Source organism: Pseudomonas sp. NIBRBAC000502773, from assembly GCF_006517195.1.
GTDB lineage: Bacteria > Pseudomonadota > Gammaproteobacteria > Pseudomonadales > Pseudomonadaceae > Aquipseudomonas > Aquipseudomonas marginalis.
Genome location: NZ_CP041189.1, coordinates 4,319,898 through 4,374,047, shown reverse-complemented (window position 1 = coordinate 4,374,047; position 54,150 = coordinate 4,319,898). Strand labels below are relative to the sequence as shown.

General features: G+C 60.7%; 59 protein-coding genes and 2 pseudogenes (2 of these 61 running past the window's edge). 23 read left to right on the top strand and 38 right to left on the bottom strand.

The annotated features are described in order from the left end of the window. The 3 genes in view from NIBR502773_RS20165 to NIBR502773_RS20155 are tightly spaced (at most 36 nt apart) and all read right to left on the bottom strand, a layout consistent with a single transcriptional unit that may run on beyond the window. Window positions 1-619, bottom strand: the 5' portion of a protein-coding gene (locus NIBR502773_RS20165; RefSeq protein ID WP_141156764.1) for an SOS response-associated peptidase. Its footprint begins 2 nt before the window's first position; the window shows 619 of its 621 coding nt (coding positions 1-619); the start codon lies at window positions 617-619; only part of the stop codon is in view: it crosses the left edge, with 1 base visible at window position 1. Between the two features lie 36 nt (window positions 620-655). Next, window positions 656-916 (bottom strand): putative signal transducing protein, encoded by a 261-nt coding sequence (locus NIBR502773_RS20160; RefSeq protein ID WP_027604786.1) that lies wholly within the window; start codon window positions 914-916, stop codon window positions 656-658. Window positions 917-927: 11 nt separating this feature from the next. Beyond that, on the bottom strand, window positions 928-1,110 hold the full coding sequence (locus NIBR502773_RS20155) for a CPXCG motif-containing cysteine-rich protein (protein WP_027604787.1): 183 nt from the start codon (window positions 1,108-1,110) through the stop codon (window positions 928-930). A 133-nt stretch (window positions 1,111-1,243) separates the two neighbouring features. On the opposite strand from NIBR502773_RS20155, the gene NIBR502773_RS20150 reads away from it, so the two are divergent. Continuing rightward, window positions 1,244-2,407: a 1-acyl-sn-glycerol-3-phosphate acyltransferase gene (locus NIBR502773_RS20150; protein WP_174556991.1), complete on the top strand. Its 1,164-nt coding sequence runs from the start codon at window positions 1,244-1,246 to the stop codon at window positions 2,405-2,407. Between the two features lie 59 nt (window positions 2,408-2,466). Here the strand turns inward: NIBR502773_RS20150 and NIBR502773_RS20145 are convergent, their stop codons facing one another. Next, the gene (locus NIBR502773_RS20145) at window positions 2,467-2,724 is read right to left on the bottom strand and encodes a hypothetical protein (RefSeq protein ID WP_141156763.1); all 258 of its coding nucleotides are present in this window, start codon (window positions 2,722-2,724) and stop codon (window positions 2,467-2,469) included. 182 nt (window positions 2,725-2,906) lie between these two features. Between NIBR502773_RS20145 and NIBR502773_RS20140 the strand changes: the two genes are divergently transcribed. Beyond that, entirely contained in the window at window positions 2,907-3,116 is a 210-nt protein-coding gene (locus NIBR502773_RS20140; protein WP_027604790.1) for a hypothetical protein, read from the top strand. Window positions 3,117-3,173: 57 nt separating this feature from the next. On the opposite strand, the gene NIBR502773_RS20135 is transcribed toward NIBR502773_RS20140, so the two are convergent. Beyond that, entirely contained in the window at window positions 3,174-3,761 is a 588-nt protein-coding gene (locus tag NIBR502773_RS20135; protein ID WP_025855554.1) for a YajG family lipoprotein, read from the bottom strand. 194 nt (window positions 3,762-3,955) lie between these two features. Between NIBR502773_RS20135 and NIBR502773_RS20130 the strand changes: the two genes are divergently transcribed. Beyond that, a complete protein-coding gene (locus tag NIBR502773_RS20130) occupies window positions 3,956-4,189 on the top strand; it encodes a hypothetical protein (protein ID WP_141156762.1) in 234 nt (77 codons plus the stop codon). A gap of 728 nt (window positions 4,190-4,917) precedes the next feature. Continuing rightward, window positions 4,918-6,426, top strand: a complete 1,509-nt coding sequence (gene mqo, locus NIBR502773_RS20125) for a malate dehydrogenase (quinone) (RefSeq protein WP_027604793.1) — start codon at window positions 4,918-4,920, stop codon at window positions 6,424-6,426. Between the two features lie 69 nt (window positions 6,427-6,495). Here the strand turns inward: mqo and NIBR502773_RS20120 are convergent, their stop codons facing one another. From NIBR502773_RS20120 to NIBR502773_RS20105, 4 genes are all read right to left on the bottom strand, one after another. Beyond that, window positions 6,496-6,783 carry a PA4642 family protein gene (locus tag NIBR502773_RS20120; RefSeq protein WP_115486646.1) on the bottom strand — a complete coding sequence of 96 codons (288 nt, stop codon included), beginning with the start codon at window positions 6,781-6,783 and terminating at the stop codon, window positions 6,496-6,498. Between the two features lie 129 nt (window positions 6,784-6,912). Next, on the bottom strand, window positions 6,913-7,398 hold the full coding sequence (locus NIBR502773_RS20115; RefSeq protein ID WP_115486645.1) for a hypothetical protein: 486 nt from the start codon (window positions 7,396-7,398) through the stop codon (window positions 6,913-6,915). A 35-nt stretch (window positions 7,399-7,433) separates the two neighbouring features. Then, on the bottom strand, window positions 7,434-7,901 hold the full coding sequence (locus tag NIBR502773_RS20110; protein WP_065938539.1) for a WbuC family cupin fold metalloprotein: 468 nt from the start codon (window positions 7,899-7,901) through the stop codon (window positions 7,434-7,436). 3 nt (window positions 7,902-7,904) lie between these two features. Further along, entirely contained in the window at window positions 7,905-8,462 is a 558-nt protein-coding gene (locus NIBR502773_RS20105; RefSeq protein ID WP_141156761.1) for a hypoxanthine-guanine phosphoribosyltransferase, read from the bottom strand. 163 nt (window positions 8,463-8,625) lie between these two features. Here NIBR502773_RS20105 and upp point away from each other — a divergent pair, with 163 nt between their 5' ends. After that, complete coding sequence (upp, locus tag NIBR502773_RS20100) at window positions 8,626-9,264, top strand: uracil phosphoribosyltransferase (protein WP_027604798.1); 639 nt, start codon at window positions 8,626-8,628, stop codon at window positions 9,262-9,264. 2 nt (window positions 9,265-9,266) lie between these two features. Beyond that, a complete protein-coding gene (locus NIBR502773_RS20095; RefSeq protein ID WP_141156760.1) occupies window positions 9,267-10,541 on the top strand; it encodes a uracil-xanthine permease family protein in 1,275 nt (424 codons plus the stop codon). Window positions 10,542-10,571: 30 nt separating this feature from the next. Here the strand turns inward: NIBR502773_RS20095 and NIBR502773_RS20090 are convergent, their stop codons facing one another. The 11 genes from NIBR502773_RS20090 to NIBR502773_RS20035 form a co-directional block, all read right to left on the bottom strand. Further along, window positions 10,572-11,534: a transposase gene (locus NIBR502773_RS20090; protein WP_141155450.1), complete on the bottom strand. Its 963-nt coding sequence runs from the start codon at window positions 11,532-11,534 to the stop codon at window positions 10,572-10,574. A gap of 239 nt (window positions 11,535-11,773) precedes the next feature. Next, entirely contained in the window at window positions 11,774-12,826 is a 1,053-nt protein-coding gene (gene hisC / locus NIBR502773_RS20080; protein WP_141156759.1) for a histidinol-phosphate transaminase, read from the bottom strand. A gap of 3 nt (window positions 12,827-12,829) precedes the next feature. Next, a complete protein-coding gene (hisD, locus tag NIBR502773_RS20075; RefSeq protein ID WP_065924286.1) occupies window positions 12,830-14,149 on the bottom strand; it encodes a histidinol dehydrogenase in 1,320 nt (439 codons plus the stop codon). A 128-nt stretch (window positions 14,150-14,277) separates the two neighbouring features. Continuing rightward, window positions 14,278-14,913, bottom strand: a complete 636-nt coding sequence (gene hisG / locus NIBR502773_RS20070; RefSeq protein WP_003188599.1) for an ATP phosphoribosyltransferase — start codon at window positions 14,911-14,913, stop codon at window positions 14,278-14,280. Window positions 14,914-15,139: 226 nt separating this feature from the next. Next, on the bottom strand, window positions 15,140-16,405 hold the full coding sequence (murA, locus tag NIBR502773_RS20065) for a UDP-N-acetylglucosamine 1-carboxyvinyltransferase (protein ID WP_024073479.1): 1,266 nt from the start codon (window positions 16,403-16,405) through the stop codon (window positions 15,140-15,142). 23 nt (window positions 16,406-16,428) lie between these two features. Next, a complete protein-coding gene (locus NIBR502773_RS20060) occupies window positions 16,429-16,668 on the bottom strand; it encodes a BolA family protein (protein WP_027604803.1) in 240 nt (79 codons plus the stop codon). 114 nt (window positions 16,669-16,782) lie between these two features. Beyond that, window positions 16,783-17,088, bottom strand: coding sequence for a lipid asymmetry maintenance protein MlaB (locus NIBR502773_RS20055; RefSeq protein ID WP_065924287.1), 306 nt, complete (start codon window positions 17,086-17,088; stop codon window positions 16,783-16,785). Beyond that, complete coding sequence (locus NIBR502773_RS20050) at window positions 17,085-17,732, bottom strand: phospholipid-binding protein MlaC (protein WP_141156758.1); 648 nt, start codon at window positions 17,730-17,732, stop codon at window positions 17,085-17,087. The genes NIBR502773_RS20055 and NIBR502773_RS20050 overlap by 4 nt, the downstream gene beginning before the upstream one ends. 11 nt (window positions 17,733-17,743) lie before the next feature. Further along, window positions 17,744-18,211, bottom strand: coding sequence for an outer membrane lipid asymmetry maintenance protein MlaD (mlaD, locus tag NIBR502773_RS20045; RefSeq protein ID WP_003171814.1), 468 nt, complete (start codon window positions 18,209-18,211; stop codon window positions 17,744-17,746). Next, window positions 18,211-19,008, bottom strand: a complete 798-nt coding sequence (mlaE, locus tag NIBR502773_RS20040; RefSeq protein ID WP_010213107.1) for a lipid asymmetry maintenance ABC transporter permease subunit MlaE — start codon at window positions 19,006-19,008, stop codon at window positions 18,211-18,213. The genes mlaD and mlaE overlap by 1 nt, the downstream gene beginning before the upstream one ends. Beyond that, a complete protein-coding gene (locus tag NIBR502773_RS20035; RefSeq protein ID WP_003171811.1) occupies window positions 19,008-19,817 on the bottom strand; it encodes an ATP-binding cassette domain-containing protein in 810 nt (269 codons plus the stop codon). Before NIBR502773_RS20035 ends, mlaE begins: the two co-directional genes overlap by 1 nt. Window positions 19,818-20,128: 311 nt before the next feature. Here NIBR502773_RS20035 and NIBR502773_RS20030 point away from each other — a divergent pair. From NIBR502773_RS20030 to NIBR502773_RS19985, 10 genes and pseudogenes are all read left to right on the top strand, one after another. Continuing rightward, window positions 20,129-21,102, top strand: a pseudogene (locus NIBR502773_RS20030) (KpsF/GutQ family sugar-phosphate isomerase). Then, entirely contained in the window at window positions 21,103-21,627 is a 525-nt protein-coding gene (locus NIBR502773_RS20025) for an HAD family hydrolase (protein WP_027604807.1), read from the top strand. An 8-nt stretch (window positions 21,628-21,635) separates the two neighbouring features. Continuing rightward, a complete protein-coding gene (lptC, locus tag NIBR502773_RS20020; RefSeq protein WP_065938531.1) occupies window positions 21,636-22,208 on the top strand; it encodes an LPS export ABC transporter periplasmic protein LptC in 573 nt (190 codons plus the stop codon). After that, window positions 22,195-22,728, top strand: a complete 534-nt coding sequence (gene lptA, locus NIBR502773_RS20015) for a lipopolysaccharide transport periplasmic protein LptA (RefSeq protein WP_027604809.1) — start codon at window positions 22,195-22,197, stop codon at window positions 22,726-22,728. Before lptC ends, lptA begins: the two co-directional genes overlap by 14 nt. Continuing rightward, on the top strand, window positions 22,728-23,453 hold the full coding sequence (gene lptB / locus NIBR502773_RS20010; RefSeq protein WP_016974288.1) for an LPS export ABC transporter ATP-binding protein: 726 nt from the start codon (window positions 22,728-22,730) through the stop codon (window positions 23,451-23,453). The genes lptA and lptB overlap by 1 nt, the downstream gene beginning before the upstream one ends. Window positions 23,454-23,650: 197 nt before the next feature. Further along, entirely contained in the window at window positions 23,651-25,144 is a 1,494-nt protein-coding gene (locus tag NIBR502773_RS20005) for an RNA polymerase factor sigma-54 (protein WP_065924292.1), read from the top strand. A gap of 75 nt (window positions 25,145-25,219) precedes the next feature. Then, the gene (gene hpf, locus NIBR502773_RS20000) at window positions 25,220-25,525 is read left to right on the top strand and encodes a ribosome hibernation-promoting factor, HPF/YfiA family (RefSeq protein ID WP_003171804.1); all 306 of its coding nucleotides are present in this window, start codon (window positions 25,220-25,222) and stop codon (window positions 25,523-25,525) included. 10 nt (window positions 25,526-25,535) lie between these two features. Continuing rightward, window positions 25,536-25,999 (top strand): annotated as a pseudogene (ptsN, locus tag NIBR502773_RS19995) (PTS IIA-like nitrogen regulatory protein PtsN). Between the two features lie 2 nt (window positions 26,000-26,001). Beyond that, window positions 26,002-26,859 carry an RNase adapter RapZ gene (rapZ, locus tag NIBR502773_RS19990; RefSeq protein ID WP_027604814.1) on the top strand — a complete coding sequence of 286 codons (858 nt, stop codon included), beginning with the start codon at window positions 26,002-26,004 and terminating at the stop codon, window positions 26,857-26,859. A 16-nt stretch (window positions 26,860-26,875) separates the two neighbouring features. Beyond that, on the top strand, window positions 26,876-27,148 hold the full coding sequence (locus tag NIBR502773_RS19985; RefSeq protein WP_027604815.1) for an HPr family phosphocarrier protein: 273 nt from the start codon (window positions 26,876-26,878) through the stop codon (window positions 27,146-27,148). Window positions 27,149-27,185: 37 nt separating this feature from the next. Here the strand turns inward: NIBR502773_RS19985 and NIBR502773_RS19980 are convergent, their stop codons facing one another. The 6 genes from NIBR502773_RS19980 to pmbA form a co-directional block, all read right to left on the bottom strand. Next, entirely contained in the window at window positions 27,186-28,079 is an 894-nt protein-coding gene (locus NIBR502773_RS19980) for a ZIP family metal transporter (RefSeq protein ID WP_141156757.1), read from the bottom strand. A 33-nt stretch (window positions 28,080-28,112) separates the two neighbouring features. Then, window positions 28,113-28,724: a superoxide dismutase gene (locus tag NIBR502773_RS19975; RefSeq protein WP_141156756.1), complete on the bottom strand. Its 612-nt coding sequence runs from the start codon at window positions 28,722-28,724 to the stop codon at window positions 28,113-28,115. Between the two features lies 1 nt (window position 28,725). Further along, complete coding sequence (locus NIBR502773_RS19970; protein ID WP_027604818.1) at window positions 28,726-29,154, bottom strand: hypothetical protein; 429 nt, start codon at window positions 29,152-29,154, stop codon at window positions 28,726-28,728. 27 nt (window positions 29,155-29,181) lie between these two features. Next, window positions 29,182-30,558 carry a lyase family protein gene (locus NIBR502773_RS19965; RefSeq protein ID WP_141156755.1) on the bottom strand — a complete coding sequence of 459 codons (1,377 nt, stop codon included), beginning with the start codon at window positions 30,556-30,558 and terminating at the stop codon, window positions 29,182-29,184. Continuing rightward, window positions 30,551-30,946 (bottom strand): hypothetical protein, encoded by a 396-nt coding sequence (locus NIBR502773_RS19960; RefSeq protein WP_027604820.1) that lies wholly within the window; start codon window positions 30,944-30,946, stop codon window positions 30,551-30,553. The genes NIBR502773_RS19965 and NIBR502773_RS19960 overlap by 8 nt, the downstream gene beginning before the upstream one ends. Before the next feature lie 147 nt (window positions 30,947-31,093). Continuing rightward, entirely contained in the window at window positions 31,094-32,440 is a 1,347-nt protein-coding gene (pmbA, locus tag NIBR502773_RS19955; protein ID WP_141156754.1) for a metalloprotease PmbA, read from the bottom strand. Between the two features lie 108 nt (window positions 32,441-32,548). Here pmbA and yjgA point away from each other — a divergent pair, with 108 nt between their 5' ends. Beyond that, on the top strand, window positions 32,549-33,070 hold the full coding sequence (yjgA, locus tag NIBR502773_RS19950; RefSeq protein WP_017138246.1) for a ribosome biogenesis factor YjgA: 522 nt from the start codon (window positions 32,549-32,551) through the stop codon (window positions 33,068-33,070). A 45-nt stretch (window positions 33,071-33,115) separates the two neighbouring features. Here the strand turns inward: yjgA and tldD are convergent, their stop codons facing one another. The 8 genes from tldD to mreB all read right to left on the bottom strand — a co-directional run bounded on the left by tldD (window position 33,116) and on the right by mreB (window position 44,322). Continuing rightward, window positions 33,116-34,558, bottom strand: coding sequence for a metalloprotease TldD (tldD, locus tag NIBR502773_RS19945; protein ID WP_027604822.1), 1,443 nt, complete (start codon window positions 34,556-34,558; stop codon window positions 33,116-33,118). 16 nt (window positions 34,559-34,574) lie between these two features. Further along, on the bottom strand, window positions 34,575-35,423 hold the full coding sequence (locus NIBR502773_RS19940) for a carbon-nitrogen hydrolase family protein (protein WP_141156753.1): 849 nt from the start codon (window positions 35,421-35,423) through the stop codon (window positions 34,575-34,577). Window positions 35,424-35,471: 48 nt separating this feature from the next. After that, window positions 35,472-39,287 (bottom strand): YhdP family protein, encoded by a 3,816-nt coding sequence (locus tag NIBR502773_RS19935; protein WP_141156752.1) that lies wholly within the window; start codon window positions 39,285-39,287, stop codon window positions 35,472-35,474. A gap of 76 nt (window positions 39,288-39,363) precedes the next feature. Next, window positions 39,364-40,821, bottom strand: a complete 1,458-nt coding sequence (gene rng / locus NIBR502773_RS19930; RefSeq protein WP_010213134.1) for a ribonuclease G — start codon at window positions 40,819-40,821, stop codon at window positions 39,364-39,366. 70 nt (window positions 40,822-40,891) lie between these two features. Beyond that, window positions 40,892-41,488, bottom strand: a complete 597-nt coding sequence (locus tag NIBR502773_RS19925) for a nucleoside triphosphate pyrophosphatase (protein ID WP_115486637.1) — start codon at window positions 41,486-41,488, stop codon at window positions 40,892-40,894. A 51-nt stretch (window positions 41,489-41,539) separates the two neighbouring features. Further along, complete coding sequence (gene mreD, locus NIBR502773_RS19920) at window positions 41,540-42,028, bottom strand: rod shape-determining protein MreD (protein WP_027604826.1); 489 nt, start codon at window positions 42,026-42,028, stop codon at window positions 41,540-41,542. Continuing rightward, window positions 42,028-43,116, bottom strand: coding sequence for a rod shape-determining protein MreC (gene mreC, locus NIBR502773_RS19915; RefSeq protein WP_257228021.1), 1,089 nt, complete (start codon window positions 43,114-43,116; stop codon window positions 42,028-42,030). The genes mreD and mreC overlap by 1 nt, the downstream gene beginning before the upstream one ends. A gap of 168 nt (window positions 43,117-43,284) precedes the next feature. Further along, complete coding sequence (gene mreB, locus NIBR502773_RS19910) at window positions 43,285-44,322, bottom strand: rod shape-determining protein MreB (protein ID WP_002555108.1); 1,038 nt, start codon at window positions 44,320-44,322, stop codon at window positions 43,285-43,287. A gap of 210 nt (window positions 44,323-44,532) precedes the next feature. Here mreB and gatC point away from each other — a divergent pair, with 210 nt between their 5' ends. The 6 genes from gatC to NIBR502773_RS19880 all read left to right on the top strand — a co-directional run bounded on the left by gatC (window position 44,533) and on the right by NIBR502773_RS19880 (window position 49,758). Then, window positions 44,533-44,820, top strand: coding sequence for an Asp-tRNA(Asn)/Glu-tRNA(Gln) amidotransferase subunit GatC (gene gatC / locus NIBR502773_RS19905; protein ID WP_003171764.1), 288 nt, complete (start codon window positions 44,533-44,535; stop codon window positions 44,818-44,820). 16 nt (window positions 44,821-44,836) lie between these two features. Beyond that, window positions 44,837-46,288, top strand: coding sequence for an Asp-tRNA(Asn)/Glu-tRNA(Gln) amidotransferase subunit GatA (gene gatA, locus NIBR502773_RS19900; protein ID WP_141156750.1), 1,452 nt, complete (start codon window positions 44,837-44,839; stop codon window positions 46,286-46,288). Between the two features lie 10 nt (window positions 46,289-46,298). Then, window positions 46,299-47,744, top strand: a complete 1,446-nt coding sequence (gene gatB / locus NIBR502773_RS19895; RefSeq protein WP_108573889.1) for an Asp-tRNA(Asn)/Glu-tRNA(Gln) amidotransferase subunit GatB — start codon at window positions 46,299-46,301, stop codon at window positions 47,742-47,744. 160 nt (window positions 47,745-47,904) lie between these two features. After that, the gene (locus NIBR502773_RS19890; RefSeq protein WP_065924304.1) at window positions 47,905-48,276 is read left to right on the top strand and encodes a septal ring lytic transglycosylase RlpA family protein; all 372 of its coding nucleotides are present in this window, start codon (window positions 47,905-47,907) and stop codon (window positions 48,274-48,276) included. A 58-nt stretch (window positions 48,277-48,334) separates the two neighbouring features. Continuing rightward, on the top strand, window positions 48,335-49,381 hold the full coding sequence (locus NIBR502773_RS19885; protein WP_141156749.1) for a calcium/sodium antiporter: 1,047 nt from the start codon (window positions 48,335-48,337) through the stop codon (window positions 49,379-49,381). Further along, window positions 49,378-49,758, top strand: coding sequence for a carboxymuconolactone decarboxylase family protein (locus NIBR502773_RS19880; RefSeq protein WP_065924306.1), 381 nt, complete (start codon window positions 49,378-49,380; stop codon window positions 49,756-49,758). Before NIBR502773_RS19885 ends, NIBR502773_RS19880 begins: the two co-directional genes overlap by 4 nt. Here the strand turns inward: NIBR502773_RS19880 and NIBR502773_RS19875 are convergent. From NIBR502773_RS19875 to NIBR502773_RS19860, 4 genes are all read right to left on the bottom strand, one after another. Next, window positions 49,755-50,696 carry an AEC family transporter gene (locus NIBR502773_RS19875; protein WP_027604833.1) on the bottom strand — a complete coding sequence of 314 codons (942 nt, stop codon included), beginning with the start codon at window positions 50,694-50,696 and terminating at the stop codon, window positions 49,755-49,757. The genes NIBR502773_RS19880 and NIBR502773_RS19875 overlap by 4 nt on opposite strands. 164 nt (window positions 50,697-50,860) lie before the next feature. Then, complete coding sequence (garD, locus tag NIBR502773_RS19870) at window positions 50,861-52,414, bottom strand: galactarate dehydratase (RefSeq protein WP_141157856.1); 1,554 nt, start codon at window positions 52,412-52,414, stop codon at window positions 50,861-50,863. Between the two features lie 11 nt (window positions 52,415-52,425). After that, window positions 52,426-53,790: an MFS transporter gene (locus NIBR502773_RS19865; protein WP_027604835.1), complete on the bottom strand. Its 1,365-nt coding sequence runs from the start codon at window positions 53,788-53,790 to the stop codon at window positions 52,426-52,428. A gap of 97 nt (window positions 53,791-53,887) precedes the next feature. Next, a protein-coding gene (locus NIBR502773_RS19860) for an aldehyde dehydrogenase family protein (protein WP_027604836.1) crosses the window boundary here: on the bottom strand, window positions 53,888-54,150 show its end. 1,183 nt of this gene lie beyond the right edge of the window; the window shows 263 of its 1,446 coding nt (coding positions 1,184-1,446); its start codon lies beyond the right edge, outside the window — the gene reads right to left on this strand; it ends in the stop codon at window positions 53,888-53,890.

Here is a 54,150-nt window from a genome sequence, read left to right as displayed (position 1 = left end):
AGGCCGGGGTCAGGCACTCCGGCCCGTTGAGCTTGGGATCATTGACCATGTTGGCCAGGACTCGCTCGCGCAATGGGACCGGCTCACTGGCCAGCAAGCCTTGCAACACATGCAAGGGCGTCTCGGGATCGAGCCAGGCGGCCTGCCCCGCCGTGTCCAGAATCAACGGCCGGCGCTGACTCTGGGCGGCCTGGGTCACCACTGCCGTACTCAGCCACACCTGCTCCTGCACCGGGTACGCCTCCCAGATCGCGGCAAAAAACAGGGTCGAGCCCTCCCCCGGCGTCAGCCAGTACGGACGCTTGCGCTGGGTGCCGCGCCATTCGTAAAAGCCGTTGGCGGGCAGCAGGCAACGACGCTGGCGAAACGCTTCGCGAAACATCGGTTGCTCGGCCAGGGTTTCGGCACGGGCATGGGCCGGGGTGCGGGAAAGGTCAGTCAGCCAGGGCGGCGTCAGGCCCCAGCGCGCCCGTGCCAGGGTGCGCTGGCCGTCATTGAGGCGCTGGATCAGCACCGAATCATTCGGGGAAATGTTCCACTGGGCCTGCTGGTCGGCCGGAAAGCCCGGCAGGGCAGCAAAGGTAGGGTTCCAGCGAAACAGGGCATAACGTCCACACATGGGGCAACACGACTCTTGGGTAAACCGACCGACAGCCTAACAGACCAATACGTCGGGAAAGCTGTCGGGTTCATCACCGGGCAGGGGTTGCGCACCGATATAGGCGGTAATCAGCTCGCGGGCTTCAGCCGCCCGGTCGTTGTCCACTTCCAGCCCCAGCAGGCCGAAGATCGGCAACTCCCCCGTGCCGCCGAGCAAATGGCGCCCTACCAGGTGCGCCTCGATGCCCTCGCTGGCGAGCATTTGCTGCAGCAACTCGCCTTCCATCAGGTTTTCCGGTTCGTAGATTCGCTGCATGGGCGTACCTGTTATTCGTTTTCACTGCGGGTTTCGAGCATCCACTCTTCACCATGGACCTGCAGGTTGAAAATGATCGGTCGGCAACACACCTGACAGTCCTCGATGTAGGTCTGATCACCGCCGGATAAATCCACCGCGGTCTCTACCGCTTCACCACAATAAGGACAATCGTACAGCGCAGTTTCCAGCATCGCAGTCTCCCAGGTGACTTGTGCGTATAATCGCCGGTCTATTTACAGGGCTATTTTCCGGCCGGGCCAATTGCCCGGACCGCACCCTGGCATTTCCTTTACTTACCCTAGCCGTTTCTAACAAGAGAGCATGATGGGCGAATTCGATACCATCCGACCTTACAACGACAGCGAAGTCCCGGCAGTGCTGGCCCGGCTGTTCAGTGACAAGGCCTTTCTGGACATCCTGACCCACTTCCGCTTCCCGCGCTTTGCCGGCGCCCTGGGCTGGCTGCTCAAGCCGATGATCGCGCGCAAACTGCGCCGCGAGTTCGCCGGTGTCACCACCGTGGCCACGCTTCAGGACAAAGTCGAGTATTACGTCGACCACACCATTGACCGGGCGACCGACGGCGTGACCTACACCGGCGTCGAACAGCTCAAATCCGGCACCGCCTACCTGTTCCTGGCCAACCACCGCGACATCGTGATGGACCCGGCCTTCGTCAACTATGCCGTGTACCACGCCGGCCTGCCGACGCCACGCATCGCCATCGGCGACAACCTGCTGCAAAAGCCGTTTGTCAGTGACCTGATGCGTCTGAACAAGAGCTTCATCGTGCACCGTTCGATCACCGGGCGAAAGGAGAAGATGGCGGCGTTCAACCTGCTGTCGGCCTATATCAACCATTCGATCCGCAACGACTGCCAGTCGATCTGGATCGCCCAGGCCGAAGGCCGCGCCAAGGACGGGGATGACCGTACCGAGTCGGCGATCCTCAAGATGTTCCATGTCAGCCGCAAGGACGAGCCGTTTGCCGAGGTGATCCAGTCACTCAACCTGACGCCGGTGTCCATCAGCTACGAGTACGACCCGTGCGATGCCGCCAAGGCCCGCGAACTGTATATCCGCGCCACCACCGGCACCTACGTCAAGGCGCAAGGCGAGGATGACGTCAGCATTGCCCTGGGCATCACCGGCTACAAAGGCCGCGTACATATCAACTTCGCGCCGCCGATTACCGAGCGTTTCGAAGACACCAAGGTCCTGGCCGTGGAAATGGATCGGCAGATTCTCGGCGGCTACCGGCTGTTCCCGGTGCACTACCTGGCGTACGCCCAGTGGAGCGATGCCGACCCGCAGTTGCAGGTGCCGAAGGCAGCCGACGTGTTCCCGGCGGATGAACTGGCCAAGGCGAAGGCGGAGTGGGAGCGGCGCTTGAACGAATGCCCGGCCGAGCACCGGCCTTTCCTGGTGGTGCAATACGCGACGCCAGTGCGCAATCAGTATCGGGTCAAGGCCGGGATCCCGCTGTAACCACCGATCAAAAAAATATGGGAGGGGGCAAGCCCCTCCCACTTTGGTTCTGCGGTTTTTTAGATTCGGGTGCTGAGCCAGGAAATAGCCAGCGCCAGTCCAAGGCAGGCGAACCCGATGCGGTAAGCCACACGGTGCGCCCGCTCGGTGCGCACATCCAGGAACAGCATGGGCTGGTCGATTGCGCGATCTTCACTTTGCGCAGTCAACTCAGCCATCGCGCGTCGCTCGCGCAGGCGAGTGATGAACAACAGCGCAGCGCCTGGGCAGGCCACTGATAAAGCCACGGCATTGATCAATAGTGCGGGCAGCGCCATCGCAAACCTCGATGAAACAGTGTCTGGGTATCGGTTCAGATACAAACCTGAACGGTAGTGGCATCGAACGCCAAAACCGCTCCGCCCCCATGGACGGCTAATGTATCCAGTAATTTACGCCGTCACCTGAACGTCACCTTAACAAGCCACTCTGTTGCCCTTCGAACACTCAGGAGCTTGTCATGCTGCACGCGCACAACCAGGATCGGCTGTATCTGATTGCCCAAAGCGACGAGCAAGAGGCGCTGATCGGCGGCCTGGCGTTCAACGTGCAGGACCGCCACTGGCTGGTGTATTGCGCCCTTGGCGGGCACCAGCATGCAGACTTGCCGGAGGCCGATCTGTTGACGGGGGTGAGCATGCTGGACTTTTGCATCGACACGGCAGCGTGAAACTGAAGGCATAAAAAAACCGGGCTCATCGCTGAGCCCGGTTTTTTGTTTGAGCGATTACTGCGAGCTGAGCAATGAACCGATGCTTGGGTCCTTGAACAAGCGGGTCAAGGCGTCGCTCAGGACGTCGCTGACCAGCTTGGTGTTGGTTTCCTGGTTAGGCGACATGCCGAAACGCTGGTTCAGCGACGCACCGTAACGGCCGCTGTAGCGACGGGTGCCGGCGGTGACGTCGGACTTGAAGGTGGCGCCAATGGACGCCTCGGTCACGTAAAGACCGTCTTTAGGCGACTGATACTTCAACTCGGCCAGGGTGATCGTCAACTGCGGAGCGCCCGGCGCGTTGGGGCTGGGGGTAAACCCCAGCAGGCGCACGGCCGCTTCGGCCTGGGCCTGCAGCTTGGGCAGCACGTCTTGAGCGTTCACCGACACCAGGGCGGTTTCCGGATACAGGCCACCGCGCGAACCGAGTGTCGGCGACGGACGACCGTCCACCACCCGTACCGACACCGGCTGGCCATGGCCCACCGGGGCCAGCTGCGTGGTGATTTTCGGTTCCGGGGTCAGTTGCTGCGGGCTGTTGGCGCAGCCAACCAGGGTCAAGCTGGTCACAGTGATCAAACCGAACAACAGGCGTTGCAACATGCGCTTCTCTCCAGAAATCAGGTACCGACAGGCCGGCAGTATAGCGGGGCGCCCCTGCTGGGAACTAGCGTCAGTTACAACCTGTGACCCGGGGCTTCGCCTGCGGTTCGATGTCACCGATATGTCATAGCCGTTACATGGGCTCGTCATCCGAAGCAGGCATGCTTGGCCTCAATCTCAGGAGGTTGATCGCCATGCATTTTCTCTGGTCGCTGTTTACGCGCAAGCCCGCCCTTCGCCAGTTCGCCCTGCTCGATGCGCAAGGCCGCTGCCAGGCCTTCAAAGCGTGCTGCCACCCTCCCGTCGGCGAAGGCTGGGTAGAAATCGAAGAAATTCGCCTGAGCTGGATGCATCATCCGTTGCCGGCTCGCGCCCGTGTAAGCCCACGCCCAGCGCGGTCGCCACGTCACCAGGCGTTGGCCGCCTGACCGAACGCCTAATAAAAGTCATAAAACCCGCCCATTTCCCCGGCGTTCTTCGCTACAATCTCCCCCCGATTATAAGGACGTCTCCTGATCGGGCCTCGCAGCATCGTTAATGCCTCGGTATTAACCCCAAGAATCGCCCACAGAGAGCCGCCCACACAGATCGAGTGAAGCTGGCGCGCTTGCTGTTTCCTTTGCAAACCACCCGCCTTTACCGAATCTGCCAGAGCTGCCATTGCGCTCGGCCACTTGAGTTGTTTGCCCGTTTTGCCGCGTGTCGGCGGAGGTTTGCGGGCCAGGTGCCAGGCTGGGGCAGCCCTTTTTTGAGGTTCACGTCTTCAAAAGAGCGTGAAAAAAACGGGTTTTCACAACTTCACAAGAGTGTGGCGAGCAAATGAATAGTTTGGCGTTTGTACAAGCACCATCAGCGTCTGGAACAGCCCAACCACACAGGACCGAGTACTCCGCAAACACCGGAGCTTGAGCCTGTCCGCTACGGATTGATTGCACGAATCGCACGCTTTGACCATAAGTCGAATTGCCACAGGCGCCCATGAATGCGTTCATAGGCAGATCAGGCCGGGCAGGAAGCGTGTGCTGAATGTGCAAGGAATTGCGAAACGGACATGGCGATCCTGGCCATGGGTAATCTGGGGCAACACGTGAAACGCCCCGTCACTCCTGGCAGCCATGCCGTCAATTTGGTGCTGCAGATTTTGGAGACGCGTTAAATGGCGCATAACGAAGCAGTCGACGTAGTACTGGTAGGGGCCGGCATCATGAGTGCCACCCTGGCCGTACTGCTCAAAGAGCTCGACCCCGGCCTCAAGCTGGAAGTCGTTGAGCTGATGGACTCGGGTGCCGCGGAAAGTTCCAACCCGTGGAACAACGCCGGTACCGGCCACGCCGGGCTGTGTGAGCTGAACTACACGCCCCAGGCCGCCGATGGCTCCATCGACATCAAGAAAGCCGTGCACATCAACACCCAGTTCGAGGTGTCGAAGCAGTTCTGGGCCTACCTGACCAGGAAGGGCACCTTTGGCTCGTCCAAGTCCTTTATCAGCCCGGTGCCGCACCTGAGCTTCGTGCAGGGCGAAAAAGGCGTGGAGTTCCTCAGGAAGCGCTTTGAAACTCTCAGCCAGCACCATGCGTTCTCGGACATGCACTACACCGAAGACCGCAGCGAAATGGCCGAGTGGATGCCGCTGATGATGCCGGGCCGCCCGCTCGACGAAAAAATTGCGGCCACCCGTGTGATGAACGGCACCGACGTCAACTTCGGCGCCCTGACCAACCAGTTGCTCACTCACCTGACCAGCTCCCCCGACGCCCAGGTCAAGTACAGCAAGCGCGTGACCGGCCTCAAACGTAACGGCGCGGGCTGGACCGTGAGCATCAAGGACGTCAACAGTGGCAACAGCCGCGAAGTGGACGCCAAGTTCGTGTTCCTCGGCGCCGGTGGCGCGGCCCTGCCGCTGCTGCAGGCCTCGGGCATCGAAGAAAGCAAAGGGTTTGGCGGTTTCCCGGTCAGCGGCCAGTGGCTGCGTTGCGACAACCCGGAAGTGGTCAAGCACCACCAGGCCAAGGTCTACAGCCAGGCCGCCGTGGGCTCGCCGCCGATGTCCGTGCCGCACCTGGACACCCGCGTAGTCGACGGCAAGAAATCGCTGCTGTTCGGGCCATACGCCGGCTTCACCACCAAGTTCCTCAAGCACGGTTCGTTCCTCGACCTGCCGCTGTCGGTTCGCGCCGGCAACATTGGCCCGATGCTGGCCGTGGCCCGCGACAACATGGACCTGACCAAGTACCTGGTCAGCGAAGTGATGCAGTCCATGGAGCAGCGCCTGGAATCCCTGCGTCGCTTCTACCCTGAAGCGAAAGCCGAAGACTGGCGCCTGGAAGTGGCCGGCCAACGGGTGCAGATCATCAAGAAAGACCCGAAGAAAGGCGGCGTGCTGCAATTTGGCACCGAGCTGGTCGCGGCCAAGGACGGCTCGCTGGCTGCGCTGCTGGGTGCCTCCCCGGGCGCCTCGGTGACGGTGTCGATCATGCTGGAATTGATCGAGCGTTGCTTCCCGCAGAAAGCTGCCGGTGAATGGGCGACCAAGCTGCACGAGATCTTCCCGGCGCGGGAGAAGGTCCTGGAGACTGATGCTGAGCTGTATCGCAAGATCAACGCACAGAACAACATCAGCCTCGAACTGGTTGAGCAGAGCAACGAGGCCGAGAGCTACGCCTAAGGCATTGCGGCCATGAAAAACGCCCCGTTCTCGCGATGAGAACGGGGCGTTTTTTATGCCCAGGAATAATCAGCCGCGGGCGTTGTTGATCAGCTCGATATAGTCGGCGGCGTTGCGCTGGTCCTTGATCAGGTCGACAAACGTCTGGCCGTGCTCATCCTTGCCATCCAGGTCCAAACCGGCCGCCTTGAAGAAAACCAGGAAGCGTTCGAAGTCGTCGATACGCAGGCCACGGTAGGCCTTGATCAGTTTGTGCAGGGACGGGGACGTCGCGTCAACCGGCTCGAAGTCCAGGAACAACTTGATCTGGTCGTCGCCGATCTCGTCACCAATCACCTGTTTCTTATCTTTACGCATTACCGACTCCAGCCAGCAGACATTTACACGGGGTTTGAAGTCTACCTGCGAGGCGCAGGCTTCGAAAGCGGTGAAGAACCAATGTGGGCGGGGGCAAGCCCTTCCCACACTGGTTCTTCAGTGTTTTTGCTATTTGCTACGAACAGCACCGGTATGCACATCCGCCCAGACATGCCCGTTGGCGTAACTGAGGAACTGCACATACACCGTGTCATTGCGCAGCAGGTCGACAATCACTCGGTACTGGGCCACCGGGTAGGACAGGGTCAAGGTTTTGCTCTTGTCATCGTACACCGGCTTTTTCAGGCTTTTGCTCTCGGCATCGAAGTTGAGCACCACCTGGCTGATGGTCGCGCCTTTGTTCAGGGACTTGCCCTTGAGGCGGATCATCAGCGGCGAGGTCACCGGGATCGGTTGTTGCGTGGATTGACGCTGGTTGCCCACCACCACCGCATATTCGGTGACTTGCAGCAGTTGCTGCTGGTCAGGGGCTTCGGCGCGCAGGGTCAGATCGTCCGGCGGCAGGAACTGCGCATGCATCGGCGCAGGCGCCGCAGCCAGCGGCAGACTGAGGGTCAACGCCAGGGCGGCGCAGGTGCGTATCAACAGGCTCATGGGCCGCTCCGCAAGAGGTGACCCAGCACTGTAGCTCAATCGAACTGGGCAAGCATCCAGCGTTGATACTCGGCCACATTGGCGTCGCCTTCACGGGGCGCCCAATCGGCCAGTTCGCCTTCGCCCACCGGCCGATAAGGCCCGGCCTTGCACTCGAACATCACCGTGTCGGGCGCCAGCACCACCAGGCCATGGAACACGCCGGGCGGCAGGTCGACGCCCGAGCATTCGCCGCCGGCCTGCATCACGCGCTTGGCGAGCACCTCGCCGGTGTCGCTGAACACCAGCAAGCCCAAGCGACCCTGGAGGACCAGCAAGGTTTCCGCCTTGTCCGCGCTCAAGTGCCGATGGGGCGGCACGTAGGTGCTGGGCTGCAGGCCCACGGCCAGGCGATGGCACGGCTCTTCCATCTGATGAAAGTTGTGATGATGCCGGCCACGGAGGCTGGCGCCCGCTTTCTCGGCCAACTCGGCAAACAGCGTCTGATCAAGAAAGCGAGTCATGGGTTACATACCTTTGACGGCGTAGATTCCATTGGCGTTGCGCCAGTAGCCCTTGTAATCCATACCGTAACCGAAGATGTAGCGATCGATGCACGACAGGCCGACGAAATCGGCTTTCAACTCGGGACGGGCCTTGCGGTCGTGGTCTTTGTCGATCAGCACGGCAGTGTGCACCTTACGTGCGCCTGCGTGTTTGCAGAAGTCGATGATCGCGCCCAGGGTGTGGCCCTCATCGAGGATGTCGTCGATGATCAGCACGTCGCGGTCGATGAACGAAACTTCCGGCTTGGCTTTCCAGAACAGGTCGCCGCCGCTGGTTTCGTTGCGATAGCGAGTGGCGTGCAGGTAGGACGCTTCCAACGGGAACTGTAGGTAAGTCAGCAATTTGCCGGCGAAGATCAGACCACCGTTCATCACGCAGAAGACCACCGGGTTGGTGTCGGCCATTTCGCGGGTGATGTGTGCGCCAACCTTGGCGATCGCTGCTTCGACTTGCGCTTCGGTGTACAGGCAGTCAGCCTCGCGCATGATTTGACGGATATGCTCGAGATCAGCGGACATGGCGCTCTCCAAGGGGTGCTGTGGCAAGAAAAGCGGGCGAAGGTACGCTTCTCGTGCGCTCCGAGCAAGCCTTAATGGACTAACGTACTAGATGTCTATAGGACAACACCCTCGGATAGATTAATCTAGGCCGGTTTTTTTGCCCGCCGCCGGAGCCTTTCCCATGCCCACTCGCGAGATCCGCCACCCGCTGATCCGACACAAACTCGGCCTTATGCGCCGCGCCGACATCAGCACGAAGAATTTCCGTGAGCTTGCTCAGGAAGTTGGAGCGCTGCTCACTTACGAAGCCACCAAAGATTTGCCCCTGGAAACCTACGACATCGAAGGTTGGGCTGGCACTGTCCAGGTCGAGAAGATCGCCGGTAAGAAGATCACCGTGGTGCCGATCCTGCGTGCCGGTATCGGCATGCTCGAAGGCGTGCTCAGCCTGATCCCGGGCGCCAAGGTCAGCGCCGTCGGCGTCGCCCGCAACGAAGAAACCCTGCAGGCCCACACCTACCTGGAAAAACTCGTACCGGAAATCAACGAGCGCCTGGCCATGATCATCGACCCGATGCTCGCTACCGGCAGCTCCATGGTTGCCACCATCGACCTGCTGAAAAAAGCCGGTTGCCGGGACATCCGTGCCATGGTGCTGGTGGCCGCGCCCGAAGGCATCGCCGCCGTCGAGAAAGCCCACCCGGACGTGCAGATCTACACCGCCTCCATCGACGAGCGCCTGAACGAACACGGTTACATCATCCCAGGCCTGGGCGATGCCGGTGACAAGATCTTCGGCACCAAGCAGAAGGACGCGTGAGCATGCAGGATGAGTTCAACGACCCGCTTTGGCGCCAGATCCTGTCTGGCGCACAGATGCTCTTCGTAGCATTTGGCGCGCTGGTGTTGATGCCACTGATCACAGGTCTTGATCCAAACGTCGCCCTGTTCACCGCCGGCCTGGGCACGTTGTTGTTCCAGGTGGTGACAGGACGGCAGGTGCCGGTCTTCCTGGCGTCGAGCTTTGCCTTCATTACCCCGATCATTCTTGCCAAGGGCCAGTTCGGCCTCGCGGCGACCATGGGCGGGGTGATGGCGGCCGGTTTTGTCTATACCTTCCTCGGCCTGGCCGTGAAGATCAAAGGCACCGGTTTCATCGACCGCCTGCTGCCGCCCGTGGTGATCGGCCCGGTGATCATTTCCATCGGCCTGGCCATGGCACCGATTGCCGCGAACATGGCGATGGGTAAATCCGGCGATGGCGCCGAGTTGATTCATTACCAGACGGCGATGATGATCTCGATGCCGGCGCTGCTGACCACGTTGATCGTCGCGGTGTTCGGCAAGGGTATCTTCCGCCTGGTGCCGATCATCTCCGGCGTGCTGGTGGGCTTTGCCATGGCGTTCTACTTTGGCGTGGTCGACACGGCGAAGATCGCCGCCGCCCCGTGGTTCGCTTTGCCCCACTTCACCGCGCCGGAGTTCAACTGGCAGGCGATCCTGTTTATCGTCCCGGTGGCCCTGGCCCCGGCGATCGAACATATCGGCGGCGTGATTGCGGTGGGCAGCGTGACCGGTCGCGACTACCTGAAGAAGCCTGGCCTGCACCGCACCCTGCTCGGTGACGGAATCGCCACCACGGCCGCCGGCCTGTTTGGCGGCCCGCCGAACACCACCTACGCCGAAGTGACGGGCGCGGTGATGCTGACCAAGAACTACAACCCGAAGATCATGACCTGGGCGGCAGTGTTTGCCATCAGCCTGGCGTTCATCGGCAAGTTCGGCGCACTGCTGCAAAGCATCCCGGTGCCGGTGATGGGCGGGATCCTGTGCCTGCTGTTCGGCTCGATTGCCGCGGTGGGGATGAACACCTTGATCCGCCACAGGATCGACCTGGGCGAGGCGCGCAATCTGGTGATTGTGTCGGTGACCCTGGTGTTCGGGATTGGTGGGGTGCTGGTGGGAACCGGGACCGGTCCGGATGACTTCGGCCTGAAGGGCATTGCCCTGTGTGCGGTGGTAGCGATTGGCCTGAACCTGTTGCTGCCGGGCAATGATGGCTGGAAGAACAAGAAGCCGGATGAGCCGCTGATCTAACTGCCAACGCAAAAACCAATGTGGGAGATTCTATGTTGCAGGACAACCCTGCAACGGCCGATTCGGTTGGTATTCGCTCTGGTTTTTCATCAGGGCGAACGCCACCCGTGCGAGTTTTCGGGCAAGAATTACCAAGGCCTGAGTCTTCTTGAATCCTCTGGCCAGGTACCCTTCATAAAATGGTTTCCAGGTCGCTGAACGACAGGCAGCCATGGCCGAGTTGTGGGCCAGACGCCGTATTTCCGGATCCCCTTTCTTGGTCAGACTGCGACTCCCCGTCTTTTTTCCCGAGTCATCGACCCTCAAGTCCATGCCCAAAAAAGCGATGAAGGCATTGCTATCCTTAAACTCGCCACGCAAAAAAGCCGTCGCAAATCCGGTTGCCGTCAGTACTCCGACGCCTTCAATGGCCTTGCAACGCTCAATATTTTCGGCGACTCCAGCCTCTTTGCTCAGGTCGCGCAGCTTTTTTTGAATGGCCAAATCCGAGTGCTTAAACGTCTCCATCAGACATTTCAGCTCCTCTTCCAGGCGCGGCTCATCGGCCCAGCTCTGAGCCAGACTGACGCGCGCCTTGATCAGTGCTGCCCGTCGATGAAGCAGACTTTGCAGGGCCTTGTAAGCCTTGGGTGGCGGGCTCCAAGCGCGTAATCCACCCTGTTCATGCGCCAGGTACCGAGCTAGAAGACGAGCATCGCACGGATCATTTTTAGCTCGTTGGCCGACACCGCGACGGTAATGACTCAAGCGATAACCGTCCACGACGTAGACCTGATGACCCAACTCATGGGCCAACTCAACCGTGTCCAAGTGGTAAATATTGGTGGCCTCGACGGCAATGCCACTTTGGGCGGGCAGCGTCTTGAGCCAGCGTTTGAGTGCTGTTCGATTATTGGGGATGGCTTGTGTGGTTTGCAGATCGGCACGATAGACGAGCACCTCAGCCTTGGCCACATCAACACCCACGACCGTTTGCGAAGTAAGGATTGTCATGACGAATCCTCGGAGCTAGGGTTTAAGAGCTTGTTGGGGTCTACCGTTGCGCTGACTTGTCTCTATCGTCGGCCTTGCCGATGAATTCCTTATTGGCGCTTTTGGGTAGAAGGGGTGGGACGAAGTCTCCCACGGTCTGTACTGGTTAGAGTCAGAATCGGGCTTTTAGTCCCACCCACCCCTTCAAGTCTAAACATACAAGGGGGCTTGCCCCCTCCCACATTTGATTTCAGCGCCCGTTAAAGCTCGCCGAGACCATCAATCAGCGCCTGGTTCTGCTCCGGCGTACCGATGCTGATCCGCAGGAACTGGGCAATCCGCTCCTGCTTGAAGTGCCGCACGATCACCCCTTGCTCACGCAGCTTGGCCGCCAGGCCGGCTGCGTCGTGTCGTGGGTGGCGGGCAAAGATGAAGTTGGCCGCTGACGGCAACACTTCAAAGCCTTTACCTTCCAATTGCGCGACCACCTTGTTGCGGTTGTCGATGACCAACTGGCACGTCTTGTCGAAGTACGCCCGGTCCTCGAACGCCGCCGCCGCGCCGACAATCGCCAGGCGATCCAGCGGGTAGGAGTTGAAGCTGTTCTTGACCCGCTCCAGCGCTTCGATGAGGTCAGGGTGGCCCACGGCCAGGCCCACGCGCAAACCGGCCAGTGAGCGCGATTTGGACAGGGTCTGGGTCACCAGCAGGTTCGGGTAACGGTCCACCAGGCTGATGGCTGTTTCGCCGCCAAAGTCGATATAGGCTTCATCGACCACCACTACCGAATCCGGGCTGGCCTTGAGGATCTGCTCCACGGCGTCCAGCGCCAGCACACAGCCGGTGGGCGCGTTCGGGTTGGGGAAGATGATCCCGCCGTTGGGCCTGGCGTAGTCCGCTACGCGGATCTGGAACTGCTCATCCAACGGCACCGGGTCGGACTTGATGCCGTAGAGGCCGCAGTACACCGGATAGAAGCTGTAGCTGATATCCGGGAACAGCAACGGCAGCTCGTGCTGGAACAGGCCGTGGAAAATGTGCGCCAGGACTTCATCGGAGCCGTTACCGAGGAACACCTTGCCGGCGTCTATCCCGTAGTACTTGGCCACGGCCTGCTTGAGCAGGTCGCTGTTGGGGTCCGGGTACAGGCGCAGGTTGTCGTTCAACTCGGCCTGCATCGCAGCCAGCGCCTTGGCCGACGGGCCGTAGGGGTTTTCATTGGTGTTGAGCTTGACCAGCCTGGTCAGCTTCGGTTGCTCGCCGGGCACGTAAGGCACGAGGTCCTTGACGAAGGGGCTCCAGAATTTGCTCATGTGTTATTTCCCCTCTTCCAGAATTCGATACTCAGCACTACGGGCGTGGGCGCTCAGGGATTCACCACGGGCCAGCACCGAGGCGGTCTTGCCCAATTCGGAAGCGCCTTGTGGCGAGCAAAAGATGATCGACGAACGCTTCTGGAAGTCATACACCCCCAGCGGCGACGAGAAGCGCGCGGTGCCGGACGTCGGCAGCACGTGGTTGGGACCGGCACAGTAGTCGCCCAGCGCTTCGCTGGTGTGGCGGCCCATGAAGATCGCACCCGCATGGCGAATCGACGGCAGCCAGGCCTGTGGATCGGCCACAGACAGCTCCAGGTGCTCCGGCGCGATACGGTTGGCCACTTCGATAGCCTGCTCCATGTCACGCACCAGGATCAGCGCGCCACGGCCATTGATCGACTTCTCGATAATCTCGGCGCGGTCCATGGTCGGCAGCAGCTTATTGATGCTGGCGGCGACCTTGTCGAGGAACTCGGCGTCCGGGCTGACCAGGATCGCCTGGGCGTCCTCGTCGTGCTCGGCCTGGGAGAACAGGTCCATGGCGATCCAGTCCGGATCGGTCTGGCCGTCACACACCACGAGAATTTCCGACGGGCCGGCGATCATGTCGATACCGACCTGGCCGAACACGTGGCGCTTGGCAGTGGCCACGTAGATGTTGCCGGGGCCGACCACCTTGTCGACCTTCGGCACGCTTTCGGTGCCATAAGCCAGGGCGGCAACCGCTTGGGCACCGCCGATGGTAAACACGCGGTCGACACCGGCAATGCAGGCGGCAGCCAGTACCAGTTCGTTGATTTCACCGCGCGGGGTGGGTACCACCATGACCACTTCGGTGACGCCGGCCACCTTGGCGGGAATCGCGTTCATCAATACCGACGAGGGGTACGAGGCTTTGCCACCCGGCACGTACAAACCGGCACGGTCCAGGGGCGTGACCTTCTGGCCCAGTACAGTACCGTCAGCCTCGGTATAGCTCCAGGAATCCTGCTTCTGTTTTTCGTGGTAGCTGCGCACTCGGGTCGCGGCGACTTCGAGGGCCTGGCGCTGGGGCGCGGTGATGCGCGTCAGGGCCAGTTCCAGGCGTTCGCGGGGCAGGATCAGGTCGGACATGGACTTGACGTCCAGACCGTCGAACTGCCGGGTGAAATCCACCAGCGCCGCATCACCGCGCTCGCGCACCGCCTTGATAATGTCGAGGACCCGCTGGTTGACCGAGTCGTCGGACACGCTTTCCCAGCTCAGCAGATGATCCAGATGATGGGCGAAATCCGGGTCGGCAGCGTTGAGTCGGGCAATTGCAGTGGACGTGGTCATAGCGAGGGCCTCAATAGAATTGGCAAAAACTCAGGCGCCCTAAACTAGCAGTCGTTTCCGCTTGGGCACCTGAGAATTCTGGCTATGAGGCGGATAGACGGGCGCAGCTTTTCAGCTACGCGGATGAGTCAACCGCGGTGTCGAGACTCCACTGCCTTGCGCAGGGTGTCGATCAACGCCTGGATACGGGCGTGCTGCATCTTCATCGACGCTTTGTTGACGATCAGCCGAGAGCTGATGTCGGCGATAAAGTCCTGTGGTTCGAGACCGTTGGCACGCAGGGTGTTGCCGGTGTCGACCACGTCGATGATCTTGTCGGCCAGGCCGATCAGCGGCGCCAGCTCCATCGAGCCGTATAGCTTGATGATGTCGACCTGGCGGCCTTGCTCGGCGTAGTAGCGCTTGGCGACGTTGACGAACTTGGTGGCCACGCGCAGGCGACCTTTAGGCTCGACATCACCGACACGGCCGGCGGTCATCAGCTTGCACAGGGCAATGCGCAGGTCCAGCGGCTCGTACAGGCCTTGGCCGCCGTATTCCATCAGCACGTCTTTACCGGCGACACCGAGGTCGGCCGCGCCATGTTCAACATAGGTCGGCACGTCGGTAGCCCGTACGATCAGCAGGCGAACGTCGTCCTGGGTCGTAGGGATGATCAGCTTGCGGCTCTTGTCCGGATTCTCGGTCGGCACGATGCCCGCTTCAGCCAGAAGCGGCAAAGTGTCGTCAAGGATGCGGCCCTTAGACAGTGCGATGGTCAACATGGGAAACGTCAGTCCTTCATCAGGCTATTGCTGTCCGGTCGCAAACGACGCCAGACACAGATCGAGGCCATGACAGCCTCGATTTGAAACAAATTCAGCTAACAGCAAGCACAGCCCTGTGGCGAGGGAGCTTGCTCCCGCTGGGTCGCGAAGCGGCCCCAAAAATCTTGGGAGCGCTTCGCACTCCAGCGCGAGCAAGCTCCCTCGCCACAGATCACTCCGGGGACTAGCCCGGAACGCGGCGGATTTTCGCGCCGAGCATCTGCAGTTTCTCTTCGATGCACTCGTAGCCACGGTCTATGTGGTAGATGCGGTCGATCAGGGTATCGCCTTCGGCGATCAGCGCCGAGATCACCAGGCTGGCCGAAGCGCGCAGGTCGGTGGCCATGACTGGCGCGCCCTTGAGCTTCTCGGTGCCGGTCACGATGGCAGTGTTGCCTTCGACCTGGATCTTCGCGCCCATGCGGTGCAGTTCGTACACGTGCATGAAACGGTTTTCGAAGATGGTCTCGATCACGGCACCCGTGCCTTCGGCAATGGCGTTCAAGGAGATGAACTGCGCCTGCATGTCGGTCGGGAACGCCGGGTATGGAGCGGTACGCACGTTAACGGCTTTTGGCCGCTTGCCGTGCATGTTCAGCTCGATCCAGTCTTCACCGGTGGTGATTTCGGCACCGGCTTCGCGCAGTTTTTCCAGGACCGCTTCCAGGATGGTCGGATCGGTGTCCTTGACCTTGACGCGACCACCGGTGACGGCGGCAGCAACCAGGTAGGTACCGGTCTCGATGCGGTCCGGCATCACTTTGTAGGTGGCCGGGTGCAGGCGTTTCACACCGTCGATGGTAATGGTGTCGGTGCCGGCGCCGGTGATGTTGGCACCCATGGCGATCAGGAAGTTGGCCAGGTCGACCACTTCAGGCTCGCGCGCAGCGTTTTGCAGCACACTGCGGCCATTGGCCAAAGCAGCAGCCATCATGATGTTCTCGGTACCGGTCACACTGACGGTATCAAAGAAGAAGTTGGCGCCACGCAGGCCGCCTTCCGGCGCCTTGGCCTTGATGTAGCCGCCTTCGACGTCGATGGTCGCGCCCATGGCCTCAAGGCCACGGATGTGCAGGTCCACCGGACGCGAGCCAATGGCGCAACCGCCAGGCAATGCGACTTCGGCTTCGCCGAAACGAGCGACCATCGGGCCCAATACCAGGATCGACGCACGCATGGTCTTCACCAGTTCGTACGGGGCGATCAGGGTCTTGATGGTGCGCGGATCGATTTCGACGGACAGCTTCTCGTCGATTACCGGCTCAATACCCATGCGACCAAACAGCTCGATCATGGTGGTGATGTCGTGCAGGTGCGGCAGGTTGGCCACGGTCACAGGGCCATCGCACAGCAGGGTCGCAGCCAGGATCGGCAAGGCAGAGTTTTTCGCACCGGAAATGCGAATCTCGCCATCAAGGCGGGCACCGCCGGTAATAATCAATTTATCCATAAGAATCTCGACGCCTTGGGGGCTCAGGTGCGCTCGGCCCAGGCCGCGCGGCTGAAAAATTTCATAGTGACCGCGTGGATGCTGCCATCGGTGATCCACGGGTTCAAATGGGCATAGATCTGCTGCTGACGCTTGACCGGGCTGAGTGCCGCCAGTTCATCGCTAATCACGTTCAGCTGGAAGTTGCAGCCTTCGCCTTCAACTTCTACGTTCGTATCCGGCAGCTTTCCTTCGAGAAAGCTCTTAACTTCTAGGGCCTGCATGATCAACCTCTATCGGCGCCCAGTGCGCACGGGTCGCACATCATACAAAAAAGCCCCGCGCCTGCGAACCCCGCATAGCAGGACTCTGACGGGGGGCTTTATCGATAATGTGTATTAAGGATGCGCCAACAGCTCGGTCAAACCGGAAACTTCGGCGATTTCACGCATGTCTTCGGGCAATGCACGAAGGGTGACCGACTTTTTGGCCGCTTCGGCATCACGCATGAAACACAGCAGCAACGACAAGCCGACACTGCTGGACTTGGTTACCGCCGAGCAATCCAGCACTAGCGCAGGGGCCGTGCTGGTCTTGATCAGCGCCTGGCCCTGCTTGCGCAGGTCAGGCCCGGTGCGGTAATCGAGCACGCCGCTGAGGAACAGCTCGCCCGCGTCGCCGAGACGAACAGCCGACTCGGTCATTGCACAGGTTTCCCGGCGGCTTTATCGGTCTCTTCCTTGGCCTTGGCGACTTCACCGGCCCAACCATTGATGGTTTTGTCCAGGTCGTTGCCATTGCGCTGCATCGCGTCGGCGAACTGGTCACGGAACAGCTTGCCGATGTTGATGCCGTTGATGATCACATTGCGCAGTTTCCACTCGCCATTGATCTTCTCCAGCGTGTACTGCACAGGGTAGACGGCACCATTGTTGCCCTTGACGCTCATGTTGACACTGGTGCGGTCACCCGACTCATCCCCGGCGGGAGCGACGGTAATGCCCTGGTTGTTGTACTCGAGCAAAGCGTTGCCATAGAACTGGAACAGGCCGCGCTTGAAGTTCTCCTGGAACGTCTGCATTTGCGCAGGTGTGGCCTTGCGCGAATATTTGACCGTCATGATGCTGCGCGAAATACCTTCAGCATCGACGACCGGGCCCACGATGCTGTTCAGCGCCTCGTAGAATTTGCTCGGATCTTGCTTGTACTGCTCTTTATTGGCAGTCAGGTCAGCCAACATCTTGTTGGTAGTGTCCTGCACCAGTTCGTGCGCAGAACCCGCTGCGTTGGCCATCAACGGCAGCGCTGCCAGCAGTACCAGGAGGCCACGTCGCAAGGTAGAGATCATGTACAGATTCCTCATTTGGCGTCTTTATTGACCGTATTGAGCAGGAATTTACCGATCAGGTCTTCAAGCACCAGCGACGACTGCGTGTCGTGGATGGTCGAGCCATCCTTGAGCAGGGCTGTTTCCCCGCCCACACTGACACCGATGTACTTCTCGCCCAGCAGGCCCGCAGTGAGGATAGATGCAGTGGAGTCGGTCGGCAGATTATCTACCTTCTTGTCCAGTTGCATCGTCACTCGACCGGTGAAGCTGTCGCGATCCAGATCGATTGCCGTGACCTTGCCGATGGTCACACCGGCCATGGTCACTTTAGCTCTGACAGTCAAACCGGCGATATTGTCGAAGTACGCGTAAAGTTTATAAGTATCGGCGGTGGGGCTGGCCGAAAGGCCGCTGACTCGCAGGGCCAGCAACAGTAAAGCCAGGATGCCAGCCAGCAAGAAAAGGCCGACACCGATTTCCACAGTGCGGTTTTGCATCAGAAATCTCCAAACATCAAGGCGGTCAAAATGAAGTCAAGGCCCAGTACTGCCAACGAGGCGTACACAACGGTCTTGGTGGTGGCGCGACTGATCCCTTCTGAAGTGGGCTCACAGTCGTAGCCTTGGAATACGGCGATCCAGGTCACTACAAAGGCGAAGACGATGCTCTTTATGATGCCGTTGAGCACGTCACCGCTGAAGGTCACGCTGTTTTGCATGTTGGCCCAGTAGGAGCCGTCATAGACGCCCAACCAGTCCACCGCCACCCACGAGCCGCCCCAGATACCGACCACGCTGAAGATCATCGCCAGCAACGGCAGGGAAATAAAGCCGGCCCACAGGCGCGGGGCAACAATGTACTTGAGCGGGTCCACGCCGATCATTTCCAGGCTGGACAACTGCTCGGTGGACTTCATGTTGCCGATTTCGGCGGTCAACGCAGAACCCGCACGCCCGGCGAACAGCAACGCGGTCACGACCGGCCCCAGCTCACGCAGCAGCGTCAGGGCAACCATCTGCCCTACCGCCTGCTCCGAACCGTAGCTGGACAGGATATTGAAGCCCTGCAACGCCAGCACCATCCCGATGAACACCCCGGAGACCACAATGATCACCAGGGACATCACGCCCACCGAATGCAACTGCTTGATCAACAGGCCGAAGCCGCCGCCGATGCCACCACGGCCGAGCAACGCGTGAAACAGGAAAATCGTCGAGCGGCCCAGCACTTCGACGATGTCGATACCGGATCGACCGAAAAGGCGAACCTTCTCGATGAGAGATGTCTTGCGCATCAGCGCTTCCCCAGAAGGTCTGAGCGGTAATCCGCTGCCGGAAAGTGAAAAGGCACAGGGCCATCGGGATCGCCGGTCATGAATTGGCGAATACGCGGGTTGTCGGCGTTCATCAGTTCTTCAGGCGTACCCTGCCCCAGCACCTGGCCATCGCCGACTACATAAAGGTAATCGGCAATGCTCGCGGTTTCTGCAAGGTCGTGGGAGACCACGATACTGGTGATACCCAGCGCATCGTTGAGCAGACGGATCAGGCGTACCAGCACGCCCATGGCAATCGGATCCTGGCCGACGAAGGGCTCGTCGTACATGAGGATCTGCGGGTCGAGGGCAATGGCACGCGCCAGGGCCACGCGGCGCTTCATGCCGCCGGACAGTTCGTCGGGCATCAGGTCGATGGCACCACGAAGGCCCACGGCCTGCAGTTTCAGCAACACAATGTCACGAATCATTTCGTCGGACAGCTGGGTATGCACCCGCAACGGAAACGCCACGTTCTCGAACACATCGAGGTCGGTAAACAGCGCACCGCTCTGGAACAGCACCCCCATATGCTTGCGCGCATCGAACAGATCACTGCGCGACAGCGTCGGCAGGTTCTGGCCGTTGACCCATACTTCACCGGCGCTGGGGCGCAATTGCATGCCCATCAGACGCAGCAGCGTGGTCTTGCCGCAACCGGACGGACCCATGATGCCCGTGACCTTGCCGCGGGGAATGCGAATATCGACGTTATTGAAGATGCTGCGCGTCCCGCGCTTGAAGGTCAGTCCCTTCAGCTCGACCGCGTAGGCGTTATCGGCACTCATCTAAACTCCTTGGGATGCAGCCTCTCACTCAGACACCATGCATGCGACAAACGTTTGCAACGGTGACGCATATAGATAGCCACATGGGCTGGGCGGACCGAACTGGCGGCGAACTATATCACTGCTGGTACAGGGCGCCCAAGGCCGGAACTGCGCTAGTTCAGTTTAGGGACAGGGAAAAAACGTTGCTGGCTATGTTACTGAGGATGGTTCTCAGGCATTCGTTGAATAAAGCCTGACGAACTTGCGTGAGGGAATTGATCATTACCGCTATAATCGCCGACTTTTCGTCAGGCTATACGACTTCAGACATGAGCCAATCCAGCGACCTTATTCAATCCGCGCAACGCACCATCCGCCTCGAAGTTGAAGCCGTAGAAGGCTTGCTGGCCCATATCGACGCAGATTTCGTACGCGCCTGCGAGATGATCCTGGCCAGCAAGGGCCGTGTTGTCGTGGTCGGCATGGGCAAGTCAGGCCACGTCGGCAACAAGATCGCCGCCACCCTGGCCAGCACCGGGACCACCGCATTTTTCGTGCATCCGGCCGAAGCCAGCCACGGCGACATGGGCATGATCACCAAGGATGACATCATCCTGGCGCTGTCCAACTCCGGCACCACCAACGAAATCGTGACCCTGCTGCCGCTGATCAAGCGCCTGGGCATCAAGATGATCAGCGTCACCGGCAACCCGGAATCAACCCTGGCCAAGGCCGGCGATGTGAACCTGAATGTTCACGTGGACCACGAGGCCTGCCCGCTGAACCTGGCGCCGACCTCCTCCACCACCGCCGCCCTGGTCATGGGCGACGCCCTGGCCGTGGCGCTGCTGGAAGCCCGCGGATTCACCGCTGAAGACTTCGCGTTTTCCCACCCGGGTGGTGCCCTGGGCCGTCGCCTGCTGCTGAAAGTGGAAAATGTCATGCATTCGGGCGAGGAATTGCCCCACGTCCAACGCGGCACCCTGCTGAAGGACGCGCTGATGGAAATGACCCGCAAAGGCCTGGGCATGACCGTGATCCTGGAAGCCGACGGGCGCCTGGCCGGGGTATTCACTGACGGCGACCTGCGCCGCACCCTGGACCGCACCATCGATATCCGCACCGCGACCATCGACGCCGTGATGACCCCCATGGCAAGACCGCACGCCCTGAAATGCTGGCGGCCGAAGCTTTGAAGATCATGGAAGACCACAAGATCGGCGCACTGGTGGTGGTCGATAGCGACGACCACCCGGTTGGCGCCCTGAACATGCACGACTTGCTGCGTGCGGGAGTGATGTAAATGACCAGCGACCTGTTGCAACGCGGCAAACACATCAAACTGGCGATTTTCGACGTTGACGGCGTGCTGACCGATGGCCGCCTGTACTTTCTCGAAGACGGCAGCGAATTCAAGACGTTCAATACCCTCGACGGCCAGGGCATCAAGATGCTGATGGCTTCGGGCGTGCAAACGGCGATTATCAGCGGCAGGAAAACCCCCGTTGTGGAACGCCGCGCACAAAACCTCGGTATTCCTCACCTGTATCAGGGCCGCGAGGATAAACTGGTGGTTCTGGACGAGCTTCTTGGCCAACTCAACCTAAGCTATGAGCAGGTTGCCTATCTGGGCGATGATCTGCCCGACTTGCCGGTCATTCGCCGAGTGGGCCTGGGCATGGCCGTCGCCAATGCGGCGACGTTTGTTCGCGAGCACGCCCATGGCGTCACCACCGCCCGTGGCGGCGAAGGTGCCGCCCGCGAGTTCTGTGAACTGATCCTGCGAGCCCAGGGCAGTCTTGAAGCGGCCCACGCCGCCTACCTATAGAGCGTTTTATGCTGAGTAAAAAGATTCGCAACTTCCTGCTATTCGGAGTCATTGCCGCGCTGTTTCTGGCGGTGGGCTACTGGAATATCAGCCCGGGGCGCTTCCTCGACCAGCCTGTTGCGCAGGTTGACGAAGGGGCTATCGACTATTACGCAACCAATGCCTACAGCGTGCAGTTCCTGCCCGACGGCAAGGTGCAGTACGAGATGACCTCGGACAAAGTCGAGCATTTGAAGGCCACCGAAGTCACCCTGCTGACCAACCCGGACCTGAACCTGTACCGCGGCACCGAGTTCCCATGGCATGTCACGAGCAAGCGTGGCGAGGTGAACCCGGACGGCACCGAGGTAGAACTGATTGACTCGGTACGCGTTGCGCGCACTGACGCCAAAAACCGTGACACCGTGATTACCAGCAGTCGCATGACCGTATTCCCACAGAAGCAATATGCGCAGACCGAGCAAGACGTTAGAATCGACGGCGCTGGCGGTGTATCGACTGGCAAGGGAATGAAAGCGTATTTGAAAGAAAGCAGGATACACCTGCTATCGAACGTAAGAGGACAGTATGAGGCTCGTTAAAACTCTCCCTATTTTGCTCGGTCTGGGCGCAGCACTGGGAAGCGTGAGCGCCTGGGCTCTGCCGAACGATAGCCAGCAACCGATCCACATCTCGGCTGACGATGCGCAACTGGATGACAAGCAAGGCGTCGCCACCTATACCGGCGGCGTGATCATCACCCAGGGTTCGATGAAGATCACCGGCAACACGGTGACACTGACGCGCACCCAGGCGGGCGATATCGACGTAGTGACTTCGGTGGGCAACCTGGCTTACTTCGAACAGAAGCAGTCGGCTACCGACACCGGCCCGATGAAGGGCTACGGCAAGACCATCCAGTATCACGCCCAGCAGAATCGCATCGTGCTGATCGACCAGGCCAAGGTACTCAGCCCCGATGGCAACTCCACGGAAGGCGAGAAGATCACCTATGACACCGTGAAGCAGATCGCCAACGCCGGTCGTGCCAATGGCAGCAAGGTCACCGCGCCACGCCCACGCATCGACATGGTTATCCAGCCGAAGAAGAAGGCCGAGTAATGGCAACCCTGAAAGCCCAGCATCTGGCCAAGGCCTATAAAAGCCGTCAGGTCGTGCGCGACGTCAGCCTGTCGATCGACAGCGGCCAGATCGTCGGCTTGCTTGGCCCTAACGGCGCCGGCAAGACCACCTGCTTCTACATGATCGTCGGCCTGGTCCAGGCGGACCAAGGTCGCGTATTGATCGACGACCTGGATGTGAGCCACCAGCCAATGCACGGCCGCGCCCGTGCCGGTATTGGCTATCTTCCGCAGGAAGCGTCGATCTTCCGCAAGCTGTCAGTATCCGACAACATCATGGCCATCCTTGAAACCCGCAAGGAACTCGACCGTGACGGCCGCCGCAAAGAACTGGAAAGCCTGCTGCAGGAATTCCACATCAACCACATTCGCGACAACCTTGGCATGAGCCTGTCCGGTGGTGAGCGTCGTCGCGTGGAAATCGCCCGCGCCCTGGCCACTGCCCCCAAGTTCATCCTGCTGGACGAACCGTTTGCCGGCGTCGACCCCATCTCGGTCGGCGACATCAAGCAGATCATCCACCACCTCAAGGCCAAGGGCATCGGTGTACTGATCACTGACCACAACGTGCGTGAGACCCTCGATATCTGCGAAACCGCGTATATCGTCAACGATGGCCAGCTGATCGCCGAAGGCGACTCTGCCACCATCCTGGCCAACGAACTGGTCAAGGAAGTGTACCTGGGTCACGAGTTCCGCCTGTAAGGCCGCCTGCAACAACAAGGCGGTGGCAGGTCGTTTGCCCGATGCGCGGGAGTCAATGAAAACCTCCGGATTTTTATTGTTACCGCGCTCTAGGCAAAGCCCCCGATATCAGGCATATAATTTGCTTATGTTTGGCGCTCACGCGCCCTGTCGTGGATGGCGCATTGCGCCGGCGAATAAGGTGTTAAGCCCCTGCCATGAAACCATCGCTAGTCCTGAGAATGGGCCAGCAGCTGACGATGACACCGCAGCTGCAACAGGCCATCCGCCTGCTCCAATTGTCGACCCTGGACCTGCAACAGGAAATCCAGGAGGCCCTGGAGTCCAATCCGATGCTCGAACGCCAGGAAGAAGGCGACGACTTCGATAATGCAGACCCATTGGCCGACAACATCGAGCAAAAACCCAATTCCGACGTACAGGAACCCTCCTACCAGGAAACCGCCCCCACGGTGGATAACCTTGAGGAAGGCGATTGGAACGAACGCATTCCCAACGAACTCCCGGTAGACACCGCCTGGGAGGACGTCTACCAGACCAGCGCCAGCAGCCTGCCCAGCAATGACGATGACGAGTGGGACTTCACCACCCGTACTTCCGCCGGCGAGAGCCTGCAGAGCCATCTGCTGTGGCAACTGAACCTCGCGCCGATGTCGGACACCGATCGCCTGATCGCCGTGACCCTGATCGACTGCATCAATAACCAGGGTTACCTGGACGAGACGCTCGAAGAGATTCTCGAGGCCTTCGACCCGGAACTGGACATCGAGCTGGACGAAATCGAAGCGGTCCTGCACCGCATCCAACAGTTCGAGCCCGCCGGCATCGGTGCGCGCACCCTGAGCGAATGCCTGCTGCTGCAACTGCGCCAGCTGCCCGCCAAGACCCCATGGCTCGCAGAGGCCCAGCGCCTGGTCACCGACTACATCGACCTGCTGGGCAGCCGCGACTACAGCCAGTTGATGCGGCGCATGAAGCTCAAGGAAGACGACCTGCGCCAGGTCATCGAGCTGGTGCAAAGCCTCAACCCGCGTCCAGGCTCGCAGATCGAGTCCAGTGAAGCCGAATACGTCGTTCCCGACGTGATCGTGCGCAAGGACAACGAGCGCTGGTTGGTGGAACTGAACCAGGAGTCGGTGCCGCGCCTGCGGGTCAACCCGCAATATGCCGGTTTTGTGCGCCGTGCCGACACCAGCGCCGATAACACCTTTATGCGAAACCAGTTGCAGGAAGCGCGCTGGTTCATCAAGAGCCTGCAAAGCCGCAACGAAACCCTGATGAAAGTGGCCACCCAGATCGTCGAGCATCAGCGCGGCTTCCTGGAATATGGTGACGAGGCGATGAAACCGCTGGTCCTGCACGACATCGCAGAAGCGGTGGGCATGCACGAATCGACGATTTCCCGGGTGACCACACAAAAATTCATGCATACCCCACGGGGCATATATGAGCTGAAATACTTTTTCTCCAGCCATGTCAGCACATCCGAAGGCGGCGAATGCTCGTCCACGGCGATCCGCGCAATCATCAAAAAACTGGTTGCTGCGGAAAATCAGAAAAAGCCGTTGAGTGACAGCAAGATCGCTGGTTTACTGGAGGCACAAGGCATTCAGGTCGCCCGTCGAACCGTCGCCAAGTACCGCGAGTCCTTAGGGATCGCGCCTTCCAGCGAGCGTAAGCGTTTGATGTGACGGGCGGGCCACAGCGTTCCAGTGGCGGGTATTCCTACCCGCCGCTTTATGCACTGGCAACGAAGGAGAAGCTGTATGCAAGTCAACATCAGTGGACACCAACTGGAAGTTACCAAGCCCCTGCGCGAGTACACCGAGAGCAAGCTGAACAAGCTTGCGGGGCACTTTGACAAGATCACCAACGTGCAGGTCATCATGGAGGTCGACAAGCTCAAGCAGAAAATCGAGGCCACCCTGCACGTGCCGAATGCCAAGCTCGTTGCCAATGCGGAACATGAAGACATGTACGCGGCGATCGACTCGCTCTACGACAAGCTGGACCGCCAACTCATAAAGCATAAGGAAAAGAATCTGCACCTGATGCAAGGTACAGGTCGTTAACTCTCCCCCCATGATCCGACTTGAAACCATCCTGACCCCGGCCGTTCCCTCGTGAACGTGCCGGGCGGCAGCAAGAAGAAAGCCCTCGAACAAATTGCCAACCTGATCAGCAGCCAAGTGCCTGAGCTGGAGATGCAAGATGTCTTTGAGGCTCTGATTGCCCGTGAAAAACTCGGCTCCACCGGTTTTGGCAACGGCATCGCCATTCCCCACTGCCGCCTCAAAGGCTGCGAGACCCCCGTCAGCGCCCTGCTGCACCTGGACGCACCTATCGATTTCGACGCGATCGACGGCGCCCCGGTAGACCTGCTGTTTGTTCTGCTGGTCCCACAGGCCGCCACCGATGCACACCTGGAACTGCTTCGGCAGATCGCAAGCATGCTCGACCGCAAGGAAGTACGCGACAAACTGCGCAGTGCCAGTAGCAACGAGGCGCTGTATCAAGTTGTCCTGGATGAACAAAACGGGCAGTAATCATGCGTTTGATCATCGTCAGCGGCCGCTCCGGCTCGGGTAAAAGTACCGCCCTCAACGTCCTTGAGGACAACGGCTTCTATTGCATCGACAACCTGCCCGCCGGCCTGCTCCCGGAATTGGCGGAACGGGCACTGATCCATACCGAATTGGCCCAGCCCTTGGTCGCCGTTTCGATTGACGCCCGCAACCTGCCGAGCCACCTCACGCGCTTTCCGGAATTGCTCGAAGAGGTGCGCGCCAAGCACATTCACTGCGATGTGCTGTATCTGGACGCCGACGAAGAAACCCTGCTCAAGCGCTTCTCAGAGACCCGCCGACGTCACCCCCTCAGCAGCCCGCACCGCTCCCTGGCCGAAGCCATCGAGGATGAAACCAAGCTGCTCGGGCCGATCATTGACCTCGCTGACCTCAAGATCAACACCACCAGCCTCAACCTGTACCAGTTGCGCGATGCCATCAAGCTACGCCTGCTGAACCAGCCGGAGCCCGGCACGGCATTCCTGGTCGAGTCCTTTGGCTTCAAGCGTGGCATGCCGGTGGATGCCGACCTGGTGTTCGACGTGCGCTGCCTGCCCAATCCTTATTGGAAGCCGGAACTGCGTGACCAGTCGGGGCTGGATCAGCCAGTGGCCGATTACCTGGCCGCGCAACCGGATGTGGAGGAGATGTTCCAGGACATTTCCAGCTACCTGCTCAAATGGTTGCCGCGCTTTGCCGCGAGCAACCGAGCCTATGTCACCATTGCCATCGGCTGCACCGGCGGCCACCACCGCTCCGTCTACCTGACCGAGCGCCTGGGCCAGGTGCTGCAACAAACCCTCAAGAACGTCCAGGTTCGCCACCGCGACCTTAGCTGAAAGGAACACCCCCGCGATGCCCGCTCTGGAAATTGAAATCATCAACAAGCTGGGTCTGCATGCCCGCGCCTCGGCCAAATTCGTCGGTATTGCCGGGCAGTTCCCTTGCCAGATCCGCGCCGGGCGTACACCTGAGAGCATGGTCGATGGCAAAAGCATCATGGCGATGATGATGTTGGCAGCCGGCAAAGGCACCAAGATTCATTTGAGCACCGAGGGCGAGCAAGAGCAGGAAGCCATGGACGCCCTGGTGGCGCTGATCAACAACTTCTTTGATGAGGGTGAGTAACCCCTCCCCCGTTGAGGCGGGTGTGAAGCAAGAGGCCTCACCCCAAGGCGGTATCCATCACCATCATCAAGCAGAACCCCATACACAACCCCAAGCTGGCGAGCTTTTCGTGACCGTTGCGGCGCGACTCCGGGATCACTTCGTGGGTGACCACCAACAACATCGCACCAGCGGCCAGCGCCAGGCCCAAGGGCAACAGCACCTCAGCCAGGGTCACCAGCCAGGCGCAAAGCACGGCGAACACTGGCTCCACCAAGCCTGAGGCAGCGCCAATCAGGAATGCCCTGACCCGCGACATCCCTGCCCCAGCCAATACCAGCGCAATGACCAGGCCTTCGGGCACATCCTGCAAAGCAATGCCCATGGCCAAGCTGTCGGCATCCGACATGCCGCCGCCGGCTGAGACGCCAACGGCCATGCCTTCGGGGATGTTGTGGGCGATGATGGCAAACACGAACAGCCAGATACGCGGTGGAATCACCGGTTTATCCGGCGTGCCCACCAACATCTCCGGACTGGCGCCGGATACCTTGCGGTCCACGAGATACAAACCGAATGCGCCCAGCATGATGCCGAAGCTGATCAGCCCACCTGCACCCCAGGGCGAAAGACCAAGGGCTTCGGCCGCAGCAATTCCCGGCACGACCAGCGAAAACGCGGTCGCCGCCAGCATCACACCGGCACCGAAGCCCAACAAGGTATCGCTCAACGCCACCGGCATCCGCCGAATCACCAAGACCGGAACCGCCCCGAGCGCCGTGCCAAGCGCGCAAATCGCCCCGCCCTGCAAGGCGCGCATGATGCGCGGTGCCAGATCCAGCCAGGCCAGCCCGTGGGCCACCAGCAATGCAGTACCTGCCAACAGCAACAGCGAGCCAAACGCATAACGAAACATTCGCACGCTGCTGATCGCCAGTGTTTCAGTGCCCATAGTCGGCCTTAGATCTTGTTATGGAAGTGAATGTCAGGCCAACGCGGCCTGATAGCGTGCGGCGACTTCCGGCCAGTTGATAACACTGTAGAAGGCGTTGATGTATTCAGGCCGACGGTTCTGGTAGCGCAGGTAGTAAGCATGCTCCCAGACGTCCAGGCCGAGGATCGGCGTGTTGCCATTCATCAACGGGCTGTCCTGGTTGCCGCTGCTTTCCACTATCAGCGTCTTTTGCGGCGTGATACTCAACCACGCCCAGCCGCTGCCGAAACGGGTCAAGGCGGCTTTGGTGAAAGCCTCCTTGAAACTGTCGAAACCGCCAAGTTGCTCTTCAACGGCTTTTCCCAACGCGCCGTCGGGCTTGCCGCCGCCTTTAGGCGACATCACCGCCCAGAACAGCGAGTGGTTGGCATGGCCGCCGCCTTGGTTGATGACGGCCGCACGCAGTTTTTCCGGCAGCTGCTGCACACTGGACACCAGTTTTTCCACCGGCCAGCCCGCAAATTCGGTGCCCTCGACCGCAGCATTGAGGTTATTGATGTAGGTCTGGTGGTGCTTGGTGTAGTGAATCTCCATGGTTTGCGCATCGATATGCGGTTCCAGGGCATCGTAGGCATAGGGCAAGGCTGGCAAGGTGTAGGTCATATCAATGTGCTCCGTATTGAGACGGGGTCGGCTGCACCGCAGTACCGCCCAGCAAGCGATGGGTGCGCGGGTACTCACCGTGATCGCTGATGAAGTTCAACAGTTCGACGTAAGTCTTGCTGCTCTGGCGCAGCGCCGCTTCCCGCAGCTGCGGGCTAAGGCGCACGTCCTGCATGGCCTGGAGCAAGCGCTGGTGAATGGCGCAGAGGTATTCGGCGCTTTCCTCGGGCTGATTCAGGCGCAGGTGCAAATCCGCCAGGTTGTGATGGGAAATGACGCAAGCCGCCACTGCTTCGTCGGCATTCGCCCAGCGCTCGAACAACACTTGAGCCAGGGCCAGGGCTTGCAGATAGGCCTCGCGAGCGTCAACCAATTCGCCCTGCATAAAGCAGCGATTGGCCCGTTCGATCGTGCGTTTCCAGTGCTCCATGGTGAGCCTCCAAAGCAGGGTCGGTGATTACACGCCGCCAGCCGTGAGCTTTTCCGGATCCAGCAGGACTTCCAGTTGGCTACGGGGCAGGTCGGTGTGCTCAAGGGCCACCTCAATCACCGGACGGCCCTGCTGATAGGCCTTCTTGGCAATCTCAGCGGCCTTTTGGTAACCAATGATCGGGTTGAGTGCGGTGACCAGGATCGGGTTGCGCGACAGCGCTTCCTTGAGCTTGGCTTCGTTGACCTTGAAGCTGGCGATGGCCTTGTCTGCCAGCAGACGGCTGGAATTGGCCAGCAATTCGAGGCTGCTGAGCAGGTTCTGGGCAATGATCGGCAGCATCACATTCAGCTCGAAGTTGCCGGATTGGCCAGCGACGGTGATCACCGTGTCATTGCCGATGACTTGCGCAGCCACCATGGCCGTGGCCTCCGGGATCACCGGGTTGACCTTGCCTGGCATGATCGAGGAGCCAGGCTGCAGGCCCTCCAGTTCGATTTCGCCCAGGCCGGCCAGCGGGCCGGAGTTCATCCAGCGCAGGTCATTGGCGATTTTCATCAGCGACACGGCGGTGGCTTTCAACTGGCCGGAGACGGCGACAGCAGTGTCCTGGGAGCCGATCAGCGCGAACAGGTTCTTGCCGGGGGTGAATTTCACGCCGGCCAGGCTGCTCAGTTGCTGGCTGAAACGCGCCGAAAACTCCGGATGTGCGTTGATCCCGGTGCCCACCGCCGTACCGCCCTGGGCCAGAGCCTGCAGGGCCGGCAATAAATCCTGCAGGTGACCGATATTGGCCTTGAGTTGCTGCGCCCAGCCATTGAGGACCTGGCTCATGCGCACGGGCATGGCGTCCATCAGGTGCGTGCGGCCGGTCTTGATGAATGGGTGAACCTCTTCGGCTTTCTGCTCGATCACCTGCACCAGGTGCAGCAGGGCCGGCAGCGTTTGCTCGTGCAGCACCAGCGCAGCACTGACATGGATGGTGGTCGGAATGATGTCATTGCTGCTTTGGCCGCAGTTCACATGATCGTTAGGATTGACCGCTTCGCCGAGCAAGCGGCTGGCGAGCGTCGCAATCACTTCGTTGGCATTCATATTCGAACTGGTGCCGGAACCGGTCTGGAAGATATCCACCGGGAAGTGCCGCATGTAATCGCCTTCGAGCAAGCCTTGGGCGGCATCGACGATGGCTTTGCCCTGCCCTTCGCTGATCTGCTTGAGGTCGACGTTGACCTTGGCAGCCGCCGCCTTGGCCAGGATCAGTGCGCGAATGAATTGCGCCGGCATACGTTGGTGGCTTATCGGAAAGTTGTTCACCGCGCGCTGGGTCTGCGCACCGTACAAGGCCTCGGCGGGGACTTGCAGTTCGCCCATGCTGTCGCGTTCGATACGGGTGTTACTCATCGGAAGATCCTTGCACCAGGTCAGAAACGGAAATGGAGGGAAGCAATTCGCAGGTCGCCAATTGCCAGGCAAAGGTCTGCCAGCGCTTGAGGCGGCAGGCACAGTGAGAGAGTTTTTCCAGGTCGCGCAGTGGGCGCCAGGCTTGGTCCAGACACAGGGATCGCCAATGCCACGGCAGTGCAATATCGCTGGCGGTGTCGATCAGCAGGCGGAATGAGGTTTCAGCGATGGTCCACGGATGGGTCGCGGTGCAACACGCCAGGTATCGGCCCTCGTTGAGGTAATGTTCGATCAGGCGAGGCTCATTGGGATCCAGACCACAGCGAATCTGGCGACTCATCCAGCGCCAGCTTTCCAGGTAAGGATCCTCATGCAGGACAGAACTCATGATCCACACTCATCCGGTAATGATATTTATTATTAAATGATATTGAGAATCAAAACAAGAGCGGCACCTCAATCCCCCTGAAACACGCCCACAAAAAAGGCGCGCCCTCCGTAAGAGGGCGCGCCTTTTTGTGCCGCTGTAGCGGGATTAGCTGCCTGCGACGGTCATCCGCTCGATCAGCACCGAGCCTGTGCGAATATTGCTGCGCAGTTCCAGGTCATTTCCCACAGCAACGATCTGCTTGAACATATCGCGCATATTGCCGGCGATGGTCACTTCCTGGACGGCGAACTGAATCTCACCGTTTTCCACCCAGAAACCCGCCGCACCACGGGAATAATCCCCAGTGACCATGTTCAGGCCATGGCCCATCAATTCGGTTACCAGCAGGCCACGCCCCATGCGACGCAACAGCGCCGCCTGGTCTTCGTCGCCATGGGTCACGAACAGGTTATGCACGCCACCGGCGTTGGCAGTGCTTGGCAGGCCGAGTTTGCGGCCTGAGTAAGTGCCGAGCACGTAAGACACCAGCTCACCGTTTTCGACGAACGGCTTGGCATACGTGGCCAAACCGTCCCCATCGAACGCCGCACTGCCCATGGCCCGCATCAAGTGCGGACGCTCATCGATGGTCAGCCACTCGGGAAACAACGTCTGGCCGATCGCCCCTTCAAGGAACGACGACTTGCGATACAGGTTGCCGCCGGAAATGGCACTCAGGAAACTGCCGAACAAACCGCCTGCCAGCTCCGCCGAAAACAGTACAGGCACTTCACAGGTCGGCACCGGGCGCGCGCCCAGGCGGCTCGCGGCACGTTGTGCGGCACGCTGACCAATGCTGACCGGGTCTGCGAGCAATTCACCCTGACGACTTACGTCGTACCAGTAATCACGCTGCATCTGGCCATTGGCCTCGGCGATCATCACGCAGCTCAGACTATGGCGCGTGGACGCATACCCGCCGATAAACCCGTGGCTGTTGCCGTAGACACGACAGCCCTGATGCGTGTTCAACGTGGTGCCATCAGCGTTCTTGATGCGGGTATCGGCATCGAACGCCGCCGCTTCGCAGGTCAGCGCCAGCTCGATGGCCCGCTCGGGCGTGATGTCCCAGGCATGGAACAAATCGAAATCCTTCAAGTCCTTGGCCATCAGCGCCTTATCGGCCAAGCCCGAGCTTTCATCCTCAGAGGTGTGCTGGGCAATCGCCAACGCGGCGGCAACCGTTTCGCGTATGGCCTCCGGGCCGCTGGCCGACGTACTGGCCGAACCTTTGCGCTGCCCCACATACAAGGTGATGCCAAAGCCCTGGTCACGGTTGAATTCGACGGTTTCCACTTCCCGTTGACGTACCGACGTCGACAACCCCTGCTCCAGCGACACCGCCACTTCACAGGCACTGGCCCCCTGGCGCTTGGCCTCGGCAAGGATCTGCTCGACTTGTTCCTGCAGGGCCGGTAACGCTTGCGGACCGACGCTTTGGGCTGCACTCATGGTTTTCTCCACTCAAATTCTGCTTTCGGCTAAGGCCATCGAGCGACCGGGCCGGACAAGCGGCCCCCGACTGGTTATCATGGCGGCGTTTCTTTGCGGACTGCCACCATGGTTGATTCTTACGACGACTCCCTCGATGGGGAGAAAAGCAAAACCCAGGTCAAACGTGAGCTGCATGCTCTGGTTGACCTGGGCGAGCGCCTTACAACGCTCAAGAAAGACTTGATTGCAAAACTGCCACTGACCGACGAGATGCGCCGGGCGCTTGCGGACGCACCCAAGCACACCGCGAATATCGCGCGTAAACGGCACATCATGTTTATCGGCAAGCTGATGCGCGATCAGGACACTGACGCCATTCTCGCCTTGCTTGATCAAACCGATGCCTCCACTCGCCAGTACAACGAACGTTTCCACAACCTGGAACGTTGGCGTGACCGCCTGATCTCGGGCGATGACGCGGTGCTGGAGAAATTCGTGCTGGACTACCCGGACGCGGACCGCCAGCAACTGCGCTCCCTGATCCGTCAGGCCCAGCACGAGCAGGCGCATAACAAGGCGCCGGCCACCAGCCGTAAAATCTTCAAATACATCCGTGAGCTGGACGAGACTCAACGCGGCCTGCGTTGAGGCCCTTCCCCGGGTGGCGATCTTCGCCACCCGAAGCTCCACCCCTTACGACCCCGTGCCACCCACGGTGATCGCGTCAATTTTCAGCGTTGGCTGGCCGACACCTACCGGCACCGACTGCCCATCCTTCCCGCACATGCCCACACCACTGTCCAGGGCCAGGTCGTTGCCGACCATCGACACCTTACTCATGGCTTCAGGGCCATTGCCAATCAACGTTGCCCCTTTGACCGGCGCGGTAATCCTGCCGTCTTCGATCAGGTATGCCTCGCTGGTGGAGAACACGAACTTGCCGCTGGTGATATCCACCTGGCCGCCGCCGAGGTTGGCGCAGTAGATACCGCGTTTCACCGAGGCGATGATCTCCGCCGGGTCGCTTTCGCCACCGAGCATGTAGGTGTTGGTCATGCGGGGCATCGGCAGGTGCGCATAAGATTCGCGACGGCCGTTACCGGTGCGCGCAACGCCCATCAGGCGAGCATTGAGCTTGTCCTGCATGTAGCCCTTGAGCACACCGTTTTCAATCAAGGTGGTGCATTCGGTTGGCGTGCCTTCATCATCGACGCTCAGCGAGCCGCGGCGACCGGCCAGGGTGCCATCATCGACAATGGTGCAGAGCTTGGACGCAACCATCTCGCCCATGCGCCCGCTGTAGGCGGAACTGCCTTTGCGGTTGAAATCGCCTTCCAGGCCATGGCCCACGGCCTCGTGCAGCAATACGCCGGACCAGCCCGGGCCCAACACCACCGGCAACGTGCCGGCCGGCGCAGGAATGGCTTCCAGGTTCACCAACGCCTGGCGCAGAGCCTCACGGGCATAGCCCATGGCACGGTCGTCGGTGAGGAAGTAACGGTAGTCGGTACGCCCGCCGCCGCCGTGGCCGCCACGCTCGCGGCGGCCGTTCTGCTCGACGATCACGCTGACATTGAAACGCACCAGCGGCCGTACGTCCGCCGCCAGCCCCCCGTCGGTGGACGCCACCAGGATGCGTTCCCACACACCGGCCATGCTCACGGAGACCTGCTGGATACGCGGGTCCAGGGCGCGGGTGGCCGCATCGATACGCTTGAGCAACTCGACCTTTTCCGCGCGGCTGATCACTTCCAGGGGGTTGTCCGGCGCATACAACTGCGCCACGTCCTGGGTACTGAACGCCTGTACCGTGCCATGTTGACCGGCACGGGAGATCGAACGCGCGGCACGTGCGGCCAGGCCCAACGCCTCCAGGGTGATCGCGTTACTGTAGGCAAAACCGGTCTTTTCCCCGGATTGCGCACGAACGCCTACACCTTGGTCAAGATTGAAACTGCCTTCCTTGACGATGCCATCTTCCAGGGCCCAGGACTCGGAGATCTGCCCCTGGAAATACAGGTCGGCGGCATCGATGCCTGGCCCGGCCAGATCGCCGAGCACGGTTTGCAAACTTTCGATGGTCACGCCACCGGGTGCCAGGAGGTGTTCACTGACTGAGGACAACAACTCGCTCATAGGTTTGGCCTTAAATTCATCGTTCTGAAGCAGGCCGCTGGGCGCCCTGCGAGAAAAAGCGCCGATGGTTGACCACCGGCATGCGCGCCCGTATCGACGCCTGTTCACTGCTATCGCGTTCGGCCAGCAACACTGCTTCACCTTGATCCTGTTGGGTCAGCACGCGACCCCATGGGTCGACGATCGCCGCGCGACCATAGGTTTCCCGTGGCCCTGGATGCACACCGCCCTGGGCGGCGGCCAGCAGGTAACACTGGGTTTCGATGGCCCGTGCACGAATCAGCACATCCCAGTGGGCGGCACCGGTCACGGCGGTAAAGGCCGAGGGCGCGGTAATCAATTCAGCCCCCGCCGCGCGCAGCTCGCTGTACAGCTCGGGGAAGCGCAAGTCGTAGCACACCGTCAGGCCCAAACGGCCGACCGGCGTATCCGCCACCACCACGTTGCTCCCGAAAGCATAGTCATCGGACTCCCGATAGCGACCCCGGGCGTCCGCCACGTCCACATCAAACAAATGCAGCTTGTCGTAACGGGCGACGACTTCGCCGCGATCATCGATCAGCAGCGAGCAGGCATTGGATTTGGCGTGCGGTTGATCCTTGGGCGGCAACGGCAGTGTGCCAGCCACTATCCATAAGGTGAGGTCGCGGGCGGTCTGTTTCAACCATGGCAGGATCGGACCTTCACCCAGCGCCTCGGCGCGGCCGATATCCGCCACGTCGCGGCGGCCCATGGCGGCAAAGTTTTCCGGCAGCACCGCCAGCTTCGCACCGCCGGCCGCCGCTTGTTCCAACAAGCGCCGGGCCTGGACCAGGTTGGCCAGCACATCGCTCTGACTGACCATTTGGATTACTGCAAAGGACATGGGCCGATACTCCGTAAAAGGCATGGGGCCATGCTACTCCACAGGCTCTCAGTTTGGTTTTTCAAAGGGCTTGTCGAAGGTGATTTTTGGATCCTTCCATGGGCCTTCCACCTTGTATTGCACGCTGGCGAAACGCGAAACACGGTCACCGATCAGCTTGTCGATCAGGAACAGTGCGCCACCAATCGCCGGCGCGCCCACGATCAGCGCGGCAATCGGCAGGTTGTTGGTCACCGGCAACGTCACCAGCAACTTCGCATCGACACGGTCAGCCACCAGGTCCAGGGTGCCGTTGAGCTCCAGGTTGCTCGACGGGCCGGTCATGGTGATCGGCTCGCGCGTCACGAACACGCCATTGCTGGCGACCAATTGACCCTTGACCCGGTCATAACTCAAGCCTTTGCCCAGCAGGTCGGAGAAGTCCAGGCGCAGGCGGCGCCCGATGGAGTTGAAGTTGAGCAGGCCGAACACCCGCAGCGCCTGGGCACCACCTTCCACCTCGACAAACTGACCTTTACGGAACGTCGCATCCAGGCTGCCGGAGAAACGTTTAGGCCCGACCCAGGCCGGCGAACCCGGCCAACGCCCATCCACATCCAGGTGGAAATCCTCGCTGGTGACCGTGGGCGCATAGCCCCAGCCTTTGAGTACATCGGCGATATTCTTGCCGTCCAGGCGCCCCTTGTACCAACTGCTGCTGCCACCCGGAACACCTTCCCATCCGCCGGCGCCCTTGAGTTGCATGCCCTTGAGGCCCAGGTCCAGCGTATTGAAGGCCAGGCCTTTGACCGTTGGCCGGATCTTGAGTGACCAGGCGCCAATCAGGTCCGGCCCCTGGAACAGCTGGTCAATGGCGATATCCAACGCCGGAATATCCTTGGGATCGATACTGGCCAACGGGTCCGGTGCGTTTTCATCAGCCTGTACCGTCGGGTCCACCGCCGGCAGCTTCACGTATTGCAGGTTGACCGCAATCGGCGCGCCCTTGGCATCCGGCAGGTTCACGGCCCCCTTGGCTTGCTGGCTGTCAAAGCGTAAACCCCAGGCAGCGGGCTTGCGATCCAGCTGCAGGTTGACCTGATCGAACTGCGTGCCCAGGCCAGTGAGCTTGCCAATCTTGAATTCGGCACCGCTCAGCAGCTGCTTGGCACTGCCACCCGGGTCATTGCCAGCATACTGGTTCACCAGTTTTTTCCACGGGTCAATATCCAGCTCCGAGAGTACGCCACGGATGCGCAAACCCTTGGCGCCTGGCAGCACGGCATCACCATCGCCGAGGAACAACTCGCCACGGCCGTCATTGAGTTTGTCCGGCGGCGCGGCAAAGGTGAAGTTGGCCAACTCACCGTAATCAAACCAATAGCGGCGCTCAGCCCCCTGCAAGGTCATGCGGAATACGCTGTCACGCCCCTGGCTGGCCGGCATGCCGAACGGCGCCGGCAAATCCACCACAACGCCCTTGAGGTTGGAGCTGACCATCAGTTGACTGTCGGCACCGTCCAGATTGAGCTGCAACTGATACGAAATATCGCCGGACACCGGCAACGGCTGACTGACTTTCAACCAATCCGTCAGACGCTTGACCGTCACCTGCCCCTTGGCGGCGACACGGGTGCTGATATTGCCCGGCTTGCCATCGGCAAAGATCTGCGCGGTGATCGGCCGGTCAAATGCCTGGGCGGTAATTTTTTCGCCGCTCAAGCCCTTGGCGCTGTCGAAGCGGAAATTGCCCTTGAGCTGCGTCAGGTCCAGGGGCGGTTCCGCCAACTGCAGGCGTGCCTTGTCAGTCTGGAAATCCACCACGATCCTGGGCTCGATGCCCTTGACCAGCGGAACGTCCAGATCCAGCGAGCCCTGCAGGTCTCCTTCGCCTTTCCAGCCGGCGAAGGTGGAGGCCGTGCCGATTGGCGCTTCCTGGAGAATCTTCAGCCCATCGCCCAGGCCACCGGCAAAACCACCGGTAAGCAGCAGATGGCTTTCCTTGCCGGACGGTGCGTGGGGAATATTGACGTAGACGTCCTTGACCTTGGTGTCGAGCAACTGCCCCTTGCTGGCCAGGATGCGTACGCCCGTCTCTTCGACAAACACTTCGCCATTGACCTTGTTCACATGGGGCCAACCCGGCTGGAACGCCAGTTCGGCGTCATGCACCTTGAAGAACAGGCTGATATTGCGCGCGGCGGGCAACGCATCGTGGTTCAGCGAGCCTTGGTACTGGAAGAACCCCTGCTCCACCGCGCCCTTGAGAATTGCCGTGCGCAGCCACTCATCCAACGCGGGACTCAGCACGGCCGGCAGGTATTTAGGGGTAAAGCGTCCATCGCCATCGACCATACCGACCCGCAGGTCCATATAGTCTTCCTGGCTATGGTCGAAATGCAGGCGAATCAGGAAATCGGCGGCGATCTTGCCCTCTTCCCCCAGCACCTTGATATACGGGGCGATCAGGGTGAAGCCTTGTTTATCCAGCTTCCACGTCAGGCGTGCATTGGCCTGGAGGTATTGCCAGGGCTTGGCGAAGATCGGATCGAGGTGCAGGGAAAAATCCTTGCTGTCCATGCGCAACTCGCCCTGGCCCAGGTCGCCGCTGATGCTGCCGGAAACATTGCGTGCGGCCGGCGCACCGAAGTAGGCGTCAAACCCGACCCGCTCCAGGTTGGCGGCAAAGCTGACTTTTTGATCGGTGGTGTCTTGAGGACGGAAATCCACCAGTACATTGCGCAACAGGCCAGTGGCCTTCAGGTGCTCGACGGTCTTGGCGACGCCTTCCGGCAGCGGCGCCAGGGCGTTGAGCAACGGTGTGATGGGGGTCAGGTCAAGGCGGTCAGCCTGCAGCTTCCAGGCTTCCAGGGCCGTGTCGGTCGCCAGGGTCTGCTGCAATTGCAGGCGCGATTCCCATCGGGTCTCGCCCAGGTTCATCGCCAGGGAGTCGAACAACACCTTCAAGCCGGTATCACTGCGTTGCAGATAGGCCGTGAGTGCAAGGTTTTCGATATGGACCGGCTTGCGTTCGGCGTAGCTGCCCTTCACCTGCGGCGAGTTGAGGCGCACGACCGCACTTTGCACCGTGCCTTTACCCCAGTTCAGCCAGAACTCACCGCCGGCCTTGAACTGCGTGAGTTTCCACTGCTGGGTCAGCCTGGCGGGGATCCACTTGGCCCAGTCGCTCTGCGGCAGGCTCAGGTAGGCCTCGACTTCAGCGTCCTTCCACTGGCTCGCGCGAATGCGGCTGCGCAGGCTCAGGGCCAGGGGCTGGCCGTCGGGCAAGGTAAGGCGGGCGTCCAGGCGCTGGCGGGTGACGCCCGTGTGCAGGCTCAAGCCCACATACGTGAGGGTCAGCGGCGCCTGGTCGAACGGTTGCAGGGTGACCTGGCTGTCGAGCAGCGATACGCGCTTGACCATCTGCATGCGCTTGAGCAATTGCTCCGGGTCCAGCGGCTGGTCGTCCTGTATCGGCAAGCCTTGCAGCGCCCAATGGCCGTCCTTGTCTTCCTTGGCGCTCAGTTGCAGGCCACTGACTTCCAGGTGCGCAATACGCACTTCGCGCGCCATCAGGCTGGCCCACATGTCCGGCACCACTTCGACCTGATCCAGGCGCAAGGCACTGCTGCCCTCGCCGACCATTACGTCGTGGGCCAGCAACACGGGCGCAAAACCGCTCCAGCGGCCTTCAAGGCTGCCGATGTGCACAGGCATGTCCACCGCAGCCTGGGCCTTGGCTTCGATTTCCGCGCGGTATTCGGCCACCAGCGGGGTCAATTCACGCCCCAGGCTCACGTACACCGCCGCCAACACCAGCAGCAAGGCGCACAGCCCAAGGCCCCAACGGGTCAAAGCGGCAAAAAAGCGTGTCAGACGCTCCATGTCAGGCGACCCTCAAGGCAGTAGTCGGACTGCAGATCAAAGTCTGCGAGTCGCGTAAAAAGAAAGCGAATGGGGATCAGAGCAGCACCACGTCATATTGTTCCTGGGAATACATGGTTTCGACCTGGAAGCGAATCGTACGCCCGATAAACCCCTCCAATTCAGCCACGTTACCGGATTCTTCATCCAGCAAGCGGTCGACCACTTTCTGGTTGGCGAGCACTCTATAACCTTCGGCCTGGTAGGCCCGTGCCTCTCGGAGGATTTCCCGGAAAATCTCGTAGCAAACCGTTTCCGGAGTCTTCAACTTACCGCGGCCCTGGCAACTGCTGCAGGGCTCGCACAGCACCTGCTCCAGGCTCTCGCGGGTGCGCTTGCGGGTCATCTGCACCAGGCCCAGCTCGGTGATGCCGATGATATTGGTCTTGGCGTGATCGCGCTCCAGCTGTTTTTCGAGGGTGCGCAGCACCTGGCGCTGGTGCTCTTCATCTTCCATGTCGATGAAGTCGATGATGATGATGCCGCCCAGGTTACGCAGGCGTAGTTGACGAGCAATCGCCGTGGCCGCTTCGAGATTGGTCTTGAAGATGGTCTCTTCAAGGTTGCGATGGCCTACGAACGCGCCGGTGTTGACGTCGATGGTGGTCATCGCTTCCGCCGGGTCCACCACAAGGTAGCCACCGGACTTGAGCGGCACCTTGCGCTCCAGGGCTTTCTGGATTTCGTCCTCGACGCCATACAGGTCGAAGATCGGCCGTTCGCCAGGGTAATGCTCCAGGCGATCGGCAATTTCCGGCATCAGCTCGGCAACAAATTGCGTGGTGCGCTGGAAGGTTTCCCGCGAGTCGATGCGAATTTTCTCGATCTTGGGGCTGACCAGGTCGCGCAATGTGCGCAGGGCCAGACCCAGGTCTTCGTAGATCACACTCGGCGCGCCGATGGTCTTGATCTGTGCGCCGATCTGGTCCCACAGGCGCCGCAGATAGCGAATGTCCATGAGGATTTCGTCAGCGCCGGCGCCCTCGGCGGCGGTGCGCAGGATAAAGCCGCCCGCTTCCTTGATACCTTCGGCGGCCACGCAGTCGCTGACCACCTTTTTCAGGCGCTCGCGCTCGGCTTCGTCTTCAATCTTCAGGGAAATGCCGACATGGGCGGTGCGCGGCATGTAAACCAGGTAGCGCGACGGAATCGACAGCTGAGTCGTCAGCCGCGCGCCCTTGGAGCCGATGGGGTCCTTGGTGACTTGCACCACCAGGCTCTGCCCTTCGTGCACCAAGGCGCTGATGCTTTCCACCGCCGGCCCTTCGCGCAGGGAGATCTCCGAGGCGTGGATAAATGCCGCACGGTCCAGGCCGATATCGACAAATGCCGCCTGCATCCCCGGCAACACCCGCACCACCTTGCCCTTGTAGATATTGCCGACGATCCCGCGTTTCTGGGTGCGCTCGACATGCACTTCTTGCAGAACACCGTTCTCTACCACCGCCACGCGCGATTCCATCGGCGTGATATTGATCAGAATCTCTTCACTCATGGCTGGGTCTCGTTCAGGCGTTTTCACAATAGTGACCGGTCGCTTAAGGCTGGGCGCTGGAGTCACGTGCTCAGCGCGCGGTAAGGTTTTGCCAACAGGGTATGCCGAATTGGGCAAGCAGTTGCGCGGTTTCGCACACCGGCAGGCCTACCACGGCGGAATAACTGCCATTGAGCCCGGCCACAAACACCGAGCCAAGCCCTTGGATAGCATAGCCGCCCGCCTTGTCCTGGGGTTCGCCGCTGTGCCAGTAGCTTGTAGCCTCCTCGACAGAAATCCCACGAAAAAGTACACGACTGCTTACACATTGGGTTTCACAGCGCTGGCCGTCAGTCAGGGCAATCGCAGTCAGAACTTCATGTTCACGCCCCGCCAGTGCCATTAACATCGCCAACGCATCGGCTTGGTCTACGGGCTTGCCGAGGATCTTGCCGTCCACGATCACTGCGGTATCGGCGCCCAGGACGCAGGCGGCCGAGCTTTGCCCGAGCGCAGCAAAACCCGCTGCGGCCTTACCGCGAGCGAGACGCTCGACGTAGGAAACAGGGGTTTCGTTTGTAAGAGGGGTTTCATCAATGGCGGCGCTGACCACGGTGAAAGGCACACCGATCTGGGTCAGCAGTTCACGCCGCCTCGGGGAGCCCGAGGCCAGATATAGCGAATTCATTGCAGACTCTCCCTGTGGGGTTCGATAACCAGGCAGAGCCTCGCAATCCATTCAATTGATTTTATAGCGACGACGTAACCCACGCAGGCCGAAGCTGATCCACGGCCACAGCAGCGCACTGACCAGGGCCGGCAACACCAGCGCCAGGGTTGGCTGGCGGTTGCCGGTCAGGGCACTGAGCCACAACTGTACCAACTGCGCCAGGCCGAAGATCACCAGGATCACCAGGCATTGCTGCCACATCGGGAACATGCGCAGGCGCTGCTGCAACGACAGCACCAGGAAGGTAATCAGGGTCAGGATCAACGCGTTCTGGCCCAGCAAGGTGCCATACAGCACATCTTCCGCCAAGCCCAGGAACATCGCCGTGACCATGCCCACTTTATGGGGCAGGTTCAGCGACCAGAATGCCAGCAGCAATGCCAGCCACAGCGGACGCAGGATCTCCATGAACTGCGGCAGCGGCGAAACGCTGAGCAGCAAGCCGATGGCGAATGTCAGCCAGACGATCCAGCCATTGCTCGAATGAGTACCGGCCATTATTCCTCCCTCTGCCGTGTGGTGGCCGGGGCTGCGACTGGAGGCTTCGCAGCGGGCGTCGTAGTGGCAGGCGTGGTGGCCGGCGGTTTCGCTGTCGGTTTCACCGCGCGCGCGCTATGGGCCGCTGGCTTGACCGGCGTGGCCACAGGCGCAGCAACTGCGGGCGTTGCCGCCGGTACAACGGGGGTAGCCGAGGCAGGCTTGGGCACGGTCGCGGGAATGATCGGCGCAGTGCCGTTCTTCTTGTCTTCCGCTTCCTGGGCCTGGGCGGCGTCGTTGGCGCGCTCTTCCGGAGTCCGATTGTCGCTGAACACCAGCAACAGGTAGCGGCTGCGGTTCAGGGCGGCAGTGGGCACGGCACGCACAATGGCGAAGGGCTGGCCGGAATCGTGGATCACTTCCTTGACCGTTGCCACAGGATAGCCTGCCGGGAACCGCTGGCCCAGGCCGGAGCTGACCAGCAGATCGCCTTCCTTGATGTCGGCCGTATCCGCGACGTGACGCAATTCCAGGCGCTCAGGGTTACCGGTACCGCTGGCAATCGCGCGCAGGCCGTTACGGTTGACCTGCACCGGAATGCTGTGGGTGGTGTCCGTCAGCAGCAGGACCCGCGAGGTGTAGGGCATCAACTCGACTACCTGGCCCATCAGGCCACGGGCATCGAGTACCGGCTGACCAAGCACCACGCCGTCGCGCTCACCCTTGTTGATGATGATGCGATGGGTAAAGGGGTTGGGGTCCATGCCGATCAACTCGGCCACTTCGACCTTTTCGTTGACCAGCGCGGAAGAGTTAAGCAACTCGCGCAGCCGAACGTTCTGCTCGGTGAGGGCCGCCAGCTTTTGCATGCGCCCCTGCAACAGCAGGTTTTCGGTCTTGAGTTTTTCGTTCTCGGCAACCAGCTCGGTGCGGCTGCCAAATTGGCTGGCCACGCCCTGGTAGAGACGTTGCGGCAGGTCGGTGATCCAGTAGGTCTGCATCAACACCAGCGACATTTGGCTACGCACCGGCTTGAGCAGCGCAAAGCGGGCATCGACCACCATCAATGCGACCGAAAGCACGACCAGCACCAATAAGCGCACGCCCAATGAGGGGCCTTTGGCGAAAAGCGGTTTAATAGGCCGCTCCTCCCAGGCAAATGTTCTCTTTATTCATACGGCATCTAACCGGCCTGGATGCAGATTGAAGAAGATAAACGCCAACAGGCAGCACTGCAAAGTGCTGCCTGCGGGCGAAACATGGTGCAACCAACGGTCTTATTCGCTGGAGAGCAGGTCCATGGTGTGTTTATCCATCATTTCCAGTGCACGACCACCGCCACGGGCAACGCAGGTCAGCGGATCTTCGGCGACGATCACCGGCAGGCCGGTTTCCTGGGCCAGCAGCTTGTCGAGGTCGCGCAACAGGGCGCCACCACCGGTCAGCACCAGGCCTCGCTCGGCGATGTCGGAAGCCAGCTCCGGCGGCGATTGCTCCAGGGCGCTCTTCACAGCCTGAACGATGGTGGCCAGGGACTCTTGCAGAGCTTCCAGCACTTCATTGGAGTTCAGGGTGAAGGCACGTGGAACGCCTTCGGCCAGGTTGCGACCGCGAACGTCGACTTCGCGAACTTCGCCGCCCGGGTAAGCGGTACCGATTTCCTGCTTGATGCGCTCGGCGGTGGACTCGCCGATCAGGCTGCCGTAGTTGCGACGTACATAAGTGATGATCGCTTCGTCAAAACGGTCGCCGCCTACACGTACGGATTCGGCATACACCACACCGTTCAGGGAAATCAGGGCGATTTCAGTGGTACCACCACCGATATCCACCACCATCGAACCGCGCGCTTCTTCAACCGGCAGGCCGGCACCGATCGCAGCAGCCATCGGCTCTTCGATCAGGAACACTTCGCGAGCACCGGCGCCAAGGGCCGATTCACGGATGGCACGACGCTCCACCTGGGTGGACTTGCACGGAACGCAGATCAACACACGAGGGCTGGGCTGCAGGAAGCTGTTTTCGTGAACCTTGTTGATGAAGTACTGCAGCATCTTTTCGCAGACGCTGAAGTCGGCGATCACGCCGTCTTTCATCGGACGAATGGCAGCAATATTGCCTGGTGTTCGGCCGAGCATGCGCTTGGCCTCGGTGCCGACGGCAACGACACTTTTCTGATTACCATGGGTCCGAATGGCCACAACCGATGGCTCATTCAGAACGATACCGCGCTCGCGCACGTAAATAAGGGTGTTGGCAGTGCCCAGGTCAATGGAAAGATCGCTGGAAAACATGCCACGCAGTTTCTTGAACATGGGGAAAGGACCCTAGGCAACGCGTGGGTAAAAAAGTGCGGCAAACTCTAACAACGACAGGGATTTTGGGCAAGGCGCCAATGTGCTAAATTGGCCGACTTTCTGTGCACCAACCCCCACAATCGCGGCCGTAAGACCGTAGAAATGCGGTAGTGTTCCGACAATCTAACACACGGACAGCCTCCGTTCTGTTTTCCACTGGAGATTCCCATGGCGCTTGAACGCTCCGACGTGGAAAAAATCGCTCATCTGGCCTCGCTTGGCCTGAATGAAGCCGATCTTCCACAGACCACCGCAGCCCTGAACAGCATTCTCGGGCTGGTTGACCAAATGCAGGCGGTGAATACCGACGGCATCGAGCCCCTGGCTCACCCGCTGGAAGCCAGCCAGCGCCTGCGCGCAGACGTCGTGACCGAGCGCAATAATCGCGAGGCCTACCAGTCCATCGCGCCAGCGGTCGAAAACGGCCTGTACCTGGTTCCGAAAGTCATCGACTAAAGGGAAAGAGCCTTTCATGCATCACATGACTCTGGCCGAGATCGCCCGCGGTCTCGCCGACAAAACGTTTTCTTCCGAAGAGCTGACCAAGACCCTGCTGGCGCGCATCGCCGAGCTGGACCCCAAGGTCAACAGCTTCATCAGCCTCACCGAAGAGCTGGCCCTGAGCCAGGCCAAGGCCGCGGATGTACGCCGCGCCAACGGTGAAAACGGTGCCCTGCTGGGCGCACCGATCGCCCACAAGGACCTGTTCTGCACCCAGGGCATTCGCACCAGCTGCGGCTCGAAGATGCTCGACAACTTCAAGGCGCCCTACGACGCCACCGTGGTCGCCAAGCTGGCCGCTGCCGGGGCCGTGACCCTGGGCAAAACCAACATGGACGAATTCGCCATGGGGTCGGCCAACGAGTCGAGCTACTACGGCGCGGTGAAAAACCCGTGGAACCTGGAACACGTGCCTGGCGGTTCGTCCGGTGGTTCGGCTGCGGCCGTTGCCGCGCGCTTCCTGCCGGCCGCCACGGCCACCGACACCGGCGGCTCGATCCGCCAGCCGGCGGCCTTCACCAACCTCACCGGCCTGAAACCGACCTACGGTCGCGTTTCCCGCTGGGGCATGATCGCCTACGCCTCCAGCCTCGATCAGGGCGGCCCACTGGCCCGCACGGCCGAAGACTGCGCGATTTTGTTACAAGGCATGGCAGGCTTCGACACTCAGGACTCCACCAGCATCGATGAGCCGGTGCCGGACTACAGCGCCAGCCTCAATGCTTCGCTCAAGGGCCTGCGCATCGGCGTGCCGAAGGAATACTTCAGCGCCGGTCTCGACCCGCGCATTGCCGAATTGGTGCACAACAGCGTCAAGGAGCTGGAAAAGCTCGGCGCGGTGATCAAGGAAATCAGCCTGCCGAACAACCCGCATGCGATTCCTGCCTACTACGTGATCGCGCCGGCAGAAGCCTCTTCCAACCTGTCGCGTTTCGATGGCGTGCGCTTCGGCTATCGCTGCGAAAACCCGAAGGACCTGACCGACCTGTACAAACGCTCCCGTGGCGAAGGCTTCGGTGCCGAAGTGCAACGCCGGATCATGGTCGGTGCCTACGCCCTGTCCGCCGGCTATTACGACGCGTACTACCTCAAGGCGCAAAAGATCCGTCGCCTGATCAAGAACGACTTCATGGCTGCCTTTGAAGAAGTCGACGTGATCCTCGGCCCAACCACGCCGAACCCGGCCTGGAAGATCGGCGCCAAGACCGGCGACCCGATTGCCGAGTACCTGGAAGACCTCTACACCATCACCGCCAACCTCGCGGGCCTGCCGGGCTTGTCCATGCCTGCCGGTTTCGTCGATGGCCTGCCGGTGGGCGTGCAATTGCTCGCCCCGTATTTCCAGGAAGGCCGCCTGCTCAATGTGGCGCACCAGTACCAGTTGAACACCGACTGGCACACTCGCACCCCTACCGGCTTCTGAGGAGAACACTATGCAATGGGAAGTTGTGATCGGGCTGGAGATTCATACCCAGCTCGCCACCCAATCGAAGATTTTCTCCGGTAGCGCCACCACGTTCGGCTCCGAGCCCAACACCCAGGCCAGCCTGGTAGACCTGGGCATGCCCGGCGTACTGCCGGTGCTGAACCAGGAAGCCGTGCGCATGGCGGTGATGTTCGGCCTGGCGATTGACGCCGAGATCGGCCAGCACAACGTGTTCGCACGCAAGAACTACTTCTACCCGGACCTGCCCAAGGGTTACCAGATCAGCCAGATGGAATTGCCGATCGTCGGCAAGGGCTACCTGGACATCCCGCTGGAAGACGGCACCATCAAGCGTGTCGGCGTCACCCGTGCGCACCTGGAAGAAGACGCCGGCAAGAGCCTGCACGAAGAGTTCAACGGTGCCACCGGTATCGACCTGAACCGTGCCGGCACCCCGCTGCTGGAGATCGTGTCCGAGCCGGACATGCGCAGCGCCAAGGAAGCCGTGGCCTACGTCAAGACCATCCACGCGCTGGTGCGTTACCTGGGCATCTGTGACGGCAACATGGCCGAAGGCTCGCTGCGTTGCGACTGCAACGTGTCGGTGCGGCCAAAAGGCCAGGCCGAGTACGGCACTCGCTGCGAGATCAAGAACGTCAACTCGTTCCGCTTTATCGAGAAGGCGATCAACACCGAAGTGCGGCGCCAGATCGAATTGATCGAGGACGGCGGCAAGGTGATCCAGCAAACGCGCCTGTACGACCCGAACAAAGACGAAACCCGCGCCATGCGCAGCAAAGAGGAAGCCAACGACTACCGTTACTTCCCCGATCCGGACCTGTTGCCGGTGGTGCTTGAGGACTCGTTCCTCAATGAGATCCGCGCCACCCTGCCGGAATTGCCGCCGCAAAAACGCGAGCGCTTCCAGGCGCAGTTCGGCCTGTCGGTCTACGATGCCAGCGTGCTGGCTTCGAGCCGTGAGCAAGCCGACTACTTCGAAAAGGTCGTGAGCATTGCCGGTGACGCCAAGCTGGCGGCCAACTGGGTGATGGTCGAGCTGGGCAGCCTGTTGAACAAACAGGGCCTGGAGATCGACGAAGCGCCGGTGTCGGCCGAGCAATTGGGCGGCATGCTGCTGCGCATCAAGGACAACACCATCTCCGGCAAAATCGCCAAGACCGTGTTCGAAGCCATGGCCAGCGGTGAAGGCAGCGCCGACGAGATCATCGAGAAACGCGGTCTCAAGCAAGTCACCGACAGCGGCGCCATCTCGGCCGTGCTGGATGAAATGCTGGCGGCCAACGCCGAGCAGGTCGAACAGTACCGTGCGGCAGACGAAGCCAAGCGCGGCAAGATGTTCGGTTTCTTTGTCGGCCAGGCGATGAAAGCCTCCAAAGGCAAGGCCAACCCGCAACAGGTGAACGAACTGCTCAAAAGCAAGCTCGAAGGCTGATTGCGATGAATGGTCCGGGCGAGACTTCCTGCCTGACTCGGACCTCCTGTGGGAGGGGGCTTGCCCCCGATAGCAGAGTGTCAGTCACTGCTGTTTTGACTGAATCACCGCTATCGGGGGCAAGCCCCCTCCCACATTTGTGATGGGGGGCACCTTGATAATGAAGCGTCTATTAGGTCTATGGGCTCTATTTTCACTGCTGGCCGGCTGCGCCAGCGGCCTCATCGACCCCAACGGCTACGACGAAACCGGCACCGCCTCTTATTACGGCGCCAGGCACCATGGCAAAAAAACCGCCAGCGGTGAACCCTTCAACCAGAACGCCCTGACCGCGGCCCACCGGCGACTGCCCTTCGGCACCCAGGTCAAGGTCACCAATCTCGACAACGACAAATCCGTCGTGGTCCGCATCAACGATCGCGGCCCGCATACCCGTGGGCGCTTGATCGATCTGTCACGCAAGGCGGCCGAGCAACTGGGCATGCTGGGCAGCGGCACTGCGCGGGTTCGCGTGCAAGCCCTGAGCAATTGAAGACGGAGCCCTGGCCATTTTCGGATTAACCGCCCTCTCGCCCTGGAGCCTGCTCGAACTGGTCAGCGGCCTGGTGCTGCTGATCCTCGGCGCCGAAATCCTGGTGCGCGCCGCCGTGCGCCTGGCCGCCAGCCTCAAGGTGCGGCCGCTGATCATCGGCCTTACGGTCGTCGCCTTCGGCAGCAGCGCGCCACAGATGACCGTCAGCCTGCAGGCCACCCTGGCCGGCAATACCGACATTGCCGTGGGCAGCGTGATCGGCAGCAGCATCTTCAACATCCTCGTGACCCTGGGCCTGTCGGCGCTGATCATCCCCTTGCGCGTCTCGCGACAGCTGGTGCGCGTGGATATTCCGGTGATGATCCTCGCCGGGCTGCTGGTGTTTACCCTGGCGGCCAATGAAGAACTGACGCCGGTCGATGGCCTGCTCCTGCTGATTGCCCTGCTGGCCTACCTCGGCGTGCTGCATTACCAGACCCGCCATTCGCGCCGCCCGCGCACCCTGGATACCGTCGCCCGGGCGCCCTGGCTGAGCAGTGTGCTGCAGATGCTGGGCGGGCTGTTGATCCTGGTGCTGGCCGGGCACTTGCTGCTCGGCGCGGCGGTGGATGTGGCGGCGGACCTGGGCCTGTCGGAGCGCATCATCGGCCTTACGCTGATCGGCGTCGGCACGTCGCTGCCCTGCCTGGCCACCTCACTGATTGCCGCCCTGCGCGGCCAGCGGGAAATTGCCGTGGGCAACGTGATCGGCAGCAACCTGTTCAACCTGCTGGGCGTATTGGGGCTGACCGCGCTGCTCGCGCCTTCGCCGCTGTCGGTGTCGCCCAACGCCCTGGACTTCGACCTGCCGGTGATGCTCGGCGTGGTGGTGCTGTGCCTGCCGGTGTTTTATACCGGCTACCGCGTCACCCGCGCCGAAGGCCTGGTACTGCTGGGCCTGTACCTGGCGTATGGGCTGCACGTGATGTCGTTCACCACCGGCATGCCCCTGGCCAACAAGCTTGAACAACTGATGCTGTATTACGTCCTGCCAGTGCTGGTGGCTTTTCTGTTGTTCAGCACGCTGCGAGCCTGGCGCCGCCAACACAAGAGGGAATCGCAATGACCGATCAGAAAAAGCCCGGGGTTGAAATGCGTCGCCAGGTGATGGGCGATGTGTTCGTCGACCGCGCCCTGGGCAACGCCACCGAATTCACCCAGCCGCTGCAGGACTTCGTCAACGAACATGCCTGGGGCAGCGTGTGGACCCGCGAAGGCTTGCCGCTGAAGACGCGCAGCCTGATCACCCTCGCCGCCCTCACCGCACTCAAGTGCCCCCAGGAGCTCAAGGGCCACGTGCGTGGCGCGTTGAACAACGGCTGTACTGTGGAGGAAATTCGCGAAGCGCTGCTGCATTGCGCGGTGTATGCCGGCGTACCGGCGGCGATTGATGCGTTTCGGGCGGCGCAGGAAGTCATCGACACCTATCAGAAAGAAGGCTAGATCCAGCCACCCGCCTGCAACACGAAAATCCCGATGTTCGTGGTCACCGCCGCCATCAGCGTGGTGATCACGATAATCGCCGCCGCCAGTTCATGATTGCCCTCGGCCGCCCTCGCCATCACGAAGCTCGCCGCGGCGGTCGGCGCACCGAAGTACAGGAACAGGATCCCCAACTCCGGCCCGCGAAAGCCCAGCAGCCACGCGCCCAGGGTCGCGACCACCGGCAGCCAGACCATCTTCATCAAGCTCGCGCTCAGCGCCATATTGCCGCTCTTGCGCAACGCCGCCAGGGACAGGGTGCCGCCAATGCAGATCAATGCCAGCGGCAAGGTGGTGTCCGCCAGGTACTGCATGGATTTTTCCAGCCAGCCCGGCAGGCCAATCTGAAAATACGCGAACGGCGCCGCCACGATGACGCTGATGATCAGCGGGTTAGCCACCACACTTTTGCAGATGCTCCACGGGTCGGACTTGATCACCGGGCTGTACACCGCCAGCACAATGGTCGACAGCGTGTTGTAGAACAGGATCACCAGCGCCGCGAGGATCGCACCGAGGGAAATGCCGTAGTCGCCATACATGCTGGCCGCCAGGGCCAGGCCGATCACCCCGTTGTTGCCGCGAAACGCGCCCTGGGTGTAGATGCCCCGGTCTTCCCGCTTGCAGCGAAAAATCGCCCAGCCCCAGGCCAGGGCAAAGCTCAGCAGCGTGGCCACGGCAAAATAGATCAGCAACCCCGGCTTGAGCGCCGAATGCAGGTCGGCGTGCAGGATGCCGAGGAACAGCAGCGCCGGCATGGTGACGTTGAACACCAGGGACGAAGCCGTGTGGATAAAGTTGTCGTTGATCCAGTTGATGCGCTTGAGCAGCACACCCAGGAACAGCATGGCGAATACCGGCGCAGTGATGGTGAGGGTGGTGAGGAAGATAGCCAGCATGCCGGGGAGAACCTTGGTGAACGTCGTCAGGTGGCTAATGATAAGCCATACAGCCCAACGGCGTCTGATAGACCGCTATCGGGGGCAAGCCCTCTCCCACACTTGAAAGTACTCACAATTCAAACTGTGGGAGGGGCTTGCCCTCGATGGCAGGCGACGCGGTCTCAGGTAATCGGCGCCGGGTTGAACAAGGTGATGTCGTTATGCAGCTTGTGATGCTCCGCCCAGGTCTGCTTCTTACCGCTGGCCACGTCCAGGTAGAAGTGGAACAACTCCCAGCCCAACTCTTCGATGGTCGCGCGCCCGGTGGCAATGCGCCCGGCGTCGATATCGATGAGGTCCGGCCAGCGCTGCGCCAGCTCCGTACGCGTCGAGACCTTCACCACCGGCGCCATCGCCAGCCCGTAAGGGGTCCCACGCCCGGTGGTGAACACATGCAGGTTCATCCCCGCCGCCAGTTGCAAGGTACCGCACACAAAATCACTGGCCGGCGTGGCACAAAAGATCAAACCCTTGCCCTTGAAGCGCTCGCCAGGGCCCAGCACGCCGTTGATCGCGCTGCTGCCGGACTTGACGATGGAGCCCAGGGACTTCTCGACAATGTTCGACAGCCCGCCCTTCTTGTTGCCTGGCGTGGTGTTGGCACTGCGATCCGCTTCACCCTTGGCCAGGTAACGGTCGTACCAGTCCATTTCCCTGACCAACTCTTCGGCAACTTCCTTCGTCTCTGCGCGCGAAGTCAGCAGGTAAATGGCATCCCGCACTTCGGTGACTTCGGAAAACATCACCGTTGCCCCGGCCCGCAGCAACAAATCCGAGGCATAGCCCAGCGCCGGGTTGGCGGTGATGCCGGAAAACGCATCACTGCCGCCGCACTGCATGCCCAGGATCAACTCGGACGCCGGCACGGTTTCCCGGCGACGCTGGTCGAGCTTTTTCAGGCGCACTTCGGCCAGTTCCATGATCTGTTCGATCATTTCGGTAAAGCCATGGCTGGAATCCTGCAACCGATACAGCCACGGCTCGCTGAGGTCGACGGAGCTGTCGTTGTCATGCATCACCTGCCCGGCCTGCAATTTCTCGCAGCCCAGGCTGATCACCAGGGCTTCGCCGCCCAGGTTCGGGTTGCGCGCCAGGTTACGCACGGTACGGATCGGGATGTAGGCATCCGTCGCGGTGATCGCCACCCCGCAGCCGTAGCTGTGGGTCAGCGCCACCACGTCATCGACGTGGGGGTACTTGGGCAGCAATTCGTCCTTGATGCGCTTGACCGCATGGTCCAGCACGCCCGTCACACACTGCACCGTGGTGGTGATGCCGAGGATGTTGCGCGTGCCCACGGTACCGTCGGCGTTGCGATAGCCCTCGAAGGTAAACCCCTCCAACGGTGCCTGGGTTGCAGGCACCTCGGTGGACAGCGGCAAGCTGTCCAGCGGTGGCGCGGTGGGCATGCGCAGTTGATCTTCCTGGACCCAACTGCCGCGCGGAATCGGCGCCAGGGCGTAACCGATGGTCTGTCCGTAGCGAATAATCTGACCGCCTTCGGGGATGTCTTCCAGGGTCACTTTGTGGCTCTGGGGGATGAAATCCACGGTCACCAGGCCGTCCGGGAACTCCGTCCCGGCCGGTACGCCCTGGTCGTTGACCACGATCACTACGTTGTCGCGCTCGTGCAGGCGGATGGAGCGCGGCGAGTCGGCATGTTCAATCAACTGCATCACGGGGCCTCTCAGGAATGCGCTTCGGTTAGGTTGGTCAACTCAGGCCCCTTGCTTGGCGGCTCTTTGAGTACTACACGCTTGATCGGGCCGACGATGACCAGATAGCTGAACACCGCCACCAGCGCGTTGGCGCCGACAAATACCAGGGCCCACTTGAACGAGCCGGTGGTGCTGATGATGTAGCCGATGACAATCGGCGTGGTGATCGACGCGAGGTTACCGAAGGTGTTGAACAAGCCGCCACTGAGACCGGCGATTTGTTTCGGCGAGGTGTCGGACACGACCGCCCAGCCCAGTGCGCCAACGCCCTTGCCGAAGAAGGCCAAGGCCATGAAGCCCACCACCATCCATTCAACGTCAACATAGTTGCACGCGATGATGCTGCTGGAGACCAGCAGGCCGGCAATGATCGGCGCCTTGCGGGCGAACGTCAGCGAATGGCCTTTGCGCAGCAGGTAGTCGGAAATCACCCCGCCCAGCACGCCACCGATAAACCCGCAGATCGCCGGCAACGAGGCGATGAAACCGGCCTTGAGGATGGTCATGCCGCGGTCCTGCACCAGGTACACCGGGAACCAGGTCAGGAAGAAGTAGGTAATACCGTTGATGCAGTACTGGCCCAGGTACACGCCAAGCATCATGCGGTTGGTCAGCAACTGACGGATGTAATCCCACTTCGGACCGTCGGTTTTCTTACCCTTGCCCTTGTCCTGATCCATATCGACCATCGCGCCATTGGCGGCGATGTGATTGAGCTCGGCTTCGTTGATCATCGGGTGCTGGCGCGGGCTGTGGATAACTTTCAGCCAGATCAGCGAGAACACGATGCCGATCACGCCCATCACGATAAACACGTGCTGCCAGCCGAAGCGGTAGACGATCCAGCCCATCAACGGCGCGAACAACACCGTGGCGAAGTACTGCGCCGAGTTGAAGATCGCCGAGGCCGTACCGCGCTCGGCGGTCGGAAACCAGGCAGCAACAATGCGCGCGTTACCCGGGAAGGACGGCGCCTCAGCCAGGCCCACCATGAAGCGCAGCATGAACAGTGCAACCACTGCGGTGGAGACACCGAACTCACCGACGTAGCCTTGCAGCACGGTGAACAGCGACCAGGTGAAGATGCTCAGGGCGTAGACTTTTTTCGAGCCGAATCGGTCCAGCAGCCAGCCGCCGGGGATTTGCCCGGCCACGTAGGCCCAACCGAATGCGGAGAAGATATAACCGAGGGTGACCGCGTCGATGCCGAGGTCTTTTTGCAGGCTGGAGCCCGCGATTGCGATGGTGGCCCGGTCGGCGTAGTTGATCGTGGTCACGAGGAACAGCATGAGCAGGATCAAATAGCGGACATGGGTCGGCTTGGTCGCTTGCATGTAGAAGTACTCCCACTAATTATTTTTTTTGCGGGTAATGGTTTTCTGTTTTTGTCGTGGGGACCGGCAGGCCTCCGGCCCCACTGGGTGTTGCGTATTACGAACCGATGTAGCTGGTTTTCACCACGGTGTAGAACTCCTGCGCATAGCGACCCTGCTCCCGCGAGCCATAGGACGAGCCTTTACGGCCACCGAATGGAACGTGGTAATCCACACCTGCCGTCGGCAGGTTGACCATCACCATCCCCGCCTGGGAATGACGCTTGAAGTGGTTGGCGTACTTCAACGACGTGGTGGCAATGCCCGCCGACAAACCGAACTCGGTGTCGTTGGCCATGGCCAGTGCCGCCTCGTAGTCCG

What these genes read in the sequence shown, in the direction of transcription:
- NIBR502773_RS19935 (WP_141156752.1), bottom strand. Translation starts at nt 39,287, where the DNA reads ATGGAGCGTCTGACACGCTTTTTTGCCGCTTTGACCCGTTGGGGCCTT.
- garD (WP_141157856.1), bottom strand. Translation starts at nt 52,414, where the DNA reads ATGCAGTTGATTGAACATGCCGACTCGCCGCGCTCCATCCGCCTGCAC.
- NIBR502773_RS20145 (WP_141156763.1), bottom strand. Translation starts at nt 2,724, where the DNA reads ATGGCGCTGCCCGCACTATTGATCAATGCCGTGGCTTTATCAGTGGCC.
- NIBR502773_RS20025 (WP_027604807.1), top strand. Translation starts at nt 21,103, where the DNA reads ATGACCAGCGACCTGTTGCAACGCGGCAAACACATCAAACTGGCGATT.
- lptB (WP_016974288.1), top strand. Translation starts at nt 22,728, where the DNA reads ATGGCAACCCTGAAAGCCCAGCATCTGGCCAAGGCCTATAAAAGCCGT.
- NIBR502773_RS20095 (WP_141156760.1), top strand. Translation starts at nt 9,267, where the DNA reads ATGCAGGATGAGTTCAACGACCCGCTTTGGCGCCAGATCCTGTCTGGC.
- NIBR502773_RS19865 (WP_027604835.1), bottom strand. Translation starts at nt 53,790, where the DNA reads ATGCAAGCGACCAAGCCGACCCATGTCCGCTATTTGATCCTGCTCATG.
- NIBR502773_RS20155 (WP_027604787.1), bottom strand. Translation starts at nt 1,110, where the DNA reads ATGCTGGAAACTGCGCTGTACGATTGTCCTTATTGTGGTGAAGCGGTA.
- NIBR502773_RS20055 (WP_065924287.1), bottom strand. Translation starts at nt 17,088, where the DNA reads ATGACCGAGTCGGCTGTTCGTCTCGGCGACGCGGGCGAGCTGTTCCTC.
- NIBR502773_RS19925 (WP_115486637.1), bottom strand. Translation starts at nt 41,488, where the DNA reads ATGAATTCGCTATATCTGGCCTCGGGCTCCCCGAGGCGGCGTGAACTG.
- mlaE (WP_010213107.1), bottom strand. Translation starts at nt 19,008, where the DNA reads ATGCGCAAGACATCTCTCATCGAGAAGGTTCGCCTTTTCGGTCGATCC.
- hisG (WP_003188599.1), bottom strand. Translation starts at nt 14,913, where the DNA reads ATGTTGACCATCGCACTGTCTAAGGGCCGCATCCTTGACGACACTTTG.
- NIBR502773_RS20120 (WP_115486646.1), bottom strand. Translation starts at nt 6,783, where the DNA reads ATGCGTAAAGATAAGAAACAGGTGATTGGTGACGAGATCGGCGACGAC.
- rapZ (WP_027604814.1), top strand. Translation starts at nt 26,002, where the DNA reads ATGCGTTTGATCATCGTCAGCGGCCGCTCCGGCTCGGGTAAAAGTACC.
- mqo (WP_027604793.1), top strand. Translation starts at nt 4,918, where the DNA reads ATGGCGCATAACGAAGCAGTCGACGTAGTACTGGTAGGGGCCGGCATC.
- NIBR502773_RS19940 (WP_141156753.1), bottom strand. Translation starts at nt 35,423, where the DNA reads ATGTCCTTTGCAGTAATCCAAATGGTCAGTCAGAGCGATGTGCTGGCC.
- mreD (WP_027604826.1), bottom strand. Translation starts at nt 42,028, where the DNA reads ATGGCCGGTACTCATTCGAGCAATGGCTGGATCGTCTGGCTGACATTC.
- yjgA (WP_017138246.1), top strand. Translation starts at nt 32,549, where the DNA reads ATGGTTGATTCTTACGACGACTCCCTCGATGGGGAGAAAAGCAAAACC.
- NIBR502773_RS19890 (WP_065924304.1), top strand. Translation starts at nt 47,905, where the DNA reads ATGAAGCGTCTATTAGGTCTATGGGCTCTATTTTCACTGCTGGCCGGC.
- NIBR502773_RS20140 (WP_027604790.1), top strand. Translation starts at nt 2,907, where the DNA reads ATGCTGCACGCGCACAACCAGGATCGGCTGTATCTGATTGCCCAAAGC.
- NIBR502773_RS20150 (WP_174556991.1), top strand. Translation starts at nt 1,244, where the DNA reads ATGGGCGAATTCGATACCATCCGACCTTACAACGACAGCGAAGTCCCG.
- pmbA (WP_141156754.1), bottom strand. Translation starts at nt 32,440, where the DNA reads ATGAGTGCAGCCCAAAGCGTCGGTCCGCAAGCGTTACCGGCCCTGCAG.
- NIBR502773_RS20035 (WP_003171811.1), bottom strand. Translation starts at nt 19,817, where the DNA reads ATGAGTGCCGATAACGCCTACGCGGTCGAGCTGAAGGGACTGACCTTC.
- NIBR502773_RS20135 (WP_025855554.1), bottom strand. Translation starts at nt 3,761, where the DNA reads ATGTTGCAACGCCTGTTGTTCGGTTTGATCACTGTGACCAGCTTGACC.
- rng (WP_010213134.1), bottom strand. Translation starts at nt 40,821, where the DNA reads ATGAGTGAAGAGATTCTGATCAATATCACGCCGATGGAATCGCGCGTG.
- mreB (WP_002555108.1), bottom strand. Translation starts at nt 44,322, where the DNA reads ATGTTCAAGAAACTGCGTGGCATGTTTTCCAGCGATCTTTCCATTGAC.
- gatB (WP_108573889.1), top strand. Translation starts at nt 46,299, where the DNA reads ATGCAATGGGAAGTTGTGATCGGGCTGGAGATTCATACCCAGCTCGCC.
- NIBR502773_RS20005 (WP_065924292.1), top strand. Translation starts at nt 23,651, where the DNA reads ATGAAACCATCGCTAGTCCTGAGAATGGGCCAGCAGCTGACGATGACA.
- hpf (WP_003171804.1), top strand. Translation starts at nt 25,220, where the DNA reads ATGCAAGTCAACATCAGTGGACACCAACTGGAAGTTACCAAGCCCCTG.
- NIBR502773_RS20115 (WP_115486645.1), bottom strand. Translation starts at nt 7,398, where the DNA reads ATGAGCCTGTTGATACGCACCTGCGCCGCCCTGGCGTTGACCCTCAGT.
- tldD (WP_027604822.1), bottom strand. Translation starts at nt 34,558, where the DNA reads ATGAGCGAGTTGTTGTCCTCAGTCAGTGAACACCTCCTGGCACCCGGT.
- NIBR502773_RS20105 (WP_141156761.1), bottom strand. Translation starts at nt 8,462, where the DNA reads ATGTCCGCTGATCTCGAGCATATCCGTCAAATCATGCGCGAGGCTGAC.
- murA (WP_024073479.1), bottom strand. Translation starts at nt 16,405, where the DNA reads ATGGATAAATTGATTATTACCGGCGGTGCCCGCCTTGATGGCGAGATT.
- NIBR502773_RS19875 (WP_027604833.1), bottom strand. Translation starts at nt 50,696, where the DNA reads ATGCTGGCTATCTTCCTCACCACCCTCACCATCACTGCGCCGGTATTC.
- NIBR502773_RS19880 (WP_065924306.1), top strand. Translation starts at nt 49,378, where the DNA reads ATGACCGATCAGAAAAAGCCCGGGGTTGAAATGCGTCGCCAGGTGATG.
- NIBR502773_RS20090 (WP_141155450.1), bottom strand. Translation starts at nt 11,534, where the DNA reads ATGACAATCCTTACTTCGCAAACGGTCGTGGGTGTTGATGTGGCCAAG.
- NIBR502773_RS20060 (WP_027604803.1), bottom strand. Translation starts at nt 16,668, where the DNA reads ATGCAGGCCCTAGAAGTTAAGAGCTTTCTCGAAGGAAAGCTGCCGGAT.
- hisC (WP_141156759.1), bottom strand. Translation starts at nt 12,826, where the DNA reads ATGAGCAAATTCTGGAGCCCCTTCGTCAAGGACCTCGTGCCTTACGTG.
- upp (WP_027604798.1), top strand. Translation starts at nt 8,626, where the DNA reads ATGCCCACTCGCGAGATCCGCCACCCGCTGATCCGACACAAACTCGGC.
- NIBR502773_RS19980 (WP_141156757.1), bottom strand. Translation starts at nt 28,079, where the DNA reads ATGGGCACTGAAACACTGGCGATCAGCAGCGTGCGAATGTTTCGTTAT.
- gatA (WP_141156750.1), top strand. Translation starts at nt 44,837, where the DNA reads ATGCATCACATGACTCTGGCCGAGATCGCCCGCGGTCTCGCCGACAAA.
- gatC (WP_003171764.1), top strand. Translation starts at nt 44,533, where the DNA reads ATGGCGCTTGAACGCTCCGACGTGGAAAAAATCGCTCATCTGGCCTCG.
- NIBR502773_RS19975 (WP_141156756.1), bottom strand. Translation starts at nt 28,724, where the DNA reads ATGACCTACACCTTGCCAGCCTTGCCCTATGCCTACGATGCCCTGGAA.
- NIBR502773_RS20130 (WP_141156762.1), top strand. Translation starts at nt 3,956, where the DNA reads ATGCATTTTCTCTGGTCGCTGTTTACGCGCAAGCCCGCCCTTCGCCAG.
- NIBR502773_RS19960 (WP_027604820.1), bottom strand. Translation starts at nt 30,946, where the DNA reads ATGAGTTCTGTCCTGCATGAGGATCCTTACCTGGAAAGCTGGCGCTGG.
- hisD (WP_065924286.1), bottom strand. Translation starts at nt 14,149, where the DNA reads ATGACCACGTCCACTGCAATTGCCCGACTCAACGCTGCCGACCCGGAT.
- NIBR502773_RS19970 (WP_027604818.1), bottom strand. Translation starts at nt 29,154, where the DNA reads ATGGAGCACTGGAAACGCACGATCGAACGGGCCAATCGCTGCTTTATG.
- lptC (WP_065938531.1), top strand. Translation starts at nt 21,636, where the DNA reads ATGCTGAGTAAAAAGATTCGCAACTTCCTGCTATTCGGAGTCATTGCC.
- mlaD (WP_003171814.1), bottom strand. Translation starts at nt 18,211, where the DNA reads ATGCAAAACCGCACTGTGGAAATCGGTGTCGGCCTTTTCTTGCTGGCT.
- lptA (WP_027604809.1), top strand. Translation starts at nt 22,195, where the DNA reads ATGAGGCTCGTTAAAACTCTCCCTATTTTGCTCGGTCTGGGCGCAGCA.
- NIBR502773_RS20110 (WP_065938539.1), bottom strand. Translation starts at nt 7,901, where the DNA reads ATGACTCGCTTTCTTGATCAGACGCTGTTTGCCGAGTTGGCCGAGAAA.
- NIBR502773_RS20160 (WP_027604786.1), bottom strand. Translation starts at nt 916, where the DNA reads ATGCAGCGAATCTACGAACCGGAAAACCTGATGGAAGGCGAGTTGCTG.
- NIBR502773_RS19965 (WP_141156755.1), bottom strand. Translation starts at nt 30,558, where the DNA reads ATGAGTAACACCCGTATCGAACGCGACAGCATGGGCGAACTGCAAGTC.
- NIBR502773_RS19985 (WP_027604815.1), top strand. Translation starts at nt 26,876, where the DNA reads ATGCCCGCTCTGGAAATTGAAATCATCAACAAGCTGGGTCTGCATGCC.
- NIBR502773_RS20050 (WP_141156758.1), bottom strand. Translation starts at nt 17,732, where the DNA reads ATGATCTCTACCTTGCGACGTGGCCTCCTGGTACTGCTGGCAGCGCTG.